This is a genomic window from Pseudomonas sp. TE3899 (assembly GCF_056279105.1).
This window is the reverse complement of sequence record NZ_JBWBQR010000001.1, coordinates 795,247-851,729: the sequence shown is the minus strand read 5'-3', so window position 1 is coordinate 851,729 and position 56,483 is coordinate 795,247. Positions and strand designations below refer to the sequence as shown.

Genomic DNA, 56,483 nt, shown 5'->3' with positions numbered 1-56,483 from the left:
GGCCGTCCAGCCGCACCCGCACGCCGAGCAATTGTTCGCTGGCGCCTGGTCGGCCTGCTACACCGCCGCCGTCGGCCTCGTGGCCGGTGAGATGAACGTGGTGCTGCCGTCCGATTTCTCCGTCGACATTGAAGTCGACCTCGGCCAGACCGGCGACGCCTACTTCCTCCAGGCGCGCTTGACCCTGCGCGTGCCAGGCCTGGCGCACGATGTGGCGACGACGCTGGCGCACACCGCCGACCAGATCTGCCCGTACTCGAAAGCGACGCGAGGCAACATCGACGTGGCCCTGAACGTTCAGACGGCGTAATGTGCCGGGCCGGTTTGGCGAGACTTTGCTCGTCAAACCGGCTTGCTGCCACGAGTCTGAGCACTTCCGACACCATCGCACCCGATGTATATTCCACGCATTCGAGCCATCAACCGATGGCCAAAGAGGATGCCCATGAAATCCAAAGACTCCCCGTCCCCCACAGACCTGAAGCTCTCCGACTTCCTGTGTTTCGCGGTCTACTCCACCAACCTGGCGTTCGGCAAAGCCTATAAGCCGGTCCTCGAGCGGGTCGGGCTGACCTACACGCAATACATCACCATTGTGGCGTTGTGGGAGGAAGATAATCAGACCGTCGGCAGCTTGGGCGAAAAGTTGTTCCTGGAATCGAACACCCTCACGCCGATCCTGAAAAAGCTCGAAGTGATGGGTTATTTACAGCGCCAACGCGACCCCGAGGACGAGCGCCAGGTGCGGATCAACCTGACGCAGGCCGGCCGCGATTTGCGTGAAGACCAGCCGCAGTTGTCCCCCGATACCACGGGGCTGACCCAGGACGAATTTACCCAACTGCAGAAAGCGATCGTGCGGTTGCGCAGCAATGTCATCAAGTCGACGAAAGACGAGTGACCGATCACCGCCCTGCCCTGACCGCCCGCGAGGTGTGCCAGTTATTGCGCGATGCCGCACTGGGCATTCGCGCGTTGCAGTGCCTCGACACACCCAGCGCATCGGGTCAGGTAACAATTGATATCGAAGGCTGGCGCCTGACCCTCGACCTCGACGGCAATCATTTGCGCCACTGCCAAAACTGCCAGAGCCCGGACGGCCGCGAAGTCACTTTCGAGTCCTGGCATCGTTACGGCACCGACCCGGTCAGTTTGCTCAGCACCTGGGAATTGGCGCAGATCGAGCGCTTGCTGGCGCCGGGCTACGCATAAGCCCCGATCACCCACTTCACTTTTTCCAGGGCCAAACGCAGCGCGCCCATGTCGGCAGAACCCAGCGCCAGGCGGATGGCATGGGGTACATGGGCTGACGTTGCAAACGGCTCGGCGGTCGACACCGACACCTGCTCACGCATCAGTTCCTTTACGATCTGCTCCGCCCGCGCATCCTCGGGCAGCGGCAGCCACAGAAAATACGACGATGGATGCCCCACCCACGGCAGCCCCGCCAGCACCTCGCGGGCCATCGATTGCCTGGCTTGCGCGTCCAGACGCTTTTCCGCTTCCAGCTGTGTGACGGTGCCGTCATCGAGCCACGTGCTCGCGATGGCGGTCAATACGCCCGGGGTGTTCCAAGTGGTCGCCCGGATCGCTCGTTCCAGTGCGGGCACCTTTTCGACAGGGGCGGCAATGAAGCCCACGCGCAGCCCGGTGGCGACACTTTTCGATAACCCGGACACGTAAACCGTGCGCTCGGGGGCCAGGTACGCCAAGGGTGCCGGCGGGTTCTCGGCCAGGAAAGCGTACGCCGCATCTTCAATGATCAGCAGGTCATGCTGGCGCGCAATCGTCACCAGAGCCTCGCGCTGAGCGGCATCCATCACCCATCCCAGCGGGTTGTGAATCGTCGGCATCGAATACACGGCCCGCACCCGTCGCTGGCGGCACAAACGCTCCAGCGCCTCCAGATCCGGACCGTGCTCGAGCACCGGAATCGGCAGCACTTCCAGGTGCAGCGACTCGGCCAACACCTTGAACCCCGAATAGGTCAACGCATCGGCGGCAATCACATCACCGGGTTGCAGCAGCGCCATCATCGTCACCGCCAACCCATGCTGGGCGCCGCTGACCACCAGCACCTGTTCAGCCTCCACCGTCAGCCCTCGCGTGCCCAGATGCCGGGCGATCGACGCACGTTCATGCGTACGCCCCGCGTGTGGCTGGTAGCGCAGCAACGACTCAAGATCGCCGGACGACGCCAACTGACGCAGTGCACTGCGCAGCAGGTCGGCTTGCCCGGGAAGCGACGGATAGTTGAAATTGAGATCGGTCATGCCCACCGCCACGACTTTCTGATCCATCCCCAAACCCGGCGGCAACGAGGTTTCGCGCACGAACGTGCCGCGCCCCGTTTCCCCGCTGACCAGGCCCATGGCTTCAAGCTCGGCATACACCCGCGAGGCGGTCACCAGCGCGAGCCCTTCCGTGGCCGCCAGTTGGCGGTGGGTCGGCAAGCGCGTACCCGGCAACAGTTTTCCCGACCTGATGTCAGCCGCAAAAGCATCCACTAATGTTTTGTACCGTGAGCGAGGCATACGGAAATGTATCCATGACGATTTTTTGATTGTAGTGATTTTCGATCATACGATGGATCACGGCACATTGAGTGGGACCTCATCATGGAACAGACATCGAAGCTGCAAAACCCGGCCACGGCCAAGACCACGAGCGGATGGCTCAACGGACTGATCGGCGTCATCATCTTCAGCGCCTCGTTGCCCGCGACCCGAGTGGCCGTGCTGGAATTCGATCCGGTATTCCTCACCGTTGCCCGGGCGACCATTGCCGGACTTCTGGCGCTTTGCTTGCTGGTGCTGTTCAAGGAAAAGCGCCCCGCCAGACATCAACTGCTGCCCTTGGCCATCGTCGCCATCGGCGTCGTCGTGGGGTTTCCGCTGCTGACCGCGCTGGCGTTGCAGTACGTGACCTCGGCGCATTCCATCGTCTTCGTCGGCCTGTTGCCGCTCGCCACTGCGGTGTTCGGTGTGTTGCGCGGTGGCGAGCGTCCACGGCCGGTGTTCTGGTTTTTCTCAGTACTGGGCAGCCTGTTGGTGGTGGGCTTCGCGGTGTCCCAGGGGCTGACGGCCTCCCCGGCCGGCGACCTGCTAATGCTGCTGGCGATCATCGTCTGCGGCCTCGGCTATGCGGAGGGCGCGAAGCTTTCAAAAACACTGGGCGGCTGGCAGGTGATCAGTTGGGCACTGGTGCTGTCGCTGCCGGTCATGGCGCTGCTGAGCGTGTTCAAGGCCCCGCCTTCGTTCGCCACCATTTCTACACCGGCGTGGCTGAGCCTGGCGTACGTATCGATCTTCAGCATGTTGATCGGTTTCGTCTTCTGGTATCGCGGGCTGGCCCAAGGCGGGATTGCCGCGGTAGGTCAGCTTCAGTTGCTGCAACCGTTTTTTGGCCTGGCGCTGGCGGCTACGTTGCTGCATGAACAGGTCAGCCTGGGCATGCTTGGGGTGACGGTGGCGGTGATTCTTTGTGTGGCGGGGGCGCGGAAGTTTTCGAGATAGACACACGGCGCAGTCCTCCACCCGTATGAGCAACAACCGAGGCTGTCCATTGTTCTTTACCCCAGCGGATGGGATAGCATTGCCCGTTTTCGGCAAGGGAAATGCTGATGCAGCGCATCGTGATACTGGGCAACTCGGGGAGTGGCAAATCCACCTTGGCGCGTGAAATAGGCAAGCGTCTTGATTTGCCGGTGGTCCACCTCGATACGTTGTTTTGGGAACCCGGTTGGGTCGAAGCGGATACCGACATTTTCCGCACACGGGTTCGGCAAGCCGTCGCCGGGGACGCCTGGATTTGTGAAGGCAATTACTCCACAAAGACCTTCGCGTTAAGGCTGCCCCGGGCGGATCTCATCATCTGGCTCGATACACCGCGCACCACCTGCTTGCGGCGAGTCATTCTGCGCAGCGTGCTGAACCGACCACGCGCCGATCTTCCGGCAGGCTGCACCGAAAGGCTGGACAAGGAATTTTTCGGTTTTCTGAAGTATGTCTGGGATTTTGACCGCACCACACGCCCCCACACCGAGGCTGCGCGCCTGGCCATCGGGCCGCTGATTCCGGTTGTTCACCTTCGAAGTGCGGCGCAGATTTCCGGTTTTCTGGCTGGCCTGAATCGACGTAGCGCTGGAGGAACTGGCCCATTGGGACAACTTCCAACTGCTGCTGAAAGAGCGAGTATTCAGATCGCGCTGGCCGAGGCGTTTGTCGACAGCGCTGTCGATTACGCGTCTATCGCCGAGCGAATCCGCGGCTATGACCTGAACGTCGTGGAAGACATCCTCTACTCGGAAGTCGCTCCGGTATGTTTCAGCAACCTTGAAACGCCTGTCCCCCCGGTCTGGACAGGCTTCAAGGACGAATGGCTATTAAGTGAAATTGAAACGACACTGCAAGCGCGGGCACGCAGTCTTACGCGCCGCGCAGTGGCCAAACTGAAAATCGCCTGGCTGCGCTATAGCTACGGTTATGTCTGGAAAGAAATCATGAGATTCATCGACTGAAATCCTCAAGGGCTCTGCCTGATTCGTCGGGATAAGCGATTACTTCAAGAGCATGAATTGATCCATGAAAGATGACTTCTATACCCGGTACATGCGCTTTCAGACACCTGACGCCGCCATTGCCCCACGCGAACAGGCGCCGATGCTCGCTCAGGAGCTAGCCTGGGCGCAGCAGCACGCGTCCATGCACCGCTTCAGCTGGATCACCGTGATAGTGCCGCCGTTGTGCCTGGGTCCGGTTTTGCCGGGCATCGCGTTTGTAGTGGGCCTGTTGCTCTATCGAACGTTATTCGCCTCCGACCTGGATATCGACCGGATCGTCGGCGCGTCCTTTGGCTGGCTCGCGCTCGCGACGCTGCTGTTCATGGTTGCCTGGGGATTACGCAACTTCCTGCGCGACACCCACGACCCGACCAAACGCTACTGGCAATCCATGCCGGATCAAGGGCTGGTCGAGCTTGAGCGGCATACGTTGATATCCGGTTTCAGCCTGTGGTCCAACGACTATGATCCGGACTGCAACGCCATCATGCGCTGGAGCAACGGCAAGCTTGAAAGCGTGCAAGACAGCGGCGTGGCGCAATGGCTCCTGGCCAAGACCACGGCGGGCCACTGGCTGGTGCTCAAGGAACAATATCCGGGCGACTTCAGCTACGCCCGGGTCGGGAAAATGCCCTCGCCGGACAAGCACATGCAACCGGGCCAGCAATTGGCGATCGCCTTCGCCCCCGGCACCAACCTCCCCCTCGGCCGGCGCTTCAGCGGCGCACCGCTACCCCTGATCGACACGCCGTATTGGATGTCCGCCGAAGAGCTCAAGCACCTTGTCGAGGTGGCTCATCACTGGACGTTTTTTCCGCCGGATCGCTACGCCGTGGTGAATGACCAGGATGCCGGGTGGGTGCAGCGGTTGGTGGACAAGGCGCAGGCCAGTGTCGGGCCACAGCCGGAGTTGCGCGCGCCGACGGTGGTTTAGTGATGTGGGGTTGGTTGGGGGATTGCAGGCTTTGTGATGGGCGGTAATCGGCCAAAAGCTGCTTGTCACGATAGGCAGCAATCGACCCAGAGGTGTCAGCAACCAGAGTCAGAGCGGAGGCCGGGGCTCGCGTCGTATAGCCATCGCGTTCTTCTGGCTACCACACCAAGATGGGAAATATATCGCGCCGCGTACTCACAACATAAGACTCCAATCCATTTTTCTGAGGATGGATTTTCAAGATCATTTGCGTACTGAAGGTGATGGTGAAAACCCCAAAACTATCAATGGAAAAAGCTTCTACATCGTGGTTTAGAAAGTCGAAAAGTAAAGGGCTTGTGGCAGCATCTTCACCATGCCCCCACTTGCATACCCTATTGATATCACAAGCGAAAGGGCACTGAATTAACACGCTAGCCATATCGCCAAAAAGCAGGATCTGCGAACCGATCCCGACAGTTACACCTGTTAGCGCGGAAGGAATCATTTCGGCTAAATCTGAATCATTTATCATCGTGCCGTGCTCTTTTCATACAGGTGGTTGTTGAAGAAGCATAGGCCTGAATCAGCTCTCATTTAGTAGGCAGATCATATATCCATTTGTTAGGGCGGCCACCCAGACTGACCGTCCGATTTTGGTGGAAGCGGCTTGGGTGACGTCAGCTTTTGGCCGAAAACGGTACCTGGATGAATAACTGCTCCTGGCCGTTTTCTGCCTGTCGCAACGGGCCGAAAACAACCCTTAGCGGTTATCTGAACTGCATTGATCAACAGAGATGCCCACCACCAATCCTAAAATCGTGATGGTGGCTCTTTTCCGGACTTGATATGCGAAAAGACCTGGTCTGGATCTGCCTGGCACCAATATTTGAATAGAAGGCGAGGTTCGGTATTTGCGAAATATTGATCCACGATGCTCTCTGGCGGCACGGTCAATTTAGGTTCTGGCCATTGCTGCGCTAAAACACCTATTGGTTTGTCAGACGAACAAATAATCCAAGTAGCCTTGCCTCCACTGATGCCAGGTAAGTAGCCCGCATCTTGTATCACCTCGATCAAGGCACGCAGCGTGGCTGATGAATCGAGTGTGATCGACGTCGCATGGCTTTCCAGATCATCTCCCGCATGAACGCTATCTCGATCAATGGCGACCTCCAACATGACGACTCCTTTTGACTCTGCGCCATCCCATTGCGCGATGGCTGTGATGTGTTAGATGTATTGGGGCGACAGTTGCGGGCGATGCCGTCGGAGTAGCGTCTAGCACTGCTTTTTATGCGAGGGGGGTTGCTCCCTCGCCACAGGATCAAGATCAAAAGATCGCAGCCTTCGGTATCTACAGGGAGTGCGCATTTCAATGTAGCTGCCGAAGGCTGCGATCTTTTTGTGTGGCAATCACCGATTACCAGTCAATGCCTTATGCACGCAGCATATCAACCACTCCCCTGACCTGACTCAACAGATAATCGACATCCTCGGCGGTGGTCGCGAACGAGGTGACAAAGCGCACGATGTTCGGCCCCCAGCGATCATGGTAGAACCCGAACCCGGCTTCAGCAGGGCGTCGATGATGGCCGAATCCAGCTTGCAGAACAGGATATTGGCCTCGGTGTCGCCCGATACTTCAACGCCCCTCAAACCCGCAAGCCCACGTGCCAGGCGCTGGGCGGCGTCGTTGGCCTGGCGTGCGTTGCGCAGCCACAGGTCGTTGGTCAGGTAGGCATCGATCTGCGCCGACAGAAACCGCATCTTGGACAGCAGATGGCCGGAGCGTTTGCGGCGATAGCTCATCTCGGTGGCCAGAGCGGGGTTGAACAGGACGATGGCTTCGGCGGCCAGCGCACCATTCTTGGTAGCCCCGAACGACAACGCATCCACCCCGGCTTTCCACGTCATCTGCGCCGGGGAGCACCCGAGGGAAACCAGCGCGTTGGCGAATCGGGAACCGTCCATGTGAAACCCCAGGGCGTTTGCTTTGCACACCTCACCGATGGCGCCGATCTCGTCCAGGTTGTAGAGGCTACCGACTTCCGTGGCCTGGGTAATGCTGACGCACGCCGGTTGGGTGGTGTGCACGTCGCCGACCTTTTCCCGTGTGCGTTCGCGCAGGCGGGCGATATCCAGCTTGGCCGATGGGCCGTCGACGGTCATCAGCTTTGCGCCGTCGGAAAAGAACGCGGGGGCGCCGCACTCATCGTTGTTGATATGGCTGGCCGGATGGCAATAGATGTTGCCCCAGGGCGGTGTCATTGCGCTCAGGCAGAGGCTGTTGGCGGCGGTGCCGGTGGGGACGAGAAAGACGTCCACCTCACGCTCGAATATCTCGCTGAGTTTGAGCGTGACCTGCCGGGACAGTTCGTCCGTGCCGTACGCACTCGCCTGGCCAGTGCTGTGTCGGATCATGGCCTGCGCCACTTCTGGCGAAGCTCCCGCGATGTTGTCGCTGGCAAAACCCAGTGCGGGCGGTCTGCTTGATTCACCGTTCATCTTTCTGTCCTCGGGCTGCACGGGCGAAGAAAATCCGCCCGGTTTTGCGCATCCTAGGGAGAGGACCGGTGCCCTGGCTTGTAAAAAATTGACGGCCCGCGAAAGGCCGACACTCAATTCCTGTAGCGAGAAGGCGCGACGCCGAATGCGTGTCGAAAAGCACGGTTGAAATGACTTTGATCGTAAAACCCGACGGCTTGGGCAACATCGATGATTGGCAGTTCGCTGCGCGACAGCAGGCCACAGGCCTGTTCAAGACGCAGACGCAGCAGCCAGGCGTGCGGCGTCATGCCGATGGTTCGTTTGAACTGTTTGAGGAACGGAAACCGGCCTAGTGCGCAAAGCCCGGCGAGGTCATCGAGGGTGATTCGCTGATCGATGTGACTGAAACAATAGTCCCTGAGGCGTGACCATTGCAGGGGCGAGAGTGAGCTTGAAATCGCCTCGGGCATGATCACCCGTGAGTGACGCAACAGGCCTTCAACGAGGGTGAGCCATTGCGTCTGCACCGCCAGACCGCCAGGTCCAATGGCCTGTTGCATGACCTCGTGCAAGCCGCGCAGGTTGCCAGCGAGCCCGGTGTTCTCGAGCAACATGCCGGCCAGTTCCAGGTCTTGGGGCCGACCGCTGATGTCCTCGGTGAGGCTCGCGACCAGCGCCTGGGACAGGCGGAATGTCTTGAGCGTGTAGGCGCCGCCGCCCTCGGCCACGCCATCGTGGATTTCGCCCGGCGGCATCAGGGCAATATTGCCCGGCCCCAACAGAAACGACTCGCCTTTGGACCGATGACGCTGGATGCCTTCGGTCACGAAGCCGACGTGGAAGTCGAGGTGGTAATGGCGATCAAACCCTGCATCCGTCAGGCGCGCCGAGCCCAGCACCAGGCCGGGCACTTCTGCAACGTGATGGTAACTGGCGTGTTCAGTCATGGGACCGGTACCGGGATCGGCGGCGAGGAAGGCCAATAAATTCCAGATCCGCGCGGGATATAGAGTGTCAGGTTTTGGCTGTTGTGAAGGACTGCAAATCCAAAGCGTCCCCTTCAACATGGTAGACCCTTGGTTCTTCCGAAAAATAGTCCTCCAGGCCCATCATGAATATCCGATGGTCTTCACTCTCTTCGAAACCCGGCGTGTGATCCTCGAGTGAAGCCCAGCGCACGATCAGGTTGAATACATGGGGGGATTCGATCCCTTGCGCGAGCAAGTGGCCGCCGTAACCCTTTGCGCGGCTGAGCAAAGGAGCGACCTCGGCAAATGCATGCCTGAACATTTCAACGCGTTCTTTGTGCACGGGGAGCAGAGCGATCTCGTAAATCATGGCGTTCCTCTGATATGACTTAAGCGGTTAAAAGTACGCACTTACGAGACGAGCGATGGCTCGACTGCGATCGCGATTTTGCCTCGAATGCCGTTGTTGGGGCTCTCCAACCGGGCATGGGCGAGCGCAATGTCGGCAAGCGAATAGACAGCGCCAACATGTGGCCGCAGCTGACCGCGCGCTACCAATGCGCTCAACTCATCGAGCTTGCCGCGGTTCTGTCGTGTGAAAACGAAGTGATAACTCGCGTTCTTGCCCCAGGCCTGAACGACGTTTTGTGGCTGTGCAATGTCCACGATCGTGACCACGCGACCGAGTTGTGCGAGCACGTCGGGGCTACGCGACAATGTGTTGCCGCCGATGGTGTCGAACACGACATCGACGCCGCGGCCACCCGTTTCCCGGAGGACGGCGTCGACGTAATCCTCTTTTTCGTAGTTGATGATCACATCGGCACCCAGACTTCGTGCGAACTCGGAGTTTGCCTCGCGCACGGTCGTGAACACCCTGGCTCCCACGGCTTTCGCCAACTGGATCGCCACATGACCTACGCCTCCCGCGCCGCCATGTATGAGGATGCTCTCCCCCACTCTGAGCGCTGCACGCACGACCAGCGCTTCCCACGCCGTCCCGCCAACCAGGCTCAGACTTGCCGCCTCAAGATGGCTTAGCGAGGAAGGCTTCTTCCCGATAATGCTTTCGGCCGCGACGTGGTACTCGGCATAACTGCCTGGCCCGTCAAATATTTGCGGGGTGTACCAGACTTCGTCTCCCGGAACGAAGGCCGTCACACCCTCCCCGACTGCTTCGACAACGCCCGATACGTCGTGCCCGGTAATGGCCGGCAGTGGCACCAGGTCGGGATAATCGCCACGTCGAACCTGGTAATCCAAGGGGTTGATGGAGGTTGCGTGAACCCGGACCAGCACTTGTCCCGCACGCGGCACGGGCTTGGGCACATCGCAGAGTTCGAACGATTCCGGGCCGCCAAATGATTTAAGCATCATCGCTTTCATTGAAAATCCTCGTATCGACAAAAAGGGATATCGAGATATCTCGATATCATGCAGCAAAAAAATTACAGATCTTTCCCTATGATCTCGGCAAGCGCACTGATGGTTGCTTCATTGCGCTTGTAGTAAGTCCACTGACCGATGCGCCTGACTTCGACCAGGCCCACTCGCTGCAGCGTTGCAAGATAACCAGACACCGTGGACTGCGACAGGCCGATACCTTCCTGGATACTACTGACGCAGACCCCCACCGTGAGAACGTCACCTTCGTCCTGCGGAGGGAAGTTCTTTGCGGGGTCCTTCAAGCCTTTCAGGATTTCAAGGCGTGTAGGATTTGAGAGGGCTTTGAATATTTCGAGTAATTCCATGCGCCCGAGGATATCGAGATTTATCGATATGTCAATGCGGGAGCCAGCAGAGGACGAAAATCGTAGAGGGATGATTTTCGACCGTGGGCTTTATGGCGATAGTGCTTTTGGCGGAAATTAGTCGTTCGTGAACGGCAGCAATCGGCCAGGAGCGGTCTCTGGACAGTCTCCCTGACGGCTGATAGATGCTGCACAACAGCATCAGCAGCTCTAAAGCCATACGCCTGTGTCGGATCATGAAGAAAAAACAGAGAGGCCTCCCGAAGGCGTGGGCAAGGGGGTAATTCGGTCACGCATCTTCGCTATATATGACCCATTTTCGGCGGTTGGTTGTTGTTTGGTCGACCGCTGCGCCCCCCACTCTCTATGGGGTTTCCTGCCCTGCTCATCGCAACCAGTCAACCTAGCCATTAAACAACCATCGGTGAGGATCAAAAACAACCGTCTTTAAGTTCCAGATTCCAATGGCAGACCAAGCTTCTACTTCACTCGACAAAAGTGGGATCATGATCAACAGCAATCGGCCAGAATCGGACGTCGCTCTCAAGAATTACGGTACATACGGCCCAACGCAATGTTTGCGACACACACCACACCACCGAGCCGGTCAAAAAGTATCTACTCTAGACTGATGCCTTCTGGATTACTTTTTGATCAAATCACCAAAATCCTTCATTCACCCCAGTCGGATAACGTCAGCATATGAGCATTTCAGCAACTGCGCTTCGGTTACTCGGCTCTCTTGTTGGAGCTTTGCTGCCGAAAGGCAAGCAACTTTATGCCGAGCGTTCTGCCGGAAAGGCTCCGGACTCCTATTCATCTGACTTCGCCGAGGAAATACTCGACGAAGCGCTCGGCCGGCTGGGTGCGGTCGATGTGGAGCACCAGTGGTGGCAGCGTGCTTTAGTAGATTTGGGCGCAGCCGCAACTCAACCGACTTGGTTCAAAAAGCCACACGTTCAGCAATGGCTCTCTCAAATGGATGTTCAGCGTCTTCTCAAGACGGTTGCTAAATCCGATCTGTGTGGGGCTGGGCCTCATCGAGATGACTATGAGGCACTCATCACAAGCTACATGACGAACTCTTTCGAGGATCGTCAGCATGCCGAATCAATAGTTACGCTTGCAGTAGCGGTGCTCAAAGCCAGCATTAAAGGTGCAGTCCGTGATACGGGCATTGCAGCCATTGTCCAGACCGCTTCTGCAGATCAGCGAGATCTATTGGTGGCCATGGATGAAAAATTGAAAGCTATTGGCCCCGTCGACCTCGAAAAACTGGCGGAGCTCGCCAAGAACTATGCGGATCTCATTCCAGATGATATTGGCGGTACTTACCTAGACCGACCTTCGCTCTTTGAGGCACTTGACTCCAAGCTCGCCGTGGCTCGCCTGGTACAAATCCGTGGGTTGCCCGGAAGTGGCAAGTCTGTCTTGGTGAAGCACATAGTCAAGCGTGCGCTAGAACGTGGGCCAGCCCTCTTCCTTAAAGCGGAACAACTCGAAGGTACCAGTTGGATTAGCTACGCGAACTCACAAGGTCTCTCGGGTACGCCGTTGGAAAAATTGCTCATCGAAGTTGGAAAGGTTGGCACTTCGATACTTTTCATCGATGCTATCGATCGCGTTGAAAAAGAACAGCAGCCCGTAATCCTCGACGTAATTCGTGCGATTGTGGAGTCGCCCCTGCTTAGTGAATGGCGCGTGGTCGTATCACTTCGTGATACCGGCATTGAGGTACTTCGTAATTGGTTAGGTGGCTTTCTTGATACGCTAAAGGTCGAAACGGTTAGCGTTGAACAGCTGAGTGACGAAGAAGCGGAGACGCTCGCGATAGTCAAACCCCACCTAAGGCCACTTCTATTCGGATCAGCTCAGGTACAAGACGTCGTTCGGCGCCCATTTTTCGCGAAAGTTCTAAACCAAAGTTATGTGGCAGACCCAAGAACCGCTAAATTCGCGCCGCAATCTGAAGTCGATCTGATAGCAAATTGGTGGTTGCGTGGTGGGTATAACGAGACGGGCCAAAGCGCAGTTGAGCGTCGGCGCGCATTACTAGATTTGGCGCGTCTTCGTGCCCGCCAACTTAGCCAACCGATTAGCCTTGGTCAACTCAACTCGGTAGCTCACATAGATGACCTGAGATCAGACGGAATCCTCCAATACGCTCGCGAAGGAGTCTCTGTCCGCTTCGCTCACGATATCTTCTTTGAATGGGCGTTCTTCCACGTCCTTGCCGATCGCGCAGACCAATGGATGGAAGAGATTAAGGCCAGCGGCGAGCCACCTGCAGTCGCACGCGTCGTCGAGCTTGCTTCCCAATGGGAGTACACACAGGGAAAAGACTGGCAGGCGTATCTTGCTCTAATCGAAGCATCAAATGTTAGATCGCAATGGCTGCGCGCATGGCTGGTCGGGCCCATAGGAACCGCAGGGTTTGAAGTCGCCGACAACCAGTTCGCAAGGACGGTTTTTGCCGACGACTTCCGGCTCTTTAGAAAGGCGCTTGTGTGGTTCCAAGCTGAAAAGACTACGCCGAATCCAACCATCCTCTCTGGCGCACTTCCGCAGGAGCAACGCCAACGATTCGCTGATCTGCTTAGTTGGCCATCCGATTTTTCTGCGTGGCGACGGCTTATTGAGTTTATTCTACGACGGGTTCCGGACATCCCTCAGAGGCTCTATCCGGAAATCGTCGCAATTTTCGAAGTCTGGCAAAACGCCTTGGCGGATTTGCGCAACCCTACATCACAAGCAATGTTGCAGCAATGCGCTAAGTGGCTCACCGCAATCGACGCGATTAGAACCGTCAAAACTCCCGACGAGAACTCAGCGTACTGGCGAAAGGTACCTGAACTTGGTGCGTTCAAAACGTCGTTGGGACGGCTCATCTTGAGAGCTTCAAGAGTCGAGCCTACCCTTGCGGTCAACTATGTACAGCAGGTCGCCAATTCAGAACATATCTCTGAAGATACCTTCAGCGACATACTTTCTCTCTGCCCCGTCCTCGCCCAATCAATTCCCAATTCCGTAGTTGAGCTTTCACTCGCGTTTTTCTGTAAGGAGCTTCCAGACGATCAGGTTGCAAGAGAGGATAGGGAGCTTCGCGCGGGTTCTGAATGGCGAAAAGCCATTCGAGCCAAGCCCGAAACAGAGCGCACCCATCAAGAGAAAATGGCGCTTTCGCACGCACCTTTTTTTCGATCCTTGGGTGATTTCAGTCACCACGACTGGGAACGGCTATCTCTACACGACACCTTGCGAGGCTTCTGGCCCCCTTCGCCGCTTCGAGAGCCCTTCCACTCTCTGTTTCAATCTTCACCTGACTGTGCGCTGCAGCTTCTTCGAGAACTGTGCAATCACGCTATGGCTGCATGGCGACAGTTGCACCGGCACTCACGAGAGCGAAATGGCACCCCCATACCACTAGAACTGAAATTTCCTTGGGGTATCCAGCGGTTCTGGGGCACTGACCGAGAGTACCTATGGTTTCGGTCTACGTGGGCACCGAAAATGATCGGTTGCGGTTTTATGGCACTCGAGGAATGGTGTTTTGCCGAGCTAGCGCGCGGTCGGCCTCTTGACGAACTGATCCAGCAAATCGTTGAGGGGAACGAGTGCATTGCGATTTTGGGAACAGCGGCGATGCTTGTACTCCACACAGAAGTGGTGTCCGAAGTAACGGCGCCGCTCTTTACTTCACAACGGTTGTTCGCCGCAGACCATACCCGAATGAGGCAGGACATCTCATCCTCAACCGTGGGCTTAATGGGCTTCAATCATCGCGCCGACAAGACTCATATTGAAGCAATCCAAACCGCAACTGCTCGGGGGGGGCGTGGGACACAGCTCAGTTGGATGGTACCCAGGCTCGTCTTTGCAGCAGACGCCCTCAGTGACTTAATTTGCAATGCGATCCTTAATTTCAAGAATGATCTGCCCTACGAGTATGAAGAGCACCGCAACATTCAAGAAGCGCAGGAGCACCTCACAGCTCAGGCCCTCGAATATGCAGAGCTGGTCGACCCGGAGAACTATCGCGCGTATCGCATTAAAGAGGACTCAAATCAGGTGGCGATTGTCCACGTCAGCCCTTCAGCCTCGAGGCCTGAAAACGTTGCCAGGGCTGAAGAGGCTTCAAGGTTTCTTAGGTTCTCTAGTCTTTGGCCGTGGGCAGCCAAGTCCTTTGAAGAGGGGATAATCCAAGACGCGGTCGCGATCAAAGATGCTATCGCCCTCAGCAAAGAAGAGTGCACCGACGATTTGTTCGAGTATTCAAACGACAAGTATGAAGAAACTCAATTGGCCATGTATCGAGGTGCAGTCGCGGCTACCGCTGCCATCGTGCTTAACTTCCGAGACGCGTCAACTCAAGAAGACCTTGAATGGGCTCGTGACGTCTTGATACGAGCGAAACGTCTCCCGGAAAATCGTGGTGTGATGTGGTCACCCAGCTCCGTCATCCCTTGGCACTATGCAATCTACGCTGCGCGGGGCCTAGCTGCGGATCTCCGAGAAGGTACAGCAGCAGGCGATGCAGCGACCGACCTGTTAGACCTGATTGCACATCCATTAGAAGTCGTTTCGCTGGCTGCGCTCAAAGAGGCGTGCAAGCTTTGGATTAAAGATCCTAAGCTGACTTGGGCCGCTCTAATATTATCGCTCTCGCTTTGCCATGTCCCACCGCGACCACGTGACCAACTCAGTCAACAGGGAGTAGCACACCACTCACCAGTTGAATCTAAAGCGGCGGTCGACGCGGTACTCGCGTTCTACCAAAACGGAAGTGGATGGCCCGCCTTGCCTCTGCCACCTCCGGCTTGGGTAAAGGTCAAGCCTAGGAAGGGCCAGCGTCGGTATCAGATCGAGGAAGAATTCGATGAAGGCGATCCAACCGACGCGGCTGAAGAGTGGGACGAACCGCGTATATTCTGGCACTCAAAGCGTGCTGCAGAAATCCTCAATCTAATTCCGGTGGATAGGGTCCTAAGTAGCAGCGCTAGTAGTACGCTCCTCGAATTTATGGCGGACGTTCTCGACTGGACAATCCAAAAAAACTCGCCGCCCTGGGTAAAAGCCGGACACAGAGATCGTCCGACGACTCAAATTTTTGAATGGACAAACACCTTAGGGTCGACGCTCGGTCAGGTGGCTGGGCTCGTTCCTCTTCACGATTTCCAGCCTCGCTTTCTAGAACCGATTTTTGGGGTCGAAGACGAATTCTGCTGGGCAATTCTGTCTCCCTTCGCTAGCGCATATGTTTGCGCCTACGTTTACGATGCACCGGTCGTTCCAGTCGACGCAGTTGTAACCCTTGACCTCTGTCTTGGACGACTTCTCCAGAGTTCGACTTTCAATCGCGACGCATACCGAAGTGGAGAACTTTCGGGTTTCGACCAGCCCAATCTTGTACGTACATTAATGTTTGTCTCTGTTGAGCACGCCGGCATGGCTACTCGCTATGCCAACGGCGATTGGTCAGAAATTAGCCTTATTTTGCCTATAATCGATCTTTTCATTCGCGCCGGTGGATGGGCAGTGTCCGTGATGGGGCCTTTCTTAACGCTCTGTGAACGTGCAAAAGCTAACTACCACGCCGAGACCTTCGCGGATCAAGTGCTGGCAATTATCAGCGAAGGACCGGGCAAACTCATTGGTTGGCATGGAACGACAACTCCAGCGCGTATAGCGGAATTAGTGCAGTGCTTCGCACATCGTGACGCGCCAATGACGCTGGCTGTGGCTCAGAAGTTTTTGAGGATACTTGACCTACTAGTCGATATGGGCGACCGGCGAAGTGCCGCGCTACAGCTCAGCGAGGCGTTTAGGGAAACTCGCTTGTCTGTTTGATGTAGAAGGGGAGGTCATATCCACCCTCTCCAGATACACGCCGGGCCCCTGGCAATGTGGTTAGTGGCCAGGTGCGAAGCGTTTTTAACGCGGTGGTGATTCAACGAATTTGAACAATCGCCAGTGTCAGGCTGAGTAGGCTTAGCTTAGGATAATATCGGCTGGGATTCGCACTGTGGTTCGGGTGGCTGCGGAAGCTGATGCTGCGGCGCCCGATCGATTGCATCTCTCCGAGTCATAACGGGAAACCTGTTGCCGTTGATCGGCGGCTGTGTGCGCAGAAAATCGGCCAGATCAAAAGGCAGGCTGAAGTAGCGCCCGAGCCACAAGAGTAGATCCATAAGCTTGGGGGGCTTTAACGCCTTGGGGCCTAGCGTCTGCTGGCCAGATTTTTGGATGGTCGACTTAGGGTGAACTAGACGGTTTCGCTCACCGAAGACTTTGCGTAGTGTTTCAATCTCGGCACAGCCCGACGGCATCAAATAGGCAGGTAGGACTGCTTTCGGGCCATGCAGCCATTTCTCTGGCGTAGGCTTTGATTCGATCAACTGGAACACATCCTCCTTGTCGAGCATCGAAAGTCCCCAAGCCAATGCAAGATTGATCTCGGCCTCACAAAGTGCCGCAGAAAGTATCGCTACCTCGGTGTAGAGCGGCATGATCCGCCAATAATAACGATGGGAAACTCGTTCTTCGGGTGTTCTGTCGATACCAGATCGCCGCTTCGCTTCTTTATCAATCTCTAGGTCGTGCGCTTCGGGATTTAGACTTTTCAGCCTTGTGCGCCAATTTTCATAGTTGCCGCGCGCCTCTACGGTGGTTCGGGCTGCATCGCTTGTGATCTCGTCACGCAATGCGACGAACTGCGGCCAAAGCCCTTTCAATACGTGTTCGAGCCAGTTGTCGCTTCCGACATGCCAGTTGGGTACGACCACTTGAGCCTCAGCAATTTTATCGCGAAGATCGTCCCAACCATCACCAATGATCAACCCCATGGCACTCCCGCCGGTCCTGTGCCGGACGTCGCAATTTTATGAAAAGTAAGTTCGAGTCATGAAAACCTGTGCAAAACCACTTGTCGGCTATCTGCTCAAACCGCATATCTTTTGCAGATTCTAGTCGCAGTTAGCGAACGGCCACCAGTGACCGAAAGCAGCACTTTGCGAAGGGCTGCTATGGGCCGTTCGCATTCACTCGCGAACGACCGCTTCTGGCCGAAAGAGGTCGTTCGTGGATGGCTGCTTTCGGCCAAGCGCAATCGATCGTCAATCCAACATTACCGCTGCTGAAAAGCCACTTTCACCCCAAGCCCAACAAACAACGTACCGATTATTTTCCCTTCCCACCGACGCAGCTTTGACAGGCCTTTGATCAACTGGCTCAGCGGACGAATAGTGATGACAAGGACGCTGGTATAGGCCGCACTGAGCCCCGAAAAGATCAAGCCAAGCACCGCGAATTGACTCAAGGATGAGCCTGATTCCGGGTGAATGAATTGAGGCAGGAATGCCAGGAAGAAAATGGCGGTCTTGGGATTCAACACCTCGGCACCGACCGCTTGAAAAAAAGCCTGGGTCGAGGTCACGTCGGCTAATGGTGTTCGTGAAGTGACGCTTGATTTGGCAAAAAATGCGCGAATGCCCAGATAGATCAGATAGCAGGCCCCTGCCGTCTTCACGACGTTAAACGCGAGCGCAGAGGTCATCAGGATGGCCGATAGGCCCAACGCAGCGCTCAGCGTATGGATCAGGTCACCTGACGCCACGCCCAGCCCTGTGGCAATCCCGACTTTACGTCCGCCCTGAAGGGTGCGGGTGATCACCAACAGCACGGCGGGGCCAGGGATCAGAAACAGACCGATAACGACGGCTACGTACGTCACGATAGAGGCCAGATCAAACATCGCGGGTTACCTCAAGGCAGGACAAGTGCCTCAGTTATCCTGATATGAAGTTCGAAAGCAACTCGGGCGACCTGGATGGTCTCAGCCAAAAGCTTGCCTAAGCGGCTCCGTGAATCGCGCAAGATCGCCTTACCTGTACGCGGGTTTGTATCGTCGAATTGCCGGGTTGAGCTCGGGCGAAATTTCCGGGCAAGGTCTTCGGAAGTTTCCTTCAAACTGTGGCGGCTTTGGTGAACTGGAGCGCGGTGAGTTCGATCGGTAGGCTTTGGTGGTCGCTGCATATTCAGTGACAGGGTGTAGGAACCCTTTAAGACTTTTAAGGTGACATTGGCGTCGATGCTTGATTGCGGCCGTTGAATTGCGTCCGTAAGATTCGTTGCGGCGGCTGTGTGCGGGCACGCTTCGGTGTGGTCGAGTTTTGCCTTAAAAGTCTCGATATTCCTACCCCGCACATAGCTGCCACCCTAACCTGTAGGAAGGTGGATGGCAGTTTCCATCACACTTTTAAGGTTTCGAAAATGACAACACTGCATCCCGATCCGCCTTACGAAAAACCAACGCCCCACCCCAAAAGCCGCTTCATGGCGCTCACCAGCAATTGCGACGACATGCCGACCTTGTTCGTCGACACCCGCGCGCCGCTCGATGTTTTGTATGACGCCGCCCATTACCGAATTCGCGCGGTCACCCAAGCGCTGGAGAATCTCTCCATGCGCGATTCAATCGAATGTGAATCCTTTATCCTCAGCGACTTTGCGTTGCTGTGTGCCATTCCGTTGCGGGATGGGTGTGATGTGCTGGATGTGATTGGCCGGCGGTTAAGGGCGATGCCGTCGGACTAGTGTGATGACCCTTCCCATGCTTTGTGTGGGAAGGGTCATGGAGGGGCGGGTTGGTTGTTTTTGAGTTGGCTAGCTGCCGCTCTCTCTGGACAGCAATCGGCCAACAGCTGCCTTTGAGGAAGGGCAACTAACGATCTAAAACCGCACAGCCAGCTGTTACTCGAAAATAAATCCGTCCCCTTTCCTGACAGGAGCAGCTTTTCCTGCCGCGAGGAACTAATAGAGCGCGCCGATCATAATATTCTTGAATCCCACGGTTCACTCCCGTACCGGCGGGATTTGTAGCTATCGATTTTCCACTCTCCTGCTTTTTTCAAAAAGACGAAGAGATATTCGTCTTGAAAGCTCGTCTGCGTTTTAACTAATACTTCGGCTCGGGTTTTGGTTTTGATCTCTATCAAAATTTCCGTTGGATTTTCGACACCGTTGAATTTAGCTGGGAAGCCAAAGCTTCTAGGGCCCTTACCGCCGTAGACCCGACGCTTTTCAGTGCAGTAATGGTCAAACAGAGGCTCAATACGCTCACCGAAGATCTCAAACCAATCGGTTCCCGCCACGTAGTGGTACTCATCGCCAGGATATGTCTGTCGCAGCGCTTCATCCTCCTCTTGATGCTTGGCGTAGATACCACTTTCGATCGAGTTCCATCTCGCCCCGAATTCACTGACACGCGATGCTAAATGTGACTTGAGCGCAATCTCGTCCATTTTAAAAGCTCCAAAATTTCTATACGGCATCGCTTTCTTGAACATCGCCGTCTTTCGACTCTAGGTTTTCTAGCTTAGAGAGCGGCGCGCCTGATGGCTATCACGGCTTCGGAATTGGCTTCATCACTGATGCTCTACGGCAGCATAAATCGCGCGGATACCCAGCGGTGGCAGAGAGAATTCGCAATCTCATGGGCAAACCGGTGCGCACCCAGCGTGATTCGAAGCACCAAGCGCTTATGAGTGAGAAGGAGAAAAACAAAGCGCTTCGTGCGGAAAACGACCAGCTTTTGGCGGAGCTTGCCCGAATCGCTTCTGTAAACCAGCGACTGCTGTCCGAAATGGCTGAGTTGAAAGCAGCCTCCAGCGGAAAGCTTGTCTCTATAACTCCGAAGAAGTAGGCAGCCCCCCAGTCTTAAAATCGAGACGGTGGTTCATTTCCAGCTTTCATCTGTGAAAAGACATGGTCTGGATCAGCCTGGCACCAATATCTGAACAGAAGACGAGGTTCGGTATCCCCAAAATGCTGACTCAGGATACTCTCGGCGGGGATTAGCAACTTAGTTTCTGGCCATTGCTGAGCTAAAACACCTATGTGTTTGCCAGACGAACAAATAATCCACGTCGCCTTGCCTCCACTGATACCAGGCAGGTAATCCATACCTTGGATCGCTTCGAACAATGTACGCAGTGTTACTGCTGGATCAAGCCTGATTGATGTCCTATGACTTTCCAGATCATCCCCTGCATGCACGCTATCCCGATCAATTCCAATGACCAACATGAATGCTCCTTGCCACCATTGTGTGCTTACCAGAATGCCAGCGTAGGGATGCCTGCCGCTATCTGTCTACAGTCCGCCTCTGGCCGTTTTCTACCTGTCACGACGGGCCGCAAATGACCCGAAGCAACCGACAGTTTTAGAAGAAACGGCAATCATAAGCAGACGCTCAAGCCAAGCTGAAAATACCCGCTTCTCCAGTCTGCAGGTCGTACGCAACTAATGCCTCTTGAAAGGCATCAGCGCCGCAAACAACTTCACCGTCACGGTTCCAGATGGCAGACCGACCCGCTGCTACATAGTTGTCGGCGGCGCCTACACAGTTGGCCATCATCACTGTCATGGAATGCTTTTTAGCAATCATCGGATAATGACTGTAAGCCGATGCAACTCCTCTCTCAGACTTGGCCACGCTTGCCAGATAAACCTGAGCGCCTGACTCTGCGGCTTGTTCGGCATGGCTGGATTGCAATGACTCGTAGCAGATGGCGGGGGCAAGGACAAAATTTGCCTGACTAAGCACAAGCTGTTGGGTGCCCGGGGTGAAATAAGGTAATTCGTCGGCGTGTAGAAGCTGTTTTGAATAGGTTGTGCGCTCCAGCCCTGGCTGGAAGGTAATCATGCTGATCTCGGTGCCTTTGGTGCCCTTCGTTGGCGCACCCACAGCGATGAGCATGCCATATCGGTCGCTTAACGCCTGGAACTCGTTAAAACGGCTATCACTTGGATGCACCGCCAAGACTTCGGCCAGCCCGGGTTCGTAACCGGTGAGGGAAAGTTCGGGAAAGAGCAGCAGATTGGCGCTTTGGCTTGCAGCCAAGTGGATGACATCAATGTGTCTGGCGATGTTTTTTTCAACGTCGCCCGGTACAGCCAGGATTTGCGCAGCGATTAGCTTCATTTCCCGTCTCGCGTCCATGTGTTGGGTTAGCTTCGCGCGTGACTGAACCGGTGCTCAGCCTCTGCCTGAAAGTCAATGCATGCTGCACGAACGTTGGTAGTTTGCAAAGTGCGGGGGCGTTTACCCGCAGTCGACATGATCCTTACTTGAGTCAATAGCCCCCTTCTCAACCGACCGTTTCAACCCCAATCAGCCCCCATCCCACCACCTGCTATATTCACCCTCCCGCTCACGCGGCCCAAAACATCACCTCAAAGGGAAGTCATGCCTGAATTTCTCGTAGCCCTCCTGAACGCCTTATCCCTCATGGATACCTCAGCGCCAAAGGAAGGCCAATCCACATGGACCCAACGCCATCGAAAACTGATCAACATTCTTTTCATCCTGTGCATGATCCCCTTCTGCGTAGTAGGTTTGGTGTTTTTGATCCAATGGCTGAGCAACCTGGGGCCGGTGGCGCAGAAAGTGGCGATGGGCGTGGGCGCGATCCAGTTGATTGGCTTATTGGCATTACTGGGTCGCCGAAGAAAAGCTTAACCGCTCGGGTTTCCCAGCCCTCAAAACCATGGTCAGTTAGCTACAGGGAATGACTCCCCAACAAACCAGCCGCTGGGTCAATCGGTGATGTGGATTGACGCGCACTACAACCCCAGCGCCTGCCTGTGGTAGATAGTCACCGCAGACTTCAATCACACAGGTTTTCGGATGAACACTCCAATCGCGATCATCGGTGCAGGGCTGGGCGGCCTGGCCCTCGCGCGGGTTCTGCATGTGCACGGGATCGCGGCGGCGATCTACGAGGCGGAACCCTCGGCAGACGCCCGCGCCCAAGGTGGGCTGCTCGATATTCACGAATACAACGGGCAGCTCGCACTGAAGGCGGCGGGTCTGTTCGAACAGTTTCTGGGCATCATTATTGAAGGCGCTGACGCCAAGCGGATTTGCGACAAACACGGCAATGTTCTGCTGGACTGGCCCAGCCCGGACAACGGTGGTCGGCCTGAGGTGGAGCGCGGCGAGCTGCGCAGGATTCTGCTTGAGTCGCTGCCGACCGAGACGATTCGCTGGGGACACAAGCTCACTACGGTGGCCGCGCTCGGCGGTGGTCGGCATGGGCTGACCTTCGCCAACGGCTCGACCGTGACCACTGAGCTGCTGGTGGGTGCCGACGGCGCCTGGTCAAGGGTTCGTCCCCTGCTGACCGATGTGAAACCGGCCTACGCCGGCCTGTCCTTTGTCGAGACTTTCCTGTTCGACGCCAACCGTCGCCATCCGGCCAGCGCCGAGGTGATCGGCGACGGCACGCTGATGGCGGTGGTGCCGAACCAGGGCATCCTGGCCCACCGTCATGCGAACGGTACCTTGCAAACCTACGTGGCGTTGAACAGGCCGGAAGACTGGTTTGCCCGCCTCGACCTCTCCGATCCCGACGCAGCCATGGCCCTGCTCGCCGAGGAATTCGATGGCTGGGCGCCGGCGCTGACCGCGCTCATCACCGATTCCGATACGCCCCCCGTGCTGCGCCCGATCCATGCACTGCCGGTCGGCCATCAATGGGAGCGCGTCCCCGGCGTGACCCTGCTTGGCGATGCTGCTCACTTGATGTCGCCGTTTGCTGGCGAAGGCGCCAACCTTGCCTTGTACGACGGCGCGTTGCTCGCAGAAGCGATTGTCGCCAACCCTGGAAACGTCGAAGCCGCGCTGTTGGCCTATGAACAGGAACTGTTCCCTCGCAGCGCAGAGACGGCGGCGGAAACGGACAAGAACCTGAAGTTATTTTTCAACGAGACCGCGCCACAGGGTCTGGTTGATTTGTTCACTCAATACTTACCGCGCCAATGATTGTTTTCACCCTGTAGCGGCTGGCGAAGCCTGCGTCCGGCTGCGAAGCCGTCGTGAAACACGCAATGGCCATCATGAACCAGATTTGAAAACCGCAGTCTTAGACCTGCCCTGAAATGCGCTCGCCCACCCGCTAGGCCAGCGCAGCCTCAGCCCCATGGTCGTCTTTCATCCGAGCCGTTCGCCCCATGCGCCAAGCCCTCGTGTCCTTTCGCGTTGTTTCGCTCTGCCTCGTTCCTTTGTTTTCCCTGTTTGCCACGCCCGCCCACGCCAGTGAGGAACGGCAACTGGTGTCGGACATCAACGACTACCGTGCCCACCCCCGCCGCTGCTCAGTGCGCCCAACCCAGGCGTTGACGCCGTTGGCGCTGAAGTCGAACCTGGCGTTGCCCATCGGTTATGGCGGCGCGTTGCGTGAGGGGTTGAAGCAGAACGGCTATCAAGCGGTGACAGTGCGCACTATTCGCCTGGTCGGCGCACGAGATGCCGAGGACGCTTTCGACATGTTGCAGAGCAACTACTGCGGGGCGCTGCTCGATGCGCAGTACGCCGACATCGGCATCAGCCGCGCCCGTAGCGAATGGCAAGTGGTGCTCGCGCGGCCGTTGCTCGACAGCCGTATAGGCGACAGTCGAGCGGCGAGCAAGACGCTGCTGGCCGAGGTCAACGCCGCCCGGGCACGGCCGCGCATGTGTGGTCGCCAGCGTTTCGCCGCCGCCCGGCCGCTGAGTTGGAACGCCGCGTTGGGCGCCGCCGCGCAAGGCCACAGCAAGGCCATGGCCTACGGCAATTATTTCGCGCACCAGGACCCCGACGGTGAAATGCCGGCGGACCGGGCCAGGGCGGCGGGCTATCGTGGCCGGCAGATCGGCGAAAACATCGCCGCCGGTCAGGGTTCGCCGAGCAAGGCGATGGCCGGTTGGCTGGCCAGTCCCGGGCACTGCGCCAATCTGATGAACCCGATGTTCACCCAGGTCGGCGCCGCGTTTGCCACGGATGCGCGCAGCGATGAAGGCGTGTACTGGACGATGCTGTTCGGGGCGAAGTGAGTCGCCAAGCGTCTACAGAACCGCAAAAGATTTAGGTAGAGTGAGGGCCTTGCGCGTCGCCTGCACATGGGGAATCAGCATGATCCGTCTTTCAGTCATGGCCAGTCGAAACTGATGACTCAGCCCGCCACGAATCTACCCGCCGCCGTCCCCGGCCAACTCTCCCCCCGTGAACGCCGTGGGCTGTTGGCGATTCTGGTGTCGATTGCCCTCGCGGTGCTCGACACCGCCATCGCCAACACCGCGCTGCCGACCATTGCCGCGGATTTGCAGGCCTCCCCTGCCGCGTCGGTGTGGATCATCAATGCCTATCAACTGGCGGCCGTGGCCACGCTGCTGCCGTTTGCCGCACTCGGCGGGATCATCGGCCATCGCAAGGTGTTCCTCAGCGGGATCATTCTGTTTGTGGTGGCGTCGGGATTGTGTGCGCTGGCGTGGTCGCTGCCGACCCTGACGGTTGCGCGCGTCCTCCAGGGCGTCGGGGCCAGCGCGATCATGAGCGTCAACGCCGCGTTGATCGGCTTGATCTTCCCCCCGGAACGCCTCGGTCGCGGTCTGGGCTTGAACGCGCTGGTGGTCGGCACCTGCTTCGCCGCCGGCCCGACCATCGCCTCTCTGGTGCTGTCGGTGGCCAATTGGCCGTGGCTGTTTGCAATCAACCTGCCCCTCGGTTTATTTGCCCTCGCCTTCGCCTGGAGTTCCTTGCCGACCAGCCAGCCCAAAGCGCTGGTGTTTGACCGGCTGACCGCGGTGCTCAACGTCATTGCGTTCGGGGCGCTGATCTTCTCCCTGAGCCAGGCAGCGCAGTTGGGCTCGGTGAGCAGCGTGGTGATCGCCCTGGCGGTGTTCCTGATCGCCGGGGCGTTGATGTTGCGCCGCGAGGCCGGGCATCCGACGCCAATGTTCCCGCTGGACCTGCTCAAGCGCCCGATGTTTGCCTTATCGGCACTGACCGCGTTCTGTTCATTTGCTACCCAAGGCTTGGCGTTCGTCTCGCTGCCGTTCTTCTTCGAAACCACCCTGGGACGCGACCCGATCCAGACCGGTTTTCTGATGACCCCGTGGTCCATCGTCGTGGCCCTCATCGCACCGATGGCCGGGCGCCTGTCCGACACCTATCCGCCCGGCCTGCTCGGCGGCATCGGCCTGGCCATCCTCAGTGCGGGCATGGTCTCCTTCGCCTTGCTGCCAAGCGACCCCAGCGCCGCCGGGATCGTGATTCGCATGATCATCTGCGGCATCGGTTTCGGCTTCTTCCAGGCCCCCAACCAAAAAGCCCTGATGACCAGCGCCCCCCGGGAACGCGCCAGCGGTGCCAGCGGCACCATCGCCATGGCCCGGCTGATTGGCCAGGCAACCGGCGCGGCGTTGGTGGCGTTGAGTTTCGGAATTTCGGGAACTCACGGGCCGGTGCTGGCGTTGAGTATCGGGGCTGGGTTTGCGGCGGTGGGGAGTGTGGCGAGTGGGTTGCGGTTGGTGGCGCGCTAAACCACAGGTTCAAGGGCTGACACTCACCCCTGTGGCGATCGGCTTTTGTGGCGAGGGGGCTTGCTGTGACGAGAGGGCTTGCCCCCGTTGGACTGCGCAGCAGTCCCCTTCTGTGCTTGGAATAACGAGGTCCGCTGCGCAGAGTGGGCAATCCCCACTCTCTGCGAATCAACAAATACCCTCTTCGCAACTCGCCCTCTGATCGCAACCGCTTCACCATCAACTGGAACTTGTAACCATCAATCGACCTTCTCGCAGCTCCAACCGTCTGCTACTTGTCAGTTGATCGACTCTTTCTTCCAACAGCGTAGTTACTTTAGCCGTAGCGCGGCCGAAGCCGAGAAGTCTCAGCGCACCAGATATCGCGTCGTCTGGACTCATGGAAAAACCCGAGATGATGATTTCTATTAAGGCCTGATCAAGTTCTTCCGGCGCCACCCACTCAAGTTTGCGTTCGGCGGACTCCCAATGGGCCCGGCTACGGATGACAACTGGGCGATTGTCCACCGGGTGCAGAAATTCACCCCGGCGCGAGAAGTGCCTTTGCCTAACACCCAAACCAATTGCGTTCTCCACGGCGGCAGTAATTCTCGCGCCCTGCCTTGTCACTCCGAAAGCCTCCATGAGACGTCGGGTGACTTCAACTGAATGCACCGGAGATTCAATATCGACCACTGTGCGTATCAACTGCAGTAGATGTTCGGGTTGGTGCTGATGCAATTCCACTTGGTTAGTAACCGCAGCAAGCCGAGCCTTTTTATAAGGCAGGCTAGCGACCGGATCGACTTCGGAAACGGTTTCATCACGCAGAATTTCATGTAGAGGCTCGATCAACACTTCATTGACCGAGGACGCATCTCGACGATTTGCTATGCGCTCTCGGGCCGCGTCAATGGCTGCCACGGTGCGAATAATTTCTTGCTGAGGATTGCGGAACCAATCGGTGCTCCAGATTCGATGGAAGTTCCAACCCAACCCTTCAAGCACACCTTGACGCAGGCGGTCGCGATCACGCGCCGAGCGCGAGCTGTGATAGGCCGCGCCGTCGCATTCGACAGCCAGCACATATCGGCCCGGGAACTCGGGGTCTTTCACGGCCAGATCGATGAAGTACCCCGCAGTTCCGACCTGAGGCTCGACTTGATAGCCCAGATCGCGCAAGGAACGGATCACTTCATCCTCAAAAGGTGAGTCAGTAGGCTTTCCGGTTTCCATGGCAACTTCCAGTTCGCCTGTTTCTGCGTACTTCAGGAAGTTTTTCAAGGCACGTACGCCGTGTTTGGCGGTGGTATCAATCTCCAACTCATCGCCACGGAAGTTACAAAACACGCGCATCGCCAATTTGGCCCGCGTAATCAACACGTTGAGCCGGCGATGCCCTCCATCTTTATTGAGTGGGCCGAACTCACGAGCGATACGACCGGATTCATTGCGGCCATAACCAATGCTGATGAAGATCACATCACGCTCATCCCCCTGAATGTTTTCCAGGTTTTTTACAAAGAATGGCTCGCTTCCCTGTGCGGTGAAAAACACTTCGGCTTGGGGTGTCTTGCGCCGCAACAACTCAACTTCAACGTTAATCAGGTCACGCTGCGGAACGCTGAATGCCGCCACGCCCAACGAAAGCTCCGGTGTTTCCAGTGCATGTTTCATCACCGCCTGAGCAACCGCTTTGGCTTCATCCTTGTTGGTCCGTGTGCGGCCACGGTCATACAGTGCCTGCGGTAGATAATCGAAGCTCACACCTTTGGCGTGGATATGCTGGCCTGCCGAGGGAAAGACCACCAACTTGCTTTCATAGAACTCCACGTTGGAGACCGCGATAAGTGATTCGTGCCGGCTGCGATAGTGCCAGCGCAGATAGCGTTCCTGACTACCCGCCGCCTTAAACATGCTGAGGATGCTTTCGATGTCGGCAGTGACGTCATTTTCGTCATCAGGTGCGATGTCACGGCTAAACAAATCGCTAGGTGGCATTTGCCGGGTATCACCCACTACCACCACTTGTTTGCCTCGTAAAATTGCGCCGAATGCGTCGACGGCTTTCACTTGAGAGGCTTCGTCGAACACTACGACGTCGAATGCCAGCTTGCCCGGAGGAAGAAAGTTGGCGATGGACATAGGGCTCATCATGAACACGGGTTTGATTTGCTGAATGGCCCGCCCAGCCTTGTCGATCAATTGGCGAATCGGAATGTGCCGACGCTTCTTATTCAGCTCCGCGCGCAAGATTGCCATTTCACCCGGCTGATTCACGTTAGGCATGTCCTCCCATACCTGACGCGCGAGATACGTTTGAGCGTGATTCAATGAAGCGGTATCAAGTGCCTTGAACCTGGCAATCTGGTGTTCGTGCTTGATGCGATCAAATTGTTGTAACGGTGGCTTTTCGGCGTAGGCCTTCTGCACAAGCCCCGAATACCAGGAAAAGTCGAGAATCGCGGGTATCTGATCGGGGTTTTCGCTGCGTAGGGCGATGTTCAATAACTCGTCCAATTGGGCCTGGTGCATCTCGCCCGACAGTACATTGAGGCGAGCCAGCTGGTACAGCGCGTTGAGGCTGGACTGCCACAACTGCAAGCGCGCGCCCAAGGCAGAAAGATCCAGGCTTTGCAGTGTCTGCGCGGTGTCATCCTGCATACCGATGACTTCCAGGCCTCGTTGCAATGACTCGGTGAGACCAGCGAGATGCTCCTCGATGTCACTCACCGTATCCCCAAGCCCACTGGCGTCCGTGTGCCCGGCAAGGAACGCGATGATCCCTTGTGGAACATGACCATTACCGAGGTCTTCGTACAACTGGACAACCCAGGCACTGACGCGCTCGAGCACTGCCCAGTCGGACTGCTGGCGCTGCCATTGAGCACCGAAAAGGGCGCTGCCCAGGCCCTCGTGTTGGTCGTAGACCTTCTGGCTTTGTTGATAGGTCAGAACCGAATCGACCAAAAGGAGTTGTTCGGCATTACTAGCGGGCAACGCACCCTGTCCAAGCCCTTGCAAGCGAGCTTTGGCCCCGCGATAGCGCCCCGAAAACACCTTCCACCACTTGTCACCGTAAGCCAGCAGGTTCTGGCGAACCTCCAACAAATCCTGCTCCCATGCGGCCTCGATCAATTGACCGCCATGGCTAGCCTTGCAGGTGCTCATGCGCTGACCTGCATCGAGTAATTCGCGAATGGCATCGCGGCGCAGCTGCCAGTCACCGGTACTCAGCTCTACACCTTGTAAACGGGGTGCTTCGGCCGCACGCCTTGCGGCGCGGCAGATAACAGCAACGTCGGCGAGGGTCGCAGGCTGGGTCAGCATCAGTCGTGACGAAAGCGCCTTGGCGGCTGCGTCTAGTGCCGCTAGATGTGCACTTGCTTGTTGCAATGCGTCATTAGCGCTGTTCTGTTCAATAGGAGAAAAATAAGTTCGCTTGCTACCCCAGAATGGGTTCAGGTCTGGACGACCCATCTCCTTGAGGTGAAGTGTCAGTTCTACAACTAAATCGCGGCGCTTTTGCTGATCCGTTTGAGTCCATGACGCCATCGGCGCGAACGCAATCGTTGGCAATACGCCGTAGTTTCGCTTGAGTGCGAGGTAATGACCCAGCACCTCGACAAAATCCTGGCCACTGGCACCTACACGCGCACTAACCGCGGCGCAATACTGGTTCAAATTACCTTGTAACTGCGCCAGATTGGCCAGGTCGTCCTCACCCACCTTAGTCAGCGGGCGACCCTGATCAAGTGTTCGACCCAGCTCCTTGAGCACCGAGGTTTTGGTGGATTTGTGGCTGTGTAATTCAAGTACCGCATCGCCTAAGTGGCATTCGTCGAGACGACGTTTAACTACTTCCAGAGCGGCCATTTTTTCGGCCACGAACAATACGGTTTTTTTCTGGGCAATCAGTTCCGCGATGATGTTAGTAATGGTCTGCGACTTACCGGTGCCAGGTGGTCCCTGAATAACCAGGTTGGCGCCCTCGCGCACTTCGAGAATCGCTTCAGTCTGGCTACTGTCTGCATCTTTGACGAATCGCACCTCTCCTGGCTGGAGCACCGAATCGATGTTCACATCCTCGGCATAGGCAGGTCGCTGATCACCAAAGCCAGAGCCCAGTAGTCGATTGATTACCGGGTGTACATCCGGTTGCTGATCCTGCGGCCAACTCTTCGGGTCCAGATCCTTGAACATCAAAAACTTGCCAAAGGAGAAGAAACCGAGGGCTGCCTCGTTTACTGACACTTTCCAGCGGGGTTGCTTACTAACCAGATCCGCCACTTCAGCATAAAAACCGTCGAGGCTACCTTCTGTAGTTTCGAAGCGATCTTCATTGAAGTCACAAGCCGCGAGGTCGAGACCAAAATCGGTCTTGAGCTTGGCGATTAATGACAAGTTCGGCATCAACTCGTCGCCAGAGTACTTCAGTTTAAAGGCGTCCTTTGCACCGCCACGCTCAAGAGTCACAGGCAACAGCATCAAAGGAGCCTTGCGCAAATTCTCCGAGCTATCGGCTTCATACCAATGTAAGAAACCCAGCGCCAGAAACAGCGTGTTGACCCCTTGCTCCTCGATGAAGGCACGCGCCTCAGAATGAATCCTGAGCAATTGCAGAAAAAGCCGCTCCTCCTCCAGAACGGTCTGCAACCGCGTGTCTGTATGCCGCCGCGCTCGACCCGCCTCGTCTACCTCATTGTCGACAGCATACGACTCACCCGAACTGTCGAGCTCATCCAATAGCAACTCATCAGTCGCAGCGTCCTGAGCGTCGTCTTCGTCTGGCAGCTCGAACCTCGCCAAAGTCACCATCCTTTGGCGCGCCTTCGGCGAAAAAGTCATAGCCTTTTCCTGCCGATAGAGCAGGTTGAACACCGATTCGGACAGCTCATCCACCACCGCCAACGTCCTGGCTGACGCGCGGAAATTCAGCATGGTGTTGCGAAGGCCGATATCAAGCAGTTCCTTGCGGCTACCCTGCAGCTTTTGACTAATCCCTGAACTCATGGAGACTCTCTTGAAACGTGGTCGAGGCTGGAAACGATGAGGCCGAATGGCCATCACTCAACGGCGGAGCCTTGGATCATGAACGACGATCATCGCTATCACAACGAACTAATGGCGTCTGTAAACATTAATTTCCGTTAAGACTATAGATGCTGTTGGCATAGCTTCGAGGATATGAAGGGTTGCTTTGATATTGATGACGGACCACACGTCTCAAAAAAGCGGATTCGACGCGGCACAGGCAGGACAGGTGCCAGCCAGCCGGGCATGACACCAAACCTGTGGCGAGGGAGCTTGCTCCCGCTGGGTTGCGAAGCGCCCCCCCCCAAAGAGGGACTGCTGCGCAGTCCAGCGGGAGCAAGCTCCCTCGCCACAGGTTATTCATCGTTAGTTCTATTTTTGAACGGACTCAACGCGCAGCCCACGCATTAAACCGCTCTTCCAGCTCCTCACCATGGTCCACCCAGAACTCCGCATCCACTGCCCGGGCCTTGGCCATGTTGGCGTCGGCGGTTGGCAGTTGCTGTTGCACTTGCGGCGGTAGCAGGGCCAAAGCCTGGCGGTGGACCGGGCCGTAGGGGATGTTTTCCGAGAACACTTTCTGGGTCTGGGGCTGGCTGGCGAAGGCGATGAAGCGCTCGGCCAGGGCCTTGTTTGGCGTGCCTTTGACCACGGCCCAGTATTCCGGGTCGTAGAGGCTTTGCGGCCAGACGATGCTCAGGTTCATGCCTTCTTTCTGCGCCGAGGCGATGCGGCCGTTGTAGGCGGCGCTCATGACCACGTCACCGGCAATCAACCACTGCGCCGGTTGGGCGCCGGCCTCCCACCACTGGATGTTCGACTTGATCTTGTCGAGCTTGGCAAAGGCGCGGCTCACGCCTTCGGGGGTGTTCAGGACTTTGTAGAGTTGATCCGGCGCGACGCCATCGGCCAGCAACGCGATTTCCAGGGTGTACTTGGCGCCTTTGCGCAGCCCGCGCTTGCCCGGGAAGTCGTTGACGTTCCAGAAGTCCGCCCAGGAGCTCGGGGTCTTGGTCAGTTTGTTCTGATCGTAGGCCATGACCATCGACCACACGTAGGTGGCCACGCCGCACTCGGTAAAGGTCCCCGGCACGTACTGGCTCTGGTCGCCAAAACTGGCGGCGTCCAGTTTCTCGAACAAACCGGCATCGCAGCCGCGCAACAGTTCCGGGCTTTCGACTTCAACCACGTCCCAACTGGTGTGGCCGACATCGACCATGGCCTTGATCTTCGACAGCTCGCCGTTGTATTCGCCGGCGACGATGCGTCCGGCACCGCTGGCGTTGAAAGGTTGGAAGTAGGCTTTGTCCTGGGCCTGCTTGGTGACGCCGCCAAAGGAAATGACGGTCAAATCCTGCGGCGTGGCGAATGCACCAGTGCACAACAGGGCCAGGGAAAAAGGGATGCACGTACGTAAGGTTAAAGACATGGAACGCTCCCGCAGCTGTTTTTTTAAAATTAGGGTAAAGCCGGGCAGTGCTGGCCAGAGACCAATAACAGTTCCATCGTGCTGGCCTCCTGGGACCGACATCGTTATGAGCAACGGCTTCCATCCGGGAACGCCGAACCACGCAGGGTGTGGCTCGATAGTGCGACATCCCTCTACAGAGGAAAATTATTAAAAATATGCTTGGGAGCGATAAAAAAGCTCTCTAGCGGCGGATCCGACTGACGGTATTCGTCCCGCTCAAAGCGCTCTGCGACACGCCTCCCACCTCCAAGTCCTGCGCAAAGCCGGGATTTTTTTGCGCCTCGTTTTGATATGTTTATTTTCAGTGTATTGATTAATGAAATATTACGTGTCATTTATAGCCACACAAAAACAACCCCAAGGAGTCAACAATATGAACAAGACAGCACTTCTAGGCGCCCTGACCCTCTGCGCCGCGAGCTTCCTTGCTCACGCCGATGAAGACAGCCTGCGCATCGGCATCGAAGCCGCTTACCCGCCCTTCTCCTACAAGACGCCGGAAGGCTACGTCAGTGGTTTCGACTACGACATCGGCAACGCGCTGTGCGAGGAAATGAAGGTCAAGTGCGAGTGGGTGATCCAGGAGTTCGACGGCATGATCCCTTCGCTCAAAGTGCGCAAGATCGACGCGGTGCTGTCGTCGATGTCGATCACCGAAGACCGGATGAAGTCGGTCGACTTCAGCAAAAAGTACTACCACACGCCGGGCAAGTTCGCGATGAAGGCCGGCAACGTGATCAACGATCCGCTGGTGGACCTCAAGGGCAAGAAAGTCGGGGTGCAACGCTCTTCGACCTATGACCGCTTCGCCACCGAGCAACTGGAAACAGCCGGGGTCAGCGTCGTGCGCTACGGCTCGCAAAACGAAGCGTTCCTCGACCTCGCCTCGGGTCGCCTCGACGCCACCCTTGCCGACATCGTCAACACCGACGAGAGCTTTATCAAAACGCCAGCGGGCAAAGGTTTCGCCCTCGTCGGGCCAGACATCAACGACCCGAAATACTTCGGTCGCGGCGCCGGGATCGCGGTGCGCAAGGGGGACAGCGTGAACACCGCACGCCTCAACACCGCGATTGACGCGATCCGCGCCAACGGCAAGTACCAGCAAGTCATGGCCAAGTACTTCGCGTTCGATATCTACGGCGAGTAACCCTTACCTGTCACCCGGGCGCCCGTCTCCGGCACGCGGCGCAGCGGTTTGTCTCGCGGTTTTTTTGAGGACTTCATCATGCTTCACGGCTACGGATCGAGCATTCTCGATGGCGCCTGGCTGACCATCAACCTGGCCCTGACCTCCATGGCCATGGCGATTGCCCTCGGCCTGATCGGTGCAGCCTTTCGCCTGTCGCCCCTGAAATGGCTGGCCATGCTCGGCGAAAGCTACACCACGCTGATTCGCGGCATCCCGGACCTGGTGCTGATCCTGCTGATCTTCTACGGCGGCCAGGACCTGGTGAACCGCATCGCCCTTGCGCTGGGTTACATCCACTACATCGACATCAATCCCTTCATCGCCGGCGTCTGCACCATGGGCTTCATTTTCGGCGCCTACCTCTCGGAAACCTTTCGCGGCGCGTTCATGGCGATCCCCAAAGGCCAGGCCGAAGCCGGCGCGGCGTATGGGATGACGGGCGCACAAGTGTTCTGGCGAATCCTGGTGCCGCAGATGATTCGCTTCGCCATCCCGGGGTTCACCAACAACTGGCTGGTGCTGACCAAATCCACCGCGCTGATTTCGGTGATCGGGTTGCAGGACATGATGTTCAAAGCCAAGAACGCTGCGGATGCGACCCACGAACCGTTCACCTTTTTTCTCGCGGTGGCGGCGCTGTACCTGATGCTCACCAGCGTGTCATTGCTGGTGCTGCGCTATCTGGAAAAACACTACTCGGTCGGCATCAAAGCCGCCGAATTGTGATCGGGAGCTGCCCTCAATGCTCGACTACAACCTGATCTGGGACAACCTGCCGCTGTACTTCAACGGCGCCTTGTTGACCCTCAAAGTGCTGCTGATTTCCCTGGCGTTCGGCCTGGTGCTGGCGATCCCGCTGGCCCTGATGCGCGTGTCCCGCTCGCCGCTGCTCAACTTCCCGGCGTGGCTCTACACCTACGTGATTCGCGGCACGCCGATGCTGGTGCAATTGTTCCTGATCTATTACGGCCTGGCGCAGTTCGCCGCCGTGCGGGAAAGCGCGCTCTGGCCGTACCTGTCCAGCGCGACCTTTTGCGCTTGCCTGGCGTTCGCGATCAACACCAGTGCCTACAGCGCCGAACTGCTGGCCGGCAGCCTGAAGTCCACGGCCCACGGCGAGATCGAAGCCGCGAAAGCCATGGGCATGTCGCGCTTCACCTTGTACCGGCGAATCCTGCTGCCCTCGGCCCTGCGCCGGGCGCTGCCGCAGTACAGCAACGAAGTCTTGATGATGCTGCAAACCACCAGCCTGGCGTCGATTGTCACGCTGGTGGACATCACCGGCGCTGCGCGAACGGTCAGTGCGCGGTTCTATTTACCGTTCGAGGCGTTCATCACCGCCGGCCTGATCTACCTGGCCCTGACCTTCATTCTGGTGCGTCTGTTCAAGCTGGCCGAGCGCCGCTGGCTGGCGTACCTGGCACCGCGCAAGCACTAAGGAGCGTGTATGGAACACATTGAATATTTGTTGCCGTGGAGTGCTTCGGGCACGGAACGGCGCCTGTCGCTGTTTCGCTTTGGCAGCGGATCGCGCAAGGCGTACATCCAGGCGTCCCTGCATGCCGATGAGTTGCCGGGGATGCGCGTGGCGGTCGAGCTCAAGCGCCGCTTGCGGGTGCTGGAGGAGCAAGGTCGGCTGAACGGCGTGATCGAACTGGTGCCGATGGCCAATCCGATCGGCATCGCCCAGATGTTCCAGGCCACGCATCAGGGTCGCTTCGAATTCAACAGCGGCAAGAATTTCAACCGCGACTTCCCGGAGCTGACCGAAGCCGTGGCGGCGTTGGTGCAAGGTCAATTGGGCGACGACGCCGACCTCAACACCACGCTGATTCGCCGCGCCATGGCCGACGTCCTCGCCGACATGCCACCCGCGACCTCGGAACTCGATGGCCTGCGCCGCCTGCTGCTGGAGCATGCGTGTGATGCCGACGTGGTGCTGGACCTGCACTGCGATTTCGAGTCGATCATGCTGCTTTACGCCATGCCGCAAAACTGGCCGCGCCTGCGTTCATTGGCCGCTCGCCTCGGCGCCGGCGCCGCACTGCTGGCCGAAGATGCCGGCGGCAGTGCCTTCGATGAAGCCTGCGCCTTCCCTTGGCTGCGCTTGACCGAGCTGTTCCCCGAAGCCGCTATTCCACTGGCGTGCGTGGCGACCACCATTGAATTGCGCGGCATGGCTGACACCGAGCGCGAGCCCTGCGTCGACAGCGCCGAAGCCATTCTCGGCTACCTCGCCGAACAAGGCCTGATCAGCGGTGACTGGCCCGAAGCGCCGTTATTCTGCTGTGACGCCACGCCGTTTGCCGGCGCGCAATACGCCTACGCGCCGCACCCCGGCGTGGTGAGTTTCCTGCAACCGCTGGGCGCGCGAGTGCGGGTCGGCGATCCATTGTTTGAAGTGCTCGATCCGTTGACCGACCGCCACAGCATCGTGAGCGCCAGCACCGACGGCATCCTCTATGCCCGGGAACGCCTGCGTTTCGCCCAACCCGGTTTGTGGCTGGCCAAAGTTGCCGGTACCCGCCTTATTCGCCAGGGTCGCTTGCTCAGCGACTGACGCCAGAAGAGTGAACAGCATGTACAAACTTGAAATCCAGAACCTGCACAAAAGCTACGGCGCCCACCAAGTACTCAAGGGTGTTTCTCTGGAAGCGAAGGCCGGTGACGTGATTAGCATTATCGGCTCCAGCGGCTCCGGCAAAAGCACCTTCCTGCGCTGCATCAACCTGCTGGAACAGCCCAACGCCGGCAACATCGTGCTCAACGGCGAGCCACTGAAACTGGTCAGCAACACACTCGGCGGGCTCAAGGCTGCCGAGCCGAAACAGTTGCAACGCATGCGTTCGCGGTTGTCGATGGTGTTCCAGCACTTCAACCTGTGGTCGCACATGAGTGCTTTGGAAAATGTGATGGAAGCCCCGGTGCATGTGCTCGGCATCAGCAAGAAAGAGGCGCGGGAAAAGGCCGAGCACTACCTGAACAAAGTCGGCGTCGCCCATCGCAAGGACGCGTGGCCGGCGCACATGTCCGGCGGCGAGCAGCAGCGCGTGGCGATTGCCAGGGCACTGGCCATGGAACCGGAAGTGATGCTGTTCGACGAGCCGACCTCGGCCCTCGACCCGGAACTGGTGGGCGAAGTGCTCAAAGTCATGCAGGACCTGGCGCTGGAAGGCCGAACCATGGTCGTGGTGACCCACGAAATGGGCTTCGCCCGGGAGGTGTCGAACCAATTGGTGTTCCTGCACAAAGGCCAGGTCGAGGAGCGTGGCGACCCGCGCGAAGTGCTGGTCAACCCAAAGTCCGAACGCCTGCAGCAGTTTCTGTCCGGGAGCTTGAAGTAATCCCGCTGGCGCTGCGCACCCACGGTTGGCTTCGGATACACTCCAGCCAACCTTATGCCCTCAGGAACTGTTGAGCCGCACATGCCGATCTCTTCGAAAAACACCACGGTTTATGCCGCGCCGGTCATGCGCAAACTGGCGGAAATCGTCGCCGAGTTGCCGCCGTCGCTGCGCAAGGTTGCGGATTTTATCCTGCGTCACCCCTTGCGCGCCGCGACGCTGACCATCGAGGAGATGGCCCACGAAACCTCGACCTCGCCCGCCGCCGTCAACCGCCTGGCCAAAGCCATGGACCTCGGTGGCTACACCGGCATGAAGGCCGAACTGGTCGCCACCTTGCAGCAAATGGTGTCGCCGGTGGACAAGCTGCGCAACGAACTGGCCCAGCGCACCGGCGGCGCGTTTGGCCTGCATGAGCAAATCCACAGCGCCAGCAGCAACCTCGCCACGGCGGCGACCAACAACCACGCCGACACTTTCGAAGCCTTCGTCACCTGCCTGATCAATGCGCGCAAGATCTACATCCTCGGCTTCGGCAACAGCGTCTACTTCGCAGGCCTCGCCGCCTCGACCCTGATGCCGTTCTGCGCCGACGCCACCGCGATCAGCATGGAGGGCGGCAACGAAAACGCCGCGTACCGTTTGGCCGCGATCACCGATCAGGACGTGCTGCTGGCGATCTCCCTGCCGCGCTATTCCCTGGACACCCTGCAACTTGCGCGCTTCGCCCACGAACGTGGCGCCACGGTGCTGGCGATCACCGACTCCCCTGCTTCGCCGCTGACCAGCATCGCCGAACACACCCTGTTCGCCCCGGCCGATCATCCGGTGCTGACCAGCTCCAACATCGCCGTGCTGGCGTTGATCGAAGGTTTGGTCGCGGGGGTGATGGCGCGGAACAAGGAAGCGGTGAAACTGGCGACCGAACTAACGGAAAGCGTGATGGCTTACCTGCACATTCCCAGCAGTGGCAAGGCGCCGAAAAAGTGACGATCACTACGGCGCGATTGATCCTGCGGCCACCGAACGCCGAAGACCTGGCGCGTCTGTTTGCGATCTACGGCGATCCGGCGACGAATCAATTCAACCCGGCCGGGCCGCTGGCCGACATCCATCGGGCTGAGGCCTTGCTGGAGGGCTGGCTTAAACACTGGAACGACAACGGCTACGGACAATGGGCGATTGCCACCCGTGAAGCGCCGGAGCATCTCATCGGTTTCGGTGGTATCGCGTTATACAACTACCTCGACGTCGCGCGACTGAACCTCGGTTATCGGTTTGACACCGCCGCGTGGGGCAAGGGTTACGCCACGGAACTCGGCAACGTTGCGCTGGCATTCGCCTTTGATGAATTGAATGCCGAGCAGGTGTTTGCACTGGTGCGGCCGAACCACCAGGCCTCAATCGGTGTGCTGGAGAAGATCGGCATGCGGCGCATCGATGTGCTCGATGACGTGCCGGGACAACCGCAGAGCCTGGTGTTCAAGGCCAACCGTGACTCATGAGTGATGCCAGCTCTTGTAGACGAACTCAAGGCTATAGCCATCCGGGTCGAACACATTGGCGGCGTAATAGCGCGGGTCGTAATACAGCCGTGCACAGGGCACGCCATTGTCGGTAGCGCCGGCCGCCATTGCCGCAGCATAGGCGGCGTCCACTTCAGCGGTGCTGTTGGCGACGAACCCGACATGCGCGGCCCTGCCCTCCACCACCCCTTCACGCAACCAAAAGAATACTCGCCCTTGCGCGCCGAAACCCTTGAGGTCCGGATGGCCCGGCGGACCGTCCTTGCCGTCATAGTCGAGACGCCCGGTAATCCCCAGCGGGGCCAGCGCCGCGCTGTAGAAACGCACCGAGCGCTCGATGTCGCTGACTGAAATAAACACATGATCGAGCATGGATTCGCCTCCCTGATTCAGATGATGTAGCCGCCCGCCACTTCGATGCTCTGCCCGTTGATCCAGCCGCTGTCCTCGGACAATAGCGTGGCGATGACCCGCGCGACATCGTCCGGTTCGCCGACCCGAGCGAGGGCGGTTTGTGTGGCGAGCAGGGCTTCGAACTCGTCGTTCAGGCCGCCGCCCAGCTCCGTGCGGATCGCACTCGGAAACTGCCTGTTTCTGCTTTTTGCTTGCGCCACGGGTGGCCATGGGATCAGATGTCGCCCCATGAACGATCAACTGAATGAACTCAGAACCCTCGCCGCCAAGGCCGAAAACCGCCGCACCGAGACCGGTATCCCACGGGTGGCGATGGTCCAGGGCTCGATGCTGCGGGAAATCGCCGCGCCCGATTCGGCGATGACCCGCGTGAGCCTGGCCATCCAGTGGATCCGCCGCGACTTCGCCGAGCCATTGCGGGTGGACGCCTTGGCGCAGAAAGCGGCGATGAGTGTGTCGGCCTTCCACCGCCACTTTAAAGCGGTGACCAACTTCAGCCCCTTGCAGTATCAAAAGCGCGTTCGGCTGCTGCATGCCCGCACGCTGCTGGTGGCCAGCGCCCACAGCGTGACCAGCGCCGCGTTCGACGTCGGTTATGAAAGCGCCACCCAGTTCAGTCGCGACTATGCCCGCGTATTCGGTCTGCCACCGGCGCGGGATGCGGCGCGGATTCTGGCGGATACCCGAGGCGCGAACCGGTGAATACGGACACTCTCTGGAGGCATCCCATGCACACACTCAGCAAAACCCTGACGGCCCTGTGCCTTATCGTACCGAACATGGCCAGCGCCGAGCCTCGGCCCGAGCACATGGTTTATCTGCGCACCATCGCCCCGAGCATCGAGCAAGACATCCGCTACGCCACGGCCCATAACTTCACCGGCCACCCGCTCGACGGTTACGAGGCACCCGAATGCCTGTTGTCGGCGGACGCGGCCAAGGCCCTTGCCCGGGTGCAAACCGCGCTTCACGCGCAAGGCTATGGGTTGAAGGTTTTTGACTGTTATCGCCCTGCCCGCGCGGTTGCGGATATGGGGAATTTCGCCAAGGTGCCGGGTGATCCAAGCAAAGCCGAGTTCTATGCGCGCGTGAACAAGCAGGACTTCTGGCGCCTGGGGTATGTGGCGCGGGTCTCGGGGCATTCCAAGGGCAGCACGGTGGACCTGACCCTGACCGGCCCAGGCGCCCTGCCCGCCGCTACCTGGACGCCTGCCGCCAAAAATGTCGACTGCACCGCCCCGTATGGTCAGCGCTGGCACGACGGCGCGCTCGACATGGGCACCGGTTTCGATTGCTTCGACGAACCGGCCCACACTGACAGCACCGCGATCAATGCGACCGCCCAAGCCAATCGCCAGCGACTGACCAGCGCCATGGAAAAAGAAGGGTTTGTCGGCTATTCGAAAGAGTGGTGGCACTTCACCTGGAACGGCAATCCGGCGTTGAACCAAGTGATGGATTTTCCGATTACCCCGATGGAGCTCAGCAGCAGTCATCAGTTAATCATCGTCACCACTAAAAACTGGACCGACATCCAGGGCACCGCCCAGCGTTATGAACGCCACGGGCAAACCTTTGAAAAATCCGGCGAACCGTTTGCGGTGGTGGTCGGTAAAAGCGGACTGGCCTGGGGCAAGGGCCTGACCGTCGTTGACCAACGCGCAGGGCCGGTCAAACGTGAAGGTGACGGCAAAGCTCCGGCCGGGATCTTCAAACTCGGCACAGCGTTTGGTTACGACAAAACCGCCGATACCCAACTGCCCTACCTGCCGCTGAGCGCGACCGTCGAATGCGTCGATGACGGCCAGTCCACACGCTACAACCAACTGGTCGACGGCGCGACGCTGGCCAAGGACTGGAACAGTTCCGAAACCATGCGCCGCAAGGACGACATGTACCGCCAGGGGATTTTCATCGAGCACAACAGCCCGGCGGCGGCCGGTTCGGGCTCGTGCATTTTCTTCCATATCTGGCGCGGGCCAACGTCGCCGACACTGGGGTGTACGGCCATGGACCCGGCGAATATTGCGCGGTTGTTCACCTGGCTGGATCCACGGCAGACGCCGTTGCTGGTGCAGTTGCCCGAGGCGGAATATGCGCAGTTGCGTGAGCGTTGGGGGCTTCCAGAGCGGTGAAGCCAATCTATATGGCCTGACACAAAACCTGTGGCGAGGGGGCTTGCCCCCGTTCGAGTGCGCAGCGCTCGCCTTTTTGGGACCGCTTCGCGCTCCAACGGGGGCAAGCCCCCTCGCCACAGGAAAGCCCCCCCACCACAGGCACCCCCCCCTCACCACAGACAAGCCCCCTCACCACAGGCAAGCCCCTTTGCCACCAGAATCCAGTTACGGATGAGTCATGTCCAGGGGCACCAAGTAGTGGTCGAACTCCGCTGCATAAATGGCCGGGATAGGTTCAGTCCCAGGCAGGCACTTCGCTGCGCAACACCGACGCCATCTTCCCGAGGTGTTCACAGGCCTTGGCCACGTAGTCCCTGGACAGCCGCTCGATGCGCAGGTAGTTGATCGGTTGTGCGGTTGCGCTGGCGTAGAGTTCCAGTGCCTGTGCCGCATGCTTGAAATGCCGGGCCTCGACGCTGCCGCAATGCACACTGAGGAACGCGGCGACGCGATTGGCCTCACCCGACGGATAACCCCGCACTTCGCGCAGCCACTGTTTCCACATCGGGGTCATCAGGTTGTATTCGCCAGTGTTGAACAGCTCGGTCATGGCCATCATTTCCAGCGCTTCGATGAGCTCCGGTGCCAGGGGGCTTTTCTCCTCGACCCCACTGGAAAACGCCTTGGTGACCGGGTCCAGGAAGCGGTCCTGGAGGCGCCAGTCATCGGAGCCGCAAATGGCCGACGCCATGCGGTAATACAACTTCGAATGGTGCGGATGCCCGTGCATTTCGCCGAGCCCCACGTCTTCAATGATGATTTCGCCGCAGTGCCGCGCCGCTTCCAGCATCTTCAACTTGCCATCGTCGGTTAACGACTCGGACTCCTGCAGGATCCGCACAATAATGCTGGAAACCGCATGGGCCTCGCCGTCCGGGCTGCGCCAGCCGCAAAAGAACGTGCACAGTGACGACTCGGTCCAGTTGCTGGACGTCATGTCGACATAGGTTTCGCAATATTTATCCAGCTTGTCGGGGTGGCGGTGAAAACCACTCAGCAGCGCTTCAACAAGATTTCTGTCCTCGACATCAACCAGTGCCTGATTGACGTACCCGATAAAATTCCGGCTCAACTGTTCCACGGCTTATCTCCTTATTAGGTGGTTCATTGCTCTAGGGCAAGATGAATACCCGCCGTCAATCCGCGACGACGTCTGCCATGAACTGAACGAAACGCGTCATGCCTTCGATCAATTCTTCACGCTCGACGGCGTAGGAAATCCGGATGCTGTTGGGGTCGCCACAGCCTGAGCCGGGGACGACGGCAATATGCGCCTCGCTCAATAACAGATCGGCGAGATGATCGACGTCGCGGATTTTCGTGCCGAGGTAACGGCAACCCAGCTTCCGGGAGACATCGATATAGAGGTAAAACGCCCCTTCCGGTGGCGCGCAGGTCACGGCGTCGACATAACCCAGACTGGTACACGCTGCCTGCAGTTGGCTGTCGAGGAAGGTATTGATCTGGCGGGCGAAGTCCGGTGAATCGGCGATCAAGGCGTTCAGCGCCGCATATTGGGCAAGGCTGCTGGGGTGGGACGTGGTGTGGCCCTGCAAGTTGTGCATGGCCGCGATGACCTGGGCCGGGGCGCAGGCGTAACCGATGCGCCAGCCCGTGACGGCCTGGCTCTTGGAGAACGAATCGACCAGTACCGTCTGGTTTTTCAGGGCCGGAAACAGCGACACGATGTTGTGATGTTCATGGGGATGGCGCACCAGTTTGCGGTAGCACTCATCGAACACCACCCAGAGCCGATGATCGAAGGCGAGCTTTGCAATCTTGCGCAACTCCTCTCGTTGATAAACCGTGCCCGTGGGGTTGTTCGGGGTGTTGATCACGATCATTTTGGTGCGTGGCGACAAGGCTCTTTCAACGGCGTTGCAGGTCAAGCGATAGTCGTTGCCTCGGGTATCGACAAACACGGGTGTGGCGCCGGCCAACAGGATCTGCGTGGGCGAGTTTTCCCAGTAAGGCGTCGGCACAATCACCTCATCTCCGGGATTGAGCAGCACCATCGCCGCGTTGTAGAGCGCTTGTTTGGCGCCGGCGGTCACGGCCACTTCATTGGCGGCGTACGGGACACCGCAGCGCTGGCTGACCTGTTGCGCCAGGCGTTCACGAAGCTGAGGCAAGCCAATGGGCGGTGTGTAGCGATTGCGTGCGCCGTTGATGGCGTCGATGGCGCCCGCCTTCATGTCCGCGCTGGCATCGAACGATAGTTCGCCCGCCGCGAAGTTGATGACCTTGATGCCACTTTCTTTCAAGGCATTGGCTTTGCTGCGCATGCTGGAGGTGCCGGGCGCCTTGAGAATCAGGGCTCGATGGGATAACGCCAATCGGATTGCAGAGGGCTCACTGTGATTCATTCTTCTACCTGCGAAAACGACTTGAAAACCAAGCGACCGGCTCACGGGCGGTGGCCCGTCAACGACTCGCGCTCTGATACAACCGTGCATCCGCGTCCAGGCCGCGTTGCACACACCAGGACAACGGCAGCGTCAGCAACAGGGTGGCGGCCAACAGCATCACCGCGACGGGCACCCCAGTGACGTCGCCGAGAGCGCCAAACAACACCGGCGCCAGCGCGCCAGCGCCGATGGTGCCGGTGTAAAACGTCGCGAACGCCCGCTCGCGTTTGCCCGGCCCCGCCAGATCGGGCACGGCGCCGTACAACACCGACGAGGTGCCGTTCAACACCAGCCCCAACAGCGGCAACATCACCATCAGGCCGAAAAACGGCAGGTACACCGCCATTACGATCAGCACCGCCGTGGTGAACTCGGTCAGCCACACGGTCTTGACCATGCCAATGCGCGCGCCCAGGTAGCCGCACAGCAACTTGCCGAACGCGCCGCCCACGAACAGCATCGTCAAGGCCAGGCCGATGCCCGCCGTACCGGCGCCCTTGTCTTTGAGCAGAAAGGGCAAGAAGGTGAGAAAACCCATGCGCACCGCGCTGTCCAGGGTGCCGGTCAGGATCAGGGCCCGCAGCCCGCTGGCAGAACCCTGCCCATTTATCGCCTTGGACGCTTTGCTTTTTGCCGACACCGACTCGGTACGCGCCGGGATCAACCACCACAGCAGTCCCGCAGCGGCCAGCCCTAGCAGGCCCAGCAGCGTGACGCTGGCACGCCAACTGATGACCGTCAGCAACAGACCGATCAACCCCGGGATCAACGTCTTGCCGATATCGCCGGAGAAGTTGTACTGCGCCAACGCTTGCTTGACCCCGCCGCCCGCCTCGTAACTGTCGGTGATCAATGACGAGGCCAGCGGGTGCTGGGTACTGGCGCCCAATCCGCCCAACAGCAGCGCCAGCAACAACACCGTCAAACCGCCCGCCTGCCCCGCCAGCAAATAAGCCAGGCCGGCGAGTGCCGTTCCGCCCACCAGCAGGCGCTCGCGCCCCCAGCGTTTGGCGGCGCGGCTGGCCAACAGCTGGAACCCGGCCATCATCCCGGCATAGGCCCCGCGCAGCAGGCCGATCTGGGCGAAACTCAGGCCGAACTGCGCCTGCCAGATCGGCAACAGCACGTAGATAACGTCGGTCAACCCGTCATGCACGGCATGCGCGCCGCAGCCCGCCACCAGCGAACGACGACGCACGCAGGCATCGGCCGGTGGCGTGGTGCGCGGGCAAACCACTTCGTGTGTCGGATCGTTCATCGTCTTGTGCGACTTGAAAGTGGATGTAGAGAGTCAAGCAGGCTGAGCCACCGTCACTGCAACAGCTGCGCGCAATCCTTCATCACCGTGGCTTTGCGACGCAGGTACTCGGCGAAGATTTCCCGCGCGGTCTGGTGGTCGACGGCGATTTGCATGGCATCGACAAATTCACTGACCGCCGCCACGGCATGGGCGAAATGATTGCTCTCGGTGCCGCCGGTATGCACGGTGACCCAGGCGACGGTGGCGCGGGCCTTGGCTTCCGGCACACCCATGTCGCGCACGAACCACTGCTTGTACAGCGGGTGGATAAATTCCACTTCACCGTGGGTGTACACCTCGTGGATCAAGGTCGTGAGCAGGCCTTGCAACAAATCGCGATCACGCAGGCGGCGGGTGTCGGTCCAGTCCTTGAAGGCCTGGGCTGAAGGCAGGCAGTTTTCCTTCAGCAGCCACTGGTCATCGCCGCACAACGGCGTGGCCATGTTGTAGAACAGGTCCGAGTGCACGATGTTGCCCAGCGCACCCAAGTCCTCGTCGGTGATTCGTTGCAGACTGCCGCAGGCCCGGTACAGCTGCTCGGCGCACTCGGAACCTTGCTCGGAGCGCGCCAGCAAAGTAATGCGGTTGGCCAGGCCGGACACACTGGTGGCCGAGTTGTTGGTCTTGGACCAACTGGCGAAAAACTTGCGCAAGGCGACCGGCGAATGACGACGCGAGGTGAGCTGTTCGAACGCATTTTCAATGTCCACCAGCGCCTCTTCTTCACTCCAGAAGGCCTCGAACAGCGCATGCTTCAACACACTGGCAGGCATGTCGTTCAGCACCGGTTCGACGATCTTCAACAACTGGCTGTGGCGGGTCATTACGTTACTCATGGTCACCTCTTATATTCCCTTATTGGATGATGAATCAGGCAGGTTCACCGGTTCGGCTGGAACCGTTGCGGCCGCGTGCGACCGGTGTATCGGGGGTGTCGGGTTTGAGGGGTTTCCAGCCGGTCAAGGCAATCAACAGCGACAACAGCTGGAAGCCGATGATCAGCGCCACGCAGCCTTGCCAGCCCCAGCGACTCCAGATCATCGCCGGGACGATGGCGCCGAAACTGCCGCCCAGGTAATAGCCGGTCAGGTACAGGCCCACGGCACCGGCCTTGTTGCATTGGGCGGTGGCCGTGATGAAGGCATTCGCCGACGCCTGGGCCAGAAACACCCCGGTCGAACTCAGGGCCAGGCCCAGCACGATCAGCCACAGCGAAGGCATCAGGGTCAGGATCGAGCCGCAGACCCCGAGCAGCACCGCGCCGGTAAGTAATTCGGATTGCGGTCGCAGTTTGCTCAAGCGGCCGGCAATCGGAATGACCACCAGCGCCAGCAGGAACACCGCATAAATCGTCCCCAGTGCCGCCGCGCCCAGGTTGAACGGTGCCTGGCTGAGGTAGAGCCCGGCGTAGGTAAAGGTCGCCACTTGGGAAAACAGCACACAAAAACCGACGCCGTACGCCGCCAGCAGGGGCTTGTGGCACAGGTCGCGAAACGTGTGCGCACGCACAGGCGAAGCCTGGGTCGTCAACACTGGATTGGCCGGCAGCAGGAGGTGGATGGCCACGCCGACCAGCAGGCTGATGATCGCCAGCAGTTCAAAGGCCTCACGCCAGCCCACGTATTGCGTCATGATCCCCGACACGAAGCGCCCGGCAAAACCGCCCAGCACCGTTCCGGCCACATACAGGCTGGTGATTTCGGTGACGGTGCCGCCGCGCCAGCGGTCGCCGATGTACGCTACGCTGGTGGCGAACACCACCGGGATGAGCATGCCTTCGATAAAGCGCCACACCAGCAGCTCGGTAAAGCTGCCGGCACGGGCGGCCAGCAGCGCCGGCACCGCCAAAAACAACGCCGCGACCACAATCACCGAGCGTTGCTCGAAGCGACCGGTCAAGCGGCTGACAAACGGGGCCGTGAGGGCGACCGCCAGGGTGGTCACGGTGATACTCCAGCCGGCCTGACGAGCGCTCACCTGAAAACTCAGGGCAAACTCCTGGAGAATGCTCTGGGTTGAATAGAGGTTGAGAAAAGCCGCACAGCCACACAGAAACAGGGCGACGCGAGCACTGTGCAGGCGCGAATTCATGAGACCTCTCGTTTTAATGCCGAAGGTCTTTATAGAATGCGCAGCCCGCCGAACACCAATACCGAATTCGGACCGATCAATACCTAGGGATCAGGATGCTCGACCTACGCAAGCTACGTTACTTTTTGACGGTCGCCGAAGAACTGCACTTTGGCCGCGCGGCATTGCGCCTGCACCTCGCCCAACCTCCCCTGACCCGACAGATTTCGGCCCTGGAAACCGAGCTGGGCTTTCGCCTGTTTGATCGCACCAGCCGCACGGTCACGCTCACGGCCCAGGGTCGGCATTTCCTGCCTTACGCCCAAGCGGTCCTGGACCAGGCCAACCTGACAGAAGTCATCGCCGGCAAGCTGGCCGCCGGTACTGCCGGTCAGTTGGCGCTGGGTTACGCCAGTTCGATCGCGCTGTCGGATCCGTTCAGCCAAACCCTGCAAGCCTTTGCCCAACGTTTCCCGGACGTGCAACTGACCCTGGTGGAAAGTGCGTCCGCCAGTCTGTATTCGCAAGTGGTCGATGGCCGGATCGATATCGGGCTGAGCCGTCTGCTGCCGGAACCGGGGCAAACCGAGGTTCAGGTCCTGTCGCTGGGCGGCGAACCCCTGGTGGCCGCCCTCTCCAGCGACAACCCGTTGGCCAGCCAGGACGAGGTCACCCTGGCCCAGCTCAGTGCGCACCCCTTGATTCTGTTTCCAGCCGATTACGGCTCCGGGCTCAATGAATCCATCGAGCACCTGTACCGCTGCAACGACCTGCCCATCCGTCCGGGGCCGTCGGGGCGGCAGATCACTTCGATCATCGCCTTGGTGGCCGCCGGCCAGGGCGTCGCCCTGGTCCCCGAGTGCGCCAGGACCCTGGCCAAAAAAGGCGTGACCTATCGGCCGCTGGCAGACCCCACCGCCCGTGCGGAACTGCTGATTCTCACGCGAACCCAGGGGCGCAGCCTGCTCGTCGAGGCCTTTATGGGCGTGGTCGAGGAACTGCTGCAGCGGGATCGATGAAGCCGGCGATCAGTAATCCCCGCCTGCCCGCTTGAGCATTTGCTTGCAGCGTTCCGACAGGTGAAACACCCGCATATGCTTGCCGGCCTTGTCGTAGCGTTCGCGCAGGGTTTTCAGCGCCGCGATGGCCGAGTAGTCGATGAAGCTCAGGTGACGGCAATCCAGGGTCACTAGGGCGGGATCGTTGGCGGGATCGAACTGATTGAGAAACGGCGCGGTGGAGGCGAAGAACAACGTGCCGTGCAGGCGATAGAGTTTGCTGCCGTCGGTTTCCAGGTAGGTGTCGGCGTACAGCTCACGGGCCTGCTGCCAGGCGAAGTTGAGCGCGGCAATGATGATCCCGCAGAGCACCGCTGTGGCGAGGTCGGTGAACACGGTGATGGTGGTCACGGCGATGATCACCAGCACATCGTTGAGCGGCACTTTGTTGATCACCCGCAACGAGGCCCAGGCGAAGGTCTGCTGCGACACCACGAACATCACCCCCACCAGCGCGGCCAGCGGAATGCGCTCGATCAGCGGCGATAGAAACAACACGAACAGCAGAATCATGACCCCGGCGATCCCCCCGGAAAGCCGACCACGCCCGCCGGAGCTGAGGTTGATCACGGTCTGGCCGATCATCGCGCAGCCGCCCATGCCGCCGAACACCCCCGACACCATATTCGCCGCGCCCAGCGCCACGCACTCACGATCCGGGTAGCCACGGCTCTCGGTGATTTCGTCGGTGAGGTTCAACGTCAGCAGGGTTTCCAGCAGGCCGACCAGCGCCATCAAAATCGCGTAGGGCGCGACGATGCGCAGGGTTTCGAGAGTCCAGGGAATGTCTGGCAACGCCAACGTCGGCAAGCCGCCGGCGATGTGCGCCATGTCACCCAAGGTGCGAGTCGGCAGGCCAAGCAGGTACACCGCCAGCCCGACACCGAGGATCGCCACCAAGGCGGGTGGCACCGCGCGCGTCAGGCGCGGCAACAGATAGACGATCGCCATGGTCAGCGCCACCAACCCGCTCATCACGTACAGCGGCGTGCCGCTGAGCCAGGTGTCGCCGCTCTTGAAGTGCTCCAACTGCGCCAACGCAATGATGATCGCCAGCCCGTTGACGAAACCGAGCATCACCGAGTGCGGCACCATGCGCACCAGTTTACCCAGCCGCAACAGCCCGAACGCCATCATGATCAACCCACCCAACAGCACCGTCGCCAGCAAATACTGCACGCCGTGCTGCACCACCAACGCCACAATCACCACCGCCATCGACCCGGCCGCCCCGGACACCATCCCCGGCCGCCCGCCGAACAGCGCGGTCAATGTGCAAATGATGAACGCGCCGTAGAGGCCCATCAGTGGATTGAGATGTGCGACCAGGGCGAAGGCGATGCATTCGGGCAGCAACGCAAAAGAGGTCGTGAGCCCGGCCAGGGCATCGGCGCGGAGGCGTTGTGGTTTCATGGCTTACCTGAAAATGCGGGCCGGTGAAGCTGGCCGCGGGGAGTGGCGGGGAATGAGGGGTGGGGATGTTACGGAATTGGAGGTGGTTGGGCCAGTGGTTGGTCGCTCCTACACACCAATCAGCCCCGATCCCTTGTAGGAGCGAAGCTTGCTCGCGAAGGCGTCGTGCCTGACACACCGCGTTATCGTTCTTCGCGAGCAAGCTTTGCTCCTACAGTGATGGCGTCGGGTCTGGTGTATTGCGTTATCGTTCTTCGCGGGCAAGCCTCGCTCCTACGGTGATGGCGTCGGGTCTGGTGTATTGCGTTATCGTTCTTCGCGGGCAAGCCTTGCTCCTACACACCAATCAGCCCCGATCCCTTGTAGGAGCGAAGCTTGCTCGCGAAGGCGTCGTGCCTGACACACCGCGTTATCGTTCTTCGCGGGCAAGCCTCGCTCCTACTCAGATCAGTCCTGCTTCAAATCGAGGCCGTAGGTGTAATAGCCCGTATCCCGCACATACCCCAACGACTCATACAAACGCTGCGCGCCGAAGTTATCCGTGGCCGTTTCCAGCACTAATCCCTTCGCACCCGTCGACAGCGCAAACGCGCGGGCGGTGTTCATCAGCAACGTCCCTACCCCGCGGCCCCGCGCAGCCGGTGCGGTGAAGAGGTCGCTGAGCAACCACGTTCGGTGAGCATCGATGGAGGAAAACGTCGGGTAGAGCTGGACGAAACCCAGTGCCTGACCGTCATCGGCCAGGGCGAGGAAGATCGCGGATTCATCCAGGGCGATGCGCTCGGCGATGAAGTCCCGGGACTGCTGCAGGTTCGAAGGCTGGCCGTAGAAACCGCGATAGGCGTCGAAGAGTCGGGCGACTGGGTCGAGGTGGCTGGCGTCGGCGCGTTGGGCGTGGATGGTCATGCTGTTCCCTCCTTAGGGTTTGGTCCGAGTGTAGCGGGCCGCCATCCTGCCAGGCGTTTCACGCACGCCCATTTATCCAGCCAATTTGCAGGGCGCTCCCGCACTCATCAAACTGCGGGACCCGCCCACCGCCCACCGGACCCCAAAATGCCTGACCTATTGCTGAAGCCAGCGCTGCCCGGCATTGCGCTCCGGCGATGGCGCCTGCTGCACCGCGTCAAACAAGCCCACGCTGCGCAGATGTTCAGCGTCACCCAATCGACGATTTCCCGATGGGAGAGTGGCGTACAAGCCATGGATCGCGCCGCACACCAGCAACTTGAACGGTTGCTGGCCGCTCGTCTCGATTCCGCCGCCGATCGCGTCCTCGCCAGACTGGTCGCGGAAAGTCCGCGGCCGGTTCATCTCATTTGCGACCTGACCCACCGTCTGCTGGCCTGCTCCCCGTCTCGTGCCGCCGAGTTTGCCAGCCCGCTGGGCGATCTTATGGGTCAGTCGCTCTGGCGCTTCGCAACGCCAGAGATACTGAGCACAGAGGCCGCGCTTGATGAGTCGGGTTGGCGCGAAGCCCTCGCCCCACCCGCTCTGGAATTCGTCACCGGGAGCAATGATTGCGCGCTCGTCCCCATCCGTCAGAGCCTGTGTCGCTGGACGCGCATTCCCCTCTCCGACGGCTCGGCGGCACGTCTGGTGGAAACACTCTGACAGAACGGCCGCGCATATTTTATGCGTGGACGATGCGCCTCGCCGGGCCTAGTCTGGCGCCGGTCAACCTACAGGGCGGATGTATGGACATCGAAAAAATCAAAGGACGCCTCGACTTTCTGCGCGAAGCGGAAAAGCTCAAGGATGTACTCAGGAGTGCGCATACCACCTCCGGGCGCACCGAAAGCACGGCTGAACATAGCTGGCGCCTGTGCCTGATGGCCATTGTGTTCGCGGACGAACTGGCCAGCCTCGACCTTTTGAAAGTCCTCAAAATGTGTGTCATTCATGATCTGGGCGAAGCCATCAACGGCGATATTCCAGCCGTCAGCCAAGCCTCGTTCCCCGACAAGAGCGAGCATGAACGACGCGATCTTCTGCTTTTGACCAGCACCCTTGATGACGCGCTGAAAACAGAGATATTGGCGCTCTGGGATGACTACGAAAACGCGTTGTCCCCCGAGGCGCAGGCGGTCAAGGCACTGGACAAACTGGAGACCCTGCTTCAACACAATCAGGGCTTGAACCCGCCGGACTTCGACTACGCGTTCAATCTGGCGTATGGCAAAAAACACACCAGTGCCCAACCGATTTTTGAGGCTCTGCGCAACATCATCGATCAGGATACGAAAGCAAAAATCGACAGGGATAAGCAGTGACGAGGCTATTCATAGCTCCGTCCTGATTGGCGATGGGTTGAGGAACAACATCGGCCTTCAGAGCTAAAACCCTTCCTGTGGCGAGCGAGCTTGCTCGTGCTGAGGTGCGCAGCAGCCCCGCTCTTTTCCTGAAAAAGCAGGGGCCTGCTACGCAGTCCAGCACGAGCAAGCTCCCTCGCCACAGGTTATTCATTAATCATTGCGCTGTGCTCTTCTGAGTAACACCCACAAACGGCGCCTTGGCCCACACGACCTTGCCCCCGACCATGGTCAGCAACACGTTATTGCGCGCCAGCTCAGCCTCGGGCACTTGCATGAAGTTCTTGTCCAGCACGATCAGGTCCGCGAACTTGCCGACCTCGACAGAACCGACCACCGCGTCCAGCTTCAACTGCTCGGCAGCGTTCAGGGTGATGGTACGCAACACTTCCTCCCGGGACAGCGCCGGATCAGCGTTGAGCCTGCCCGCGTACTTGGGACCATAGCTGTGTGGATTCTGCGGATCACCCGAGCGAGTGACACCGACTTTCAGCGCCAGGAATTCGTCGAGCGGATCCACCGGCCAGTCGCTGCCATAGGCCACGCGACCGCCCGCCCGGGCGATGCTGCCCGATGGCTCCATGCGGGCGAACCGCGCGGCGCCGAGGTGGTCGCTGGTGCCATCGACGGTGGACGGCGCTTGCTGGGCCCACTGGAACGACATGTTGGCCGTCACGTCGAGCGCCTTGAAGCGCGGATAGTCCGCCGGGTCGACTTCTTCGTTGTGGGTAATGGTCGGGCGAAAGGCATTGCCCGGCAGTTGATGGCGTACGTATTCGATGCCGTTCAGTGAATCGCGCACCGCGCGGTCGCCGGTGGCGTGAAGGTGCGGATCGAAGCCCGCCTCAACGGCCTTGAGCAGCAGCGGATTGAGCACTTGCGGCGGGAAGTACAGCTCGCCGAGATTCTTGCCCGGCGTCCATTTCGGCGCCTTCTCGGTGCCTGTGTTATGCAAATACGGCGTCAACATCGCGCCCGTGTCGGCCGGTGCGTTGATGATGCCGTCCATGAACACTTTGACGTGACGCATGCTCACGCCCGGCGCGACTTTGGCTTCGCCCTGATCGTAGGTGTTGGCCAAAACCTTGGCATCAGCGATGGTTTTCGCCGGGTCCGCGGCCGCGGCGGCCGGGTCGAGTTTGATTGCCAACAAAGCCCGGGCGGTCAGTTCGCCCGACTGCTGCAAGGTCGTGAACGCTTTACCCATTTCGGGCCCCGACATGGCATCGAAGAAACTGGTGATGCCTTGCTGGCGCATGGCGTCGAGCGCGGCGCGGGTCTGGGTCAGCTTTTCGGCGTCGGTGGCGGGCGGCACCACGGCGGCCATGGTGTCGGCGGCGCCGTCTTCGCAGATGCCGTTCGGATTGCCGGCGCTGTCGCGCACGTATTTGCCGTCGCTCGGGTTGGGGGTTTGCTTGGTGATGCCGGCGACTTCCAGGCCGCGGGAGTTGGTCAGCACCGTGTGGAAGTCTGTCGAACGGACTTGAATCGGGCGTTTAGTCTTGAGCGCATCCAGAGTCGATTTGTCCGGATCGCCATCGAGGCCATCCATGCCCATGCGATCCCAACTGCCGACTTCGAGCCACACGTCCGGGCCTTTGTCCTTGTCGGCATCCAGGCATGCCTGGATGGTTTCCTGGAACACTTTGCGCGTCATGGTCTGGTATTTCAGGTCGCACAGGGTCATGGCGCGGCCGCCGTCCCCCGGATGCATGTGCCCGTCGATGAAGCCCGGCATCAGCATGCGCCCGGCCAGATCGATCAGCTGTGTCTGCTTGCCGATATAGGGCGCGACGCCTTCATCACTGCCGACATACACAATCTTGCCGCCCGTGACAGCGATCGCCTGCTGCACCGAATTCTTGCCATCGACGGTGTAGACATAGCCGTTGCGCAGCACCATGTCAGCGCCGGTCGAACCCTGGGTCTGACACCCCACCAACCCCACACCCGCCAATGCCGTGGTCGCGGCCACCGCGATAAATAGCCCGGAAAATTTCACTGACCCACCTCTGTTCTTATAGTTTTTTGAAGTGCCCGGACAGACTGGCGCGCCAGCCCGTGGCAGGCAGGCCTACCCTATAGCGCGCAAGCGAAATCCGGACCTCCGCAAATGAGGAGGGGTCAGGCAATTAGTGGGGAATACGCCGGGTATCGTGGGACGGCGAACGCAGGACAGAACCCAGTTCAACCTTGCTCTTCACGCCAAGCTGCAAATAGCAGTTACGCAGATACGTGCGCACGGTGGCCGGGCTCAGCCCCAGGGTTTTGGCGATTTCCTTGTAGGAGTGGCCGGCGGCAAACAGCATCGCGGCCGTGCGTTCGCGAGGCGCCAGCACCGCCCCGCGCGATTGTGTTTCAAGGGACAGAATCACATGCTCGGCGTTCGGGCTCAGCGTCAGCGTGCAACGACCGAAACGGATCACGCACGGCGCTTTGGCCAGTTGCGCGGTCACCTCAAACGGCAGCGTCGAGCCGCTCCACCCCGGCAATTCACGCTGAATCGCGGCGCACAAATTGGCGCCGACGTACAGCAGACTGCCGTCGAGTCGGGCGATACCGAAGTCAGTGGCGCCGCTGCCGGTGTCGAAGCGAATCATGTCCTGCACCTGGAACCGCCACAGTTGCAGCAGATGATCGCAGAACGCAGAAAACAACTCGGCCTCATTGTCGCTGAACCCCGGCGCATCATCGCCACGGTACACGCAGACGAAAAACAGCAAGCCGCTTTCGGGCAATTCGAAGGTGATGCACATCGGGTGATACAGGTCGTGACGCCGCGCGAAGTCGTTCACTTCTTCACTCGGGTCGGTGTAACCGCTTTCACGCACCACCGCGCCGAGCTGGCTCAGGGTGTCGTTGGAAAACTTGTCGATTTGCGCACAGGTGTGCCATTCGGCTGCGAACGATTGCGGCAGATTGATGCGCCCGTGCATCCAGCTTTGGGGCGGCGCATCGGCGTCCGACCCCGACATCTCGCCCCACCAGGAGGATGCGAACGGCACCAGTTCGCTGAAGGCGTGCAGGCCGTCTTCGATGAATTGCGAGTCGCCGCGATCCCGGGCCAGGCGACCGAGGTGGAGGATGCAGCGGTTGAAGGCGTTGAGTGTGGTCATGGCACCGACGTCGTTACCCTCCCGCATAGTTCTGATCCTGTTGGCTACATCGCGTATTGATCGGACGATGCCATAGGGGCAGTGATGACGTCCATACCGTCACCGCTTGAAAAAGTCCTGCAGGTGGGGCTAGATCGCGGCTGGACGTCCATTCACCTTCTATCTCGTCGCCAAGGACTCTTCATGCCACTGAGCTTCCACAAAATGCACGCCAATGGTGATGATTTCGTGATTGTCGACTCGCGAAATTCGCCCCTCTCAATAACCAGTGCCCTGGCACGGCGAATGGGCGATCGGCACCGTGGAGTGGGGTTCAATCAACTCGCAGTCATACTCGATTGCGATGATGCCGCCGCGCGCTTGATGTTCTGGAATGCCGATGGCTCCACGCTGGATGCCTGTGGCAGCGCAACACGAGGGGCGGCGGATCGGCTGATGCGTGAATCAAATACGACCTCGATAGTATTGCGAACCAACCGTGGACTGCTCACGTGCGAACGCACCTCAACGGGTGCCATTTCTGTCGCCATGGGAGAACCGCTTTTCGGCTGGTCGGCTATTCCCCTGGCGCAGGAAGTGGACACGGCTGTTTTGCCACTGACTGGCGACCCCGCAGCGTGCAGCATGGGAAATCCGCACTGCACTTATTTTGTGGACGATCTGACAACCGTTGATATAGCGGCCATCGGACCGACCATTGAAACCGACGCTCTATTTCCACTGAAAACGAATGTGCATTTCGTCCAGGTCATCGACCGCACGCACATTCGGCTGCGCATCTGGGAGCGCGGCGGTGGCATCCCGCTCGGCTCGGGCTCCTGCTCTTGTGGCGCGGCGGTCAACGGCATTCGCCGGGGCTTGCTGGACAACTGCGTCGAGGTTGAATGTGATGGCGGGACCGTTACGGTTCAATGGGATGGCGTGGGGTCTGTTTTTCTCATTGGACCGGTAGAGACGTGTTTCTCGGGAACACTGACGGATCGATTTTTACAGGCGCTTTAGCTGCGGCATTAATCTAGCGGAATCACCTTTAGAATGTAGTGACCTTCCCCATAGCAAAACGAACGAGAAAACAATCTTACAAAACTAGAAAGAGTAAAAAAATGAAACCATTAGTCGAATACTGTCACGGAGCGGTTAACGCATTAAATGCTCAATATGAAATGACTAATGTGCTGCGCCACTCTGCCACTGCGGGGTCAGCGCGGGAGCGCCTAATTCAAGATTTTCTAACCGCTCACCTTCCCGAAATGACCAGCGTTGTGAGCGGAATGATCATCGATTCAAATGATCGCCGTTCAAAACAGCAAGACATTGTACTGATGTTAAAATCCATGCCTCGACTACCGTTTGCTAGCGGCCACGACTTGATTTTTCAAGAAGGGACTGTAGCTACTTTCGAGATCAAAACCGAGATTACTCCATCTGATCTAAAACTTATCGGACTTAATATTGAAAGTGTGAATACGCTAGAGCCGAGCACGTTGGAAGGTGCTCAACTGGGTGACCAAGATTGGCCATATGCAAGAATTTTGAGCGTCGTCCTAACATACGGAGGAACCGCTTTGGATAGCATTGAGCGCCAACTTATTGACCTACCAAACAAGGGTCAGCCAGATGTCTATTTGG

Annotated in this window: 50 protein-coding genes and 5 pseudogenes (2 of these 55 only partly in view); 29 read left to right on the top strand and 26 right to left on the bottom strand. The window is 58.8% G+C overall.

Annotated elements, in window-relative coordinates; translation table 11 throughout:
* The 3 genes from ACZ89E_RS03825 to ACZ89E_RS03815 all read left to right on the top strand — a co-directional run.
* A protein-coding gene (locus ACZ89E_RS03825) for an Ohr family peroxiredoxin (RefSeq protein ID WP_149659840.1) crosses the window boundary here: on the top strand, positions 1-310 show its 3' portion. 143 nt of this gene lie to the left of the window's left edge; only the last 310 of its 453 coding nucleotides appear in the window; its start codon lies beyond the left edge, outside the window; the stop codon is at positions 308-310.
* Between the two features lie 135 nt (positions 311-445).
* Positions 446-901: a MarR family winged helix-turn-helix transcriptional regulator gene (locus ACZ89E_RS03820; protein WP_149659841.1), complete on the top strand. Its 456-nt coding sequence runs from the start codon at positions 446-448 to the stop codon at positions 899-901.
* On the top strand, positions 898-1,212 hold the full coding sequence (locus ACZ89E_RS03815; RefSeq protein ID WP_476254877.1) for a DUF7693 family protein: 315 nt from the start codon (positions 898-900) through the stop codon (positions 1,210-1,212). The genes ACZ89E_RS03820 and ACZ89E_RS03815 overlap by 4 nt, the downstream gene beginning before the upstream one ends.
* On the opposite strand, the gene ACZ89E_RS03810 is transcribed toward ACZ89E_RS03815, so the two are convergent.
* Positions 1,203-2,534, bottom strand: a complete 1,332-nt coding sequence (locus ACZ89E_RS03810; RefSeq protein WP_476254876.1) for an aminotransferase-like domain-containing protein — start codon at positions 2,532-2,534, stop codon at positions 1,203-1,205. The two genes, ACZ89E_RS03815 and ACZ89E_RS03810, sit on opposite strands and share 10 nt — an antisense overlap.
* An 84-nt stretch (positions 2,535-2,618) precedes the next feature.
* Between ACZ89E_RS03810 and ACZ89E_RS03805 the strand changes: the two genes are divergently transcribed.
* The 4 genes and pseudogenes from ACZ89E_RS03805 (at position 2,619) to ACZ89E_RS03790 (ending at position 5,495) form a co-directional block, all read left to right on the top strand.
* On the top strand, positions 2,619-3,515 hold the full coding sequence (locus ACZ89E_RS03805) for a DMT family transporter (RefSeq protein ID WP_149659844.1): 897 nt from the start codon (positions 2,619-2,621) through the stop codon (positions 3,513-3,515).
* A 107-nt stretch (positions 3,516-3,622) separates the two neighbouring features.
* Positions 3,623-4,132, top strand: a pseudogene (locus ACZ89E_RS03800) (P-loop NTPase family protein); the annotation flags it as partial.
* 27 nt (positions 4,133-4,159) lie between these two features.
* Positions 4,160-4,519 carry a DUF7079 family protein gene (locus ACZ89E_RS03795; protein ID WP_476257014.1) on the top strand — a complete coding sequence of 120 codons (360 nt, stop codon included), beginning with the start codon at positions 4,160-4,162 and terminating at the stop codon, positions 4,517-4,519.
* A 64-nt stretch (positions 4,520-4,583) separates the two neighbouring features.
* On the top strand, positions 4,584-5,495 hold the full coding sequence (locus ACZ89E_RS03790) for a hypothetical protein (protein ID WP_476254875.1): 912 nt from the start codon (positions 4,584-4,586) through the stop codon (positions 5,493-5,495).
* A 157-nt stretch (positions 5,496-5,652) separates the two neighbouring features.
* Here the strand turns inward: ACZ89E_RS03790 and ACZ89E_RS03785 are convergent, their stop codons facing one another.
* Complete coding sequence (locus tag ACZ89E_RS03785) at positions 5,653-6,009, bottom strand: hypothetical protein (RefSeq protein WP_149659846.1); 357 nt, start codon at positions 6,007-6,009, stop codon at positions 5,653-5,655.
* 278 nt (positions 6,010-6,287) lie between these two features.
* Entirely contained in the window at positions 6,288-6,656 is a 369-nt protein-coding gene (locus tag ACZ89E_RS03780; protein ID WP_149659847.1) for a hypothetical protein, read from the bottom strand.
* Between the two features lie 15 nt (positions 6,657-6,671).
* Between ACZ89E_RS03780 and ACZ89E_RS03775 the strand changes: the two are divergent.
* Positions 6,672-6,752: pseudogene (locus tag ACZ89E_RS03775) on the top strand (short-chain dehydrogenase); the annotation flags it as partial.
* Positions 6,753-6,950: 198 nt separating this feature from the next.
* Here the strand turns inward: ACZ89E_RS03775 and ACZ89E_RS03770 are convergent.
* The 5 genes from ACZ89E_RS03770 to ACZ89E_RS03750 all read right to left on the bottom strand — a co-directional run bounded on the left by ACZ89E_RS03770 (position 6,951) and on the right by ACZ89E_RS03750 (position 10,683).
* Entirely contained in the window at positions 6,951-7,982 is a 1,032-nt protein-coding gene (locus tag ACZ89E_RS03770) for a threonine aldolase family protein (protein WP_476254874.1), read from the bottom strand.
* Between the two features lie 113 nt (positions 7,983-8,095).
* On the bottom strand, positions 8,096-8,911 hold the full coding sequence (locus tag ACZ89E_RS03765) for an AraC family transcriptional regulator (protein WP_476254873.1): 816 nt from the start codon (positions 8,909-8,911) through the stop codon (positions 8,096-8,098).
* Positions 8,912-8,978: 67 nt separating this feature from the next.
* Positions 8,979-9,302, bottom strand: coding sequence for an antibiotic biosynthesis monooxygenase family protein (locus tag ACZ89E_RS03760; protein ID WP_476254872.1), 324 nt, complete (start codon positions 9,300-9,302; stop codon positions 8,979-8,981).
* 41 nt (positions 9,303-9,343) lie between these two features.
* Entirely contained in the window at positions 9,344-10,318 is a 975-nt protein-coding gene (locus ACZ89E_RS03755; RefSeq protein ID WP_476254871.1) for a zinc-dependent alcohol dehydrogenase family protein, read from the bottom strand.
* Positions 10,319-10,380: 62 nt separating this feature from the next.
* Positions 10,381-10,683, bottom strand: a complete 303-nt coding sequence (locus tag ACZ89E_RS03750; protein WP_123509004.1) for an ArsR/SmtB family transcription factor — start codon at positions 10,681-10,683, stop codon at positions 10,381-10,383.
* A 702-nt stretch (positions 10,684-11,385) separates the two neighbouring features.
* Here ACZ89E_RS03750 and ACZ89E_RS03745 point away from each other — a divergent pair.
* Positions 11,386-16,530 (top strand): NACHT domain-containing protein, encoded by a 5,145-nt coding sequence (locus ACZ89E_RS03745; protein ID WP_476254870.1) that lies wholly within the window; start codon positions 11,386-11,388, stop codon positions 16,528-16,530.
* Positions 16,531-16,676: 146 nt separating this feature from the next.
* Here ACZ89E_RS03745 and ACZ89E_RS03740 read toward each other — a convergent pair whose 3' ends face one another.
* Complete coding sequence (locus tag ACZ89E_RS03740; RefSeq protein ID WP_476254869.1) at positions 16,677-17,525, bottom strand: hypothetical protein; 849 nt, start codon at positions 17,523-17,525, stop codon at positions 16,677-16,679.
* 281 nt (positions 17,526-17,806) lie between these two features.
* On the bottom strand, positions 17,807-18,433 hold the full coding sequence (locus tag ACZ89E_RS03735) for a LysE family translocator (protein WP_476254868.1): 627 nt from the start codon (positions 18,431-18,433) through the stop codon (positions 17,807-17,809).
* Between the two features lie 518 nt (positions 18,434-18,951).
* On the opposite strand from ACZ89E_RS03735, the gene ACZ89E_RS03730 reads away from it, so the two are divergent.
* Entirely contained in the window at positions 18,952-19,275 is a 324-nt protein-coding gene (locus tag ACZ89E_RS03730; RefSeq protein ID WP_476254867.1) for a hypothetical protein, read from the top strand.
* 233 nt (positions 19,276-19,508) lie between these two features.
* Here the strand turns inward: ACZ89E_RS03730 and ACZ89E_RS03725 are convergent, their stop codons facing one another.
* Positions 19,509-19,982 (bottom strand): NTF2 fold immunity protein, encoded by a 474-nt coding sequence (locus ACZ89E_RS03725; protein WP_476254866.1) that lies wholly within the window; start codon positions 19,980-19,982, stop codon positions 19,509-19,511.
* Positions 19,983-20,140: 158 nt separating this feature from the next.
* On the opposite strand from ACZ89E_RS03725, the pseudogene ACZ89E_RS03720 reads away from it, so the two are divergent.
* Positions 20,141-20,383, top strand: a pseudogene (locus tag ACZ89E_RS03720) (TetR family transcriptional regulator); the annotation flags it as partial.
* A gap of 14 nt (positions 20,384-20,397) precedes the next feature.
* On the opposite strand, the gene ACZ89E_RS03715 reads toward ACZ89E_RS03720, so the two are convergent.
* Together ACZ89E_RS03715 and ACZ89E_RS03710 are read right to left on the bottom strand one after the other, a co-directional pair.
* Entirely contained in the window at positions 20,398-20,766 is a 369-nt protein-coding gene (locus ACZ89E_RS03715) for a hypothetical protein (RefSeq protein ID WP_476254865.1), read from the bottom strand.
* A gap of 166 nt (positions 20,767-20,932) precedes the next feature.
* Entirely contained in the window at positions 20,933-21,664 is a 732-nt protein-coding gene (locus tag ACZ89E_RS03710) for a carbon-nitrogen hydrolase family protein (protein ID WP_476254864.1), read from the bottom strand.
* Positions 21,665-21,928: 264 nt separating this feature from the next.
* Here ACZ89E_RS03710 and ACZ89E_RS03705 point away from each other — a divergent pair, with 264 nt between their 5' ends.
* The 4 genes from ACZ89E_RS03705 to ACZ89E_RS03690 all read left to right on the top strand — a co-directional run bounded on the left by ACZ89E_RS03705 (position 21,929) and on the right by ACZ89E_RS03690 (position 26,043).
* On the top strand, positions 21,929-22,201 hold the full coding sequence (locus tag ACZ89E_RS03705) for a hypothetical protein (RefSeq protein WP_476254863.1): 273 nt from the start codon (positions 21,929-21,931) through the stop codon (positions 22,199-22,201).
* Positions 22,202-22,369: 168 nt separating this feature from the next.
* Positions 22,370-23,506: an FAD-dependent oxidoreductase gene (locus ACZ89E_RS03700; protein ID WP_476254862.1), complete on the top strand. Its 1,137-nt coding sequence runs from the start codon at positions 22,370-22,372 to the stop codon at positions 23,504-23,506.
* A 188-nt stretch (positions 23,507-23,694) separates the two neighbouring features.
* Positions 23,695-24,555 (top strand): CAP domain-containing protein, encoded by an 861-nt coding sequence (locus ACZ89E_RS03695; protein WP_476254861.1) that lies wholly within the window; start codon positions 23,695-23,697, stop codon positions 24,553-24,555.
* A gap of 183 nt (positions 24,556-24,738) precedes the next feature.
* Positions 24,739-26,043, top strand: coding sequence for an MFS transporter (locus tag ACZ89E_RS03690; RefSeq protein ID WP_476257013.1), 1,305 nt, complete (start codon positions 24,739-24,741; stop codon positions 26,041-26,043).
* Positions 26,044-26,262: 219 nt separating this feature from the next.
* On the opposite strand, the gene ACZ89E_RS03685 is transcribed toward ACZ89E_RS03690, so the two are convergent.
* Both ACZ89E_RS03685 and ACZ89E_RS03680 read right to left on the bottom strand, forming a co-directional pair.
* A complete protein-coding gene (locus ACZ89E_RS03685) occupies positions 26,263-31,035 on the bottom strand; it encodes a DUF3320 domain-containing protein (protein WP_476254860.1) in 4,773 nt (1,590 codons plus the stop codon).
* 409 nt (positions 31,036-31,444) lie between these two features.
* The gene (locus ACZ89E_RS03680; protein WP_149659859.1) at positions 31,445-32,485 is read right to left on the bottom strand and encodes an ABC transporter substrate-binding protein; all 1,041 of its coding nucleotides are present in this window, start codon (positions 32,483-32,485) and stop codon (positions 31,445-31,447) included.
* A 415-nt stretch (positions 32,486-32,900) separates the two neighbouring features.
* Between ACZ89E_RS03680 and ACZ89E_RS03675 the strand changes: the two genes are divergently transcribed.
* From ACZ89E_RS03675 to ACZ89E_RS03645, 7 genes are all read left to right on the top strand, one after another.
* A complete protein-coding gene (locus ACZ89E_RS03675; RefSeq protein WP_476254859.1) occupies positions 32,901-33,677 on the top strand; it encodes an ABC transporter substrate-binding protein in 777 nt (258 codons plus the stop codon).
* 78 nt (positions 33,678-33,755) lie between these two features.
* Entirely contained in the window at positions 33,756-34,445 is a 690-nt protein-coding gene (locus ACZ89E_RS03670; protein ID WP_476254858.1) for an ABC transporter permease, read from the top strand.
* Positions 34,446-34,461: 16 nt separating this feature from the next.
* The gene (locus tag ACZ89E_RS03665) at positions 34,462-35,157 is read left to right on the top strand and encodes an ABC transporter permease (RefSeq protein WP_476254857.1); all 696 of its coding nucleotides are present in this window, start codon (positions 34,462-34,464) and stop codon (positions 35,155-35,157) included.
* A gap of 9 nt (positions 35,158-35,166) precedes the next feature.
* Positions 35,167-36,279: a succinylglutamate desuccinylase/aspartoacylase family protein gene (locus ACZ89E_RS03660; protein ID WP_476254856.1), complete on the top strand. Its 1,113-nt coding sequence runs from the start codon at positions 35,167-35,169 to the stop codon at positions 36,277-36,279.
* A 19-nt stretch (positions 36,280-36,298) separates the two neighbouring features.
* Positions 36,299-37,063 (top strand): ABC transporter ATP-binding protein, encoded by a 765-nt coding sequence (locus ACZ89E_RS03655; protein ID WP_476254855.1) that lies wholly within the window; start codon positions 36,299-36,301, stop codon positions 37,061-37,063.
* Between the two features lie 81 nt (positions 37,064-37,144).
* Positions 37,145-38,053 (top strand): MurR/RpiR family transcriptional regulator, encoded by a 909-nt coding sequence (locus ACZ89E_RS03650; protein WP_476254854.1) that lies wholly within the window; start codon positions 37,145-37,147, stop codon positions 38,051-38,053.
* On the top strand, positions 38,050-38,568 hold the full coding sequence (locus tag ACZ89E_RS03645) for a GNAT family N-acetyltransferase (protein WP_476254853.1): 519 nt from the start codon (positions 38,050-38,052) through the stop codon (positions 38,566-38,568). The genes ACZ89E_RS03650 and ACZ89E_RS03645 overlap by 4 nt, the downstream gene beginning before the upstream one ends.
* On the opposite strand, the gene ACZ89E_RS03640 is transcribed toward ACZ89E_RS03645, so the two are convergent.
* Both ACZ89E_RS03640 and ACZ89E_RS03635 read right to left on the bottom strand, forming a co-directional pair.
* A complete protein-coding gene (locus ACZ89E_RS03640) occupies positions 38,563-38,961 on the bottom strand; it encodes a VOC family protein (protein ID WP_476254852.1) in 399 nt (132 codons plus the stop codon). The genes ACZ89E_RS03645 and ACZ89E_RS03640 overlap by 6 nt on opposite strands.
* A 17-nt stretch (positions 38,962-38,978) precedes the next feature.
* A pseudogene (locus ACZ89E_RS03635) lies at positions 38,979-39,182 on the bottom strand (SDR family oxidoreductase); the annotation flags it as partial.
* Between the two features lie 142 nt (positions 39,183-39,324).
* On the opposite strand from ACZ89E_RS03635, the pseudogene ACZ89E_RS03630 reads away from it, so the two are divergent.
* Together ACZ89E_RS03630 and ACZ89E_RS03625 are read left to right on the top strand one after the other, a co-directional pair.
* Positions 39,325-39,705: pseudogene (locus ACZ89E_RS03630) on the top strand (helix-turn-helix domain-containing protein); the annotation flags it as partial.
* Positions 39,706-39,731: 26 nt separating this feature from the next.
* Positions 39,732-41,138, top strand: a complete 1,407-nt coding sequence (locus tag ACZ89E_RS03625) for a M15 family metallopeptidase (protein ID WP_476254851.1) — start codon at positions 39,732-39,734, stop codon at positions 41,136-41,138.
* Between the two features lie 277 nt (positions 41,139-41,415).
* On the opposite strand, the gene ACZ89E_RS03620 is transcribed toward ACZ89E_RS03625, so the two are convergent.
* From ACZ89E_RS03620 to ACZ89E_RS03600, 5 genes are read right to left on the bottom strand one after another with little or no spacing between them, the layout of a single operon-like run.
* Positions 41,416-42,261: a hypothetical protein gene (locus tag ACZ89E_RS03620; protein WP_476254850.1), complete on the bottom strand. Its 846-nt coding sequence runs from the start codon at positions 42,259-42,261 to the stop codon at positions 41,416-41,418.
* Positions 42,262-42,316: 55 nt separating this feature from the next.
* A complete protein-coding gene (locus ACZ89E_RS03615; protein WP_463257857.1) occupies positions 42,317-43,546 on the bottom strand; it encodes a pyridoxal phosphate-dependent aminotransferase in 1,230 nt (409 codons plus the stop codon).
* Between the two features lie 58 nt (positions 43,547-43,604).
* On the bottom strand, positions 43,605-44,846 hold the full coding sequence (locus tag ACZ89E_RS03610) for an MFS transporter (protein WP_476254849.1): 1,242 nt from the start codon (positions 44,844-44,846) through the stop codon (positions 43,605-43,607).
* Between the two features lie 53 nt (positions 44,847-44,899).
* A complete protein-coding gene (locus ACZ89E_RS03605; RefSeq protein ID WP_463257859.1) occupies positions 44,900-45,724 on the bottom strand; it encodes a hypothetical protein in 825 nt (274 codons plus the stop codon).
* Between the two features lie 34 nt (positions 45,725-45,758).
* Positions 45,759-46,979, bottom strand: coding sequence for an MFS transporter (locus ACZ89E_RS03600; protein WP_476254848.1), 1,221 nt, complete (start codon positions 46,977-46,979; stop codon positions 45,759-45,761).
* Between the two features lie 95 nt (positions 46,980-47,074).
* Between ACZ89E_RS03600 and ACZ89E_RS03595 the strand changes: the two genes are divergently transcribed.
* On the top strand, positions 47,075-47,977 hold the full coding sequence (locus ACZ89E_RS03595; protein ID WP_149659875.1) for a LysR family transcriptional regulator: 903 nt from the start codon (positions 47,075-47,077) through the stop codon (positions 47,975-47,977).
* Positions 47,978-47,986: 9 nt separating this feature from the next.
* Here ACZ89E_RS03595 and ACZ89E_RS03590 read toward each other — a convergent pair whose 3' ends face one another.
* A complete protein-coding gene (locus ACZ89E_RS03590; protein WP_476254847.1) occupies positions 47,987-49,429 on the bottom strand; it encodes a SulP family inorganic anion transporter in 1,443 nt (480 codons plus the stop codon).
* Between the two features lie 447 nt (positions 49,430-49,876).
* Positions 49,877-50,335 carry a GNAT family N-acetyltransferase gene (locus ACZ89E_RS03585; protein ID WP_476254846.1) on the bottom strand — a complete coding sequence of 153 codons (459 nt, stop codon included), beginning with the start codon at positions 50,333-50,335 and terminating at the stop codon, positions 49,877-49,879.
* A 147-nt stretch (positions 50,336-50,482) separates the two neighbouring features.
* Here ACZ89E_RS03585 and ACZ89E_RS03580 point away from each other — a divergent pair, with 147 nt between their 5' ends.
* Positions 50,483-51,040 carry a helix-turn-helix domain-containing protein gene (locus tag ACZ89E_RS03580; protein WP_476254845.1) on the top strand — a complete coding sequence of 186 codons (558 nt, stop codon included), beginning with the start codon at positions 50,483-50,485 and terminating at the stop codon, positions 51,038-51,040.
* Between the two features lie 83 nt (positions 51,041-51,123).
* Positions 51,124-51,699: an HD domain-containing protein gene (locus tag ACZ89E_RS03575; RefSeq protein ID WP_149659952.1), complete on the top strand. Its 576-nt coding sequence runs from the start codon at positions 51,124-51,126 to the stop codon at positions 51,697-51,699.
* 196 nt (positions 51,700-51,895) lie between these two features.
* Here ACZ89E_RS03575 and ACZ89E_RS03570 read toward each other — a convergent pair whose 3' ends face one another.
* Together ACZ89E_RS03570 and ACZ89E_RS03565 are read right to left on the bottom strand one after the other, a co-directional pair.
* Positions 51,896-53,740 (bottom strand): amidohydrolase, encoded by a 1,845-nt coding sequence (locus ACZ89E_RS03570; RefSeq protein WP_476254844.1) that lies wholly within the window; start codon positions 53,738-53,740, stop codon positions 51,896-51,898.
* Between the two features lie 130 nt (positions 53,741-53,870).
* Complete coding sequence (locus tag ACZ89E_RS03565) at positions 53,871-54,881, bottom strand: helix-turn-helix transcriptional regulator (protein ID WP_463257864.1); 1,011 nt, start codon at positions 54,879-54,881, stop codon at positions 53,871-53,873.
* A gap of 156 nt (positions 54,882-55,037) precedes the next feature.
* Here ACZ89E_RS03565 and dapF point away from each other — a divergent pair, with 156 nt between their 5' ends.
* Positions 55,038-55,856: a diaminopimelate epimerase gene (gene dapF / locus ACZ89E_RS03560; RefSeq protein WP_476254843.1), complete on the top strand. Its 819-nt coding sequence runs from the start codon at positions 55,038-55,040 to the stop codon at positions 55,854-55,856.
* Between the two features lie 101 nt (positions 55,857-55,957).
* Positions 55,958-56,483 carry the 5' portion of a DUF6602 domain-containing protein gene (locus ACZ89E_RS03555; RefSeq protein ID WP_476254842.1) on the top strand. 179 nt of this gene lie beyond the right edge of the window, so only the first 526 of its 705 coding nucleotides appear in the window; its start codon is at positions 55,958-55,960; the stop codon falls past the right edge of the window.

Coding starts and splice junctions, on each gene's coding strand:
- ACZ89E_RS03680 (WP_149659859.1), bottom strand. CDS start 32,485: ATGTCTTTAACCTTACGTACGTGCATCCCTTTTTCCCTGGCCCTGTTG.
- ACZ89E_RS03805 (WP_149659844.1), top strand. CDS start 2,619: ATGGAACAGACATCGAAGCTGCAAAACCCGGCCACGGCCAAGACCACG.
- ACZ89E_RS03610 (WP_476254849.1), bottom strand. CDS start 44,846: ATGAACGATCCGACACACGAAGTGGTTTGCCCGCGCACCACGCCACCG.
- ACZ89E_RS03725 (WP_476254866.1), bottom strand. CDS start 19,982: ATGGACGAGATTGCGCTCAAGTCACATTTAGCATCGCGTGTCAGTGAA.
- ACZ89E_RS03740 (WP_476254869.1), bottom strand. CDS start 17,525: ATGGGGTTGATCATTGGTGATGGTTGGGACGATCTTCGCGATAAAATT.
- ACZ89E_RS03590 (WP_476254847.1), bottom strand. CDS start 49,429: ATGAAACCACAACGCCTCCGCGCCGATGCCCTGGCCGGGCTCACGACC.
- ACZ89E_RS03710 (WP_476254864.1), bottom strand. CDS start 21,664: ATGAAGCTAATCGCTGCGCAAATCCTGGCTGTACCGGGCGACGTTGAA.
- ACZ89E_RS03675 (WP_476254859.1), top strand. CDS start 32,901: ATGAACAAGACAGCACTTCTAGGCGCCCTGACCCTCTGCGCCGCGAGC.
- ACZ89E_RS03735 (WP_476254868.1), bottom strand. CDS start 18,433: ATGTTTGATCTGGCCTCTATCGTGACGTACGTAGCCGTCGTTATCGGT.
- ACZ89E_RS03625 (WP_476254851.1), top strand. CDS start 39,732: ATGCACACACTCAGCAAAACCCTGACGGCCCTGTGCCTTATCGTACCG.
- ACZ89E_RS03670 (WP_476254858.1), top strand. CDS start 33,756: ATGCTTCACGGCTACGGATCGAGCATTCTCGATGGCGCCTGGCTGACC.
- ACZ89E_RS03660 (WP_476254856.1), top strand. CDS start 35,167: ATGGAACACATTGAATATTTGTTGCCGTGGAGTGCTTCGGGCACGGAA.
- ACZ89E_RS03705 (WP_476254863.1), top strand. CDS start 21,929: ATGCCTGAATTTCTCGTAGCCCTCCTGAACGCCTTATCCCTCATGGAT.
- ACZ89E_RS03580 (WP_476254845.1), top strand. CDS start 50,483: ATGCCTGACCTATTGCTGAAGCCAGCGCTGCCCGGCATTGCGCTCCGG.
- ACZ89E_RS03785 (WP_149659846.1), bottom strand. CDS start 6,009: ATGATAAATGATTCAGATTTAGCCGAAATGATTCCTTCCGCGCTAACA.
- ACZ89E_RS03595 (WP_149659875.1), top strand. CDS start 47,075: ATGCTCGACCTACGCAAGCTACGTTACTTTTTGACGGTCGCCGAAGAA.
- ACZ89E_RS03615 (WP_463257857.1), bottom strand. CDS start 43,546: ATGAATCACAGTGAGCCCTCTGCAATCCGATTGGCGTTATCCCATCGA.
- ACZ89E_RS03650 (WP_476254854.1), top strand. CDS start 37,145: ATGCCGATCTCTTCGAAAAACACCACGGTTTATGCCGCGCCGGTCATG.
- ACZ89E_RS03600 (WP_476254848.1), bottom strand. CDS start 46,979: ATGAATTCGCGCCTGCACAGTGCTCGCGTCGCCCTGTTTCTGTGTGGC.
- ACZ89E_RS03790 (WP_476254875.1), top strand. CDS start 4,584: ATGAAAGATGACTTCTATACCCGGTACATGCGCTTTCAGACACCTGAC.
- ACZ89E_RS03605 (WP_463257859.1), bottom strand. CDS start 45,724: ATGAGTAACGTAATGACCCGCCACAGCCAGTTGTTGAAGATCGTCGAA.
- ACZ89E_RS03810 (WP_476254876.1), bottom strand. CDS start 2,534: ATGCCTCGCTCACGGTACAAAACATTAGTGGATGCTTTTGCGGCTGAC.
- ACZ89E_RS03755 (WP_476254871.1), bottom strand. CDS start 10,318: ATGAAAGCGATGATGCTTAAATCATTTGGCGGCCCGGAATCGTTCGAA.
- ACZ89E_RS03730 (WP_476254867.1), top strand. CDS start 18,952: ATGACAACACTGCATCCCGATCCGCCTTACGAAAAACCAACGCCCCAC.
- dapF (WP_476254843.1), top strand. CDS start 55,038: ATGCCACTGAGCTTCCACAAAATGCACGCCAATGGTGATGATTTCGTG.
- ACZ89E_RS03820 (WP_149659841.1), top strand. CDS start 446: ATGAAATCCAAAGACTCCCCGTCCCCCACAGACCTGAAGCTCTCCGAC.
- ACZ89E_RS03745 (WP_476254870.1), top strand. CDS start 11,386: ATGAGCATTTCAGCAACTGCGCTTCGGTTACTCGGCTCTCTTGTTGGA.
- ACZ89E_RS03565 (WP_463257864.1), bottom strand. CDS start 54,881: ATGCGGGAGGGTAACGACGTCGGTGCCATGACCACACTCAACGCCTTC.
- ACZ89E_RS03655 (WP_476254855.1), top strand. CDS start 36,299: ATGTACAAACTTGAAATCCAGAACCTGCACAAAAGCTACGGCGCCCAC.
- ACZ89E_RS03585 (WP_476254846.1), bottom strand. CDS start 50,335: ATGACCATCCACGCCCAACGCGCCGACGCCAGCCACCTCGACCCAGTC.
- ACZ89E_RS03770 (WP_476254874.1), bottom strand. CDS start 7,982: ATGAACGGTGAATCAAGCAGACCGCCCGCACTGGGTTTTGCCAGCGAC.
- ACZ89E_RS03780 (WP_149659847.1), bottom strand. CDS start 6,656: ATGTTGGAGGTCGCCATTGATCGAGATAGCGTTCATGCGGGAGATGAT.
- ACZ89E_RS03760 (WP_476254872.1), bottom strand. CDS start 9,302: ATGATTTACGAGATCGCTCTGCTCCCCGTGCACAAAGAACGCGTTGAA.
- ACZ89E_RS03665 (WP_476254857.1), top strand. CDS start 34,462: ATGCTCGACTACAACCTGATCTGGGACAACCTGCCGCTGTACTTCAAC.
- ACZ89E_RS03765 (WP_476254873.1), bottom strand. CDS start 8,911: ATGACTGAACACGCCAGTTACCATCACGTTGCAGAAGTGCCCGGCCTG.
- ACZ89E_RS03715 (WP_476254865.1), bottom strand. CDS start 20,766: ATGTTGGTCATTGGAATTGATCGGGATAGCGTGCATGCAGGGGATGAT.
- ACZ89E_RS03640 (WP_476254852.1), bottom strand. CDS start 38,961: ATGCTCGATCATGTGTTTATTTCAGTCAGCGACATCGAGCGCTCGGTG.
- ACZ89E_RS03695 (WP_476254861.1), top strand. CDS start 23,695: ATGCGCCAAGCCCTCGTGTCCTTTCGCGTTGTTTCGCTCTGCCTCGTT.
- ACZ89E_RS03750 (WP_123509004.1), bottom strand. CDS start 10,683: ATGGAATTACTCGAAATATTCAAAGCCCTCTCAAATCCTACACGCCTT.
- ACZ89E_RS03685 (WP_476254860.1), bottom strand. CDS start 31,035: ATGAGTTCAGGGATTAGTCAAAAGCTGCAGGGTAGCCGCAAGGAACTG.
- ACZ89E_RS03575 (WP_149659952.1), top strand. CDS start 51,124: ATGGACATCGAAAAAATCAAAGGACGCCTCGACTTTCTGCGCGAAGCG.
- ACZ89E_RS03700 (WP_476254862.1), top strand. CDS start 22,370: ATGAACACTCCAATCGCGATCATCGGTGCAGGGCTGGGCGGCCTGGCC.